At 63.3% G+C, this 55,544-nt stretch carries 54 protein-coding genes and 2 tRNA genes; 32 read left to right on the top strand and 24 right to left on the bottom strand.

Annotated elements, in window-relative coordinates:
- Window positions 1–75: 75 nt before the first annotated feature.
- The 5 genes from citE to glmS are packed head-to-tail and all read right to left on the bottom strand — an operon-like array spanning window position 76 to window position 5,394.
- Window positions 76–1,119, bottom strand: a complete 1,044-nt coding sequence (gene citE, locus ACFR99_RS14755; protein WP_390288658.1) for an L-malyl-CoA/beta-methylmalyl-CoA lyase — start codon at window positions 1,117–1,119, stop codon at window positions 76–78.
- Window positions 1,120–1,166: 47 nt separating this feature from the next.
- Complete coding sequence (mch, locus tag ACFR99_RS14750) at window positions 1,167–2,228, bottom strand: 2-methylfumaryl-CoA hydratase (protein WP_390288656.1); 1,062 nt, start codon at window positions 2,226–2,228, stop codon at window positions 1,167–1,169.
- Window positions 2,221–3,495, bottom strand: coding sequence for a methylaspartate ammonia-lyase (locus ACFR99_RS14745; protein WP_390288654.1), 1,275 nt, complete (start codon window positions 3,493–3,495; stop codon window positions 2,221–2,223). Before ACFR99_RS14745 ends, mch begins: the two co-directional genes overlap by 8 nt.
- 2 nt (window positions 3,496–3,497) lie before the next feature.
- On the bottom strand, window positions 3,498–4,931 hold the full coding sequence (locus ACFR99_RS14740) for a methylaspartate mutase subunit E (protein WP_390288652.1): 1,434 nt from the start codon (window positions 4,929–4,931) through the stop codon (window positions 3,498–3,500).
- Between the two features lie 7 nt (window positions 4,932–4,938).
- Window positions 4,939–5,394: a methylaspartate mutase subunit S gene (glmS, locus tag ACFR99_RS14735; protein WP_390288650.1), complete on the bottom strand. Its 456-nt coding sequence runs from the start codon at window positions 5,392–5,394 to the stop codon at window positions 4,939–4,941.
- Window positions 5,395–5,557: 163 nt separating this feature from the next.
- Here glmS and mct point away from each other — a divergent pair, with 163 nt between their 5' ends.
- Both mct and ACFR99_RS14725 read left to right on the top strand, forming a co-directional pair.
- A complete protein-coding gene (gene mct / locus ACFR99_RS14730) occupies window positions 5,558–6,733 on the top strand; it encodes a succinyl-CoA:mesaconate CoA-transferase (RefSeq protein ID WP_390288648.1) in 1,176 nt (391 codons plus the stop codon).
- Window positions 6,734–7,152: 419 nt separating this feature from the next.
- Entirely contained in the window at window positions 7,153–7,563 is a 411-nt protein-coding gene (locus tag ACFR99_RS14725; protein ID WP_390288646.1) for a DUF7475 family protein, read from the top strand.
- A 233-nt stretch (window positions 7,564–7,796) separates the two neighbouring features.
- Here the strand turns inward: ACFR99_RS14725 and ACFR99_RS14720 are convergent, their stop codons facing one another.
- Entirely contained in the window at window positions 7,797–7,976 is a 180-nt protein-coding gene (locus tag ACFR99_RS14720) for a hypothetical protein (protein WP_390288644.1), read from the bottom strand.
- 456 nt (window positions 7,977–8,432) lie between these two features.
- Between ACFR99_RS14720 and ACFR99_RS14715 the strand changes: the two genes are divergently transcribed.
- The 6 genes from ACFR99_RS14715 to ACFR99_RS14690 all read left to right on the top strand — a co-directional run bounded on the left by ACFR99_RS14715 (window position 8,433) and on the right by ACFR99_RS14690 (window position 12,199).
- A complete protein-coding gene (locus ACFR99_RS14715) occupies window positions 8,433–8,765 on the top strand; it encodes a DUF5785 family protein (RefSeq protein ID WP_390288642.1) in 333 nt (110 codons plus the stop codon).
- A 75-nt stretch (window positions 8,766–8,840) separates the two neighbouring features.
- Complete coding sequence (locus tag ACFR99_RS14710; RefSeq protein WP_390288640.1) at window positions 8,841–9,611, top strand: GTP cyclohydrolase III; 771 nt, start codon at window positions 8,841–8,843, stop codon at window positions 9,609–9,611.
- 84 nt (window positions 9,612–9,695) lie between these two features.
- The gene (locus ACFR99_RS14705; protein ID WP_390288638.1) at window positions 9,696–10,304 is read left to right on the top strand and encodes a CBS domain-containing protein; all 609 of its coding nucleotides are present in this window, start codon (window positions 9,696–9,698) and stop codon (window positions 10,302–10,304) included.
- Window positions 10,305–10,405: 101 nt separating this feature from the next.
- The gene (locus tag ACFR99_RS14700; protein WP_390288636.1) at window positions 10,406–11,629 is read left to right on the top strand and encodes a phosphoglycerate kinase; all 1,224 of its coding nucleotides are present in this window, start codon (window positions 10,406–10,408) and stop codon (window positions 11,627–11,629) included.
- Entirely contained in the window at window positions 11,598–12,113 is a 516-nt protein-coding gene (locus ACFR99_RS14695; protein ID WP_390288634.1) for a GNAT family N-acetyltransferase, read from the top strand. Before ACFR99_RS14700 ends, ACFR99_RS14695 begins: the two co-directional genes overlap by 32 nt.
- A 12-nt stretch (window positions 12,114–12,125) precedes the next feature.
- Window positions 12,126–12,199: transfer RNA gene (locus ACFR99_RS14690), tRNA-Thr, on the top strand.
- A 112-nt stretch (window positions 12,200–12,311) separates the two neighbouring features.
- On the opposite strand, the gene ACFR99_RS14685 is transcribed toward ACFR99_RS14690, so the two are convergent.
- Window positions 12,312–12,728 (bottom strand): thiol-disulfide oxidoreductase DCC family protein, encoded by a 417-nt coding sequence (locus tag ACFR99_RS14685; RefSeq protein WP_390288632.1) that lies wholly within the window; start codon window positions 12,726–12,728, stop codon window positions 12,312–12,314.
- Between the two features lie 130 nt (window positions 12,729–12,858).
- Here ACFR99_RS14685 and ACFR99_RS14680 point away from each other — a divergent pair, with 130 nt between their 5' ends.
- Complete coding sequence (locus ACFR99_RS14680) at window positions 12,859–14,424, top strand: HTTM domain-containing protein (protein ID WP_390288630.1); 1,566 nt, start codon at window positions 12,859–12,861, stop codon at window positions 14,422–14,424.
- A 33-nt stretch (window positions 14,425–14,457) separates the two neighbouring features.
- Here the strand turns inward: ACFR99_RS14680 and ACFR99_RS14675 are convergent, their stop codons facing one another.
- Window positions 14,458–15,072 carry a universal stress protein gene (locus ACFR99_RS14675; protein WP_390288628.1) on the bottom strand — a complete coding sequence of 205 codons (615 nt, stop codon included), beginning with the start codon at window positions 15,070–15,072 and terminating at the stop codon, window positions 14,458–14,460.
- Between the two features lie 97 nt (window positions 15,073–15,169).
- Window positions 15,170–15,610, bottom strand: coding sequence for a dCTP deaminase/dUTPase family protein (locus tag ACFR99_RS14670; protein WP_390288626.1), 441 nt, complete (start codon window positions 15,608–15,610; stop codon window positions 15,170–15,172).
- A 189-nt stretch (window positions 15,611–15,799) separates the two neighbouring features.
- On the opposite strand from ACFR99_RS14670, the gene ACFR99_RS14665 reads away from it, so the two are divergent.
- Window positions 15,800–16,468 (top strand): O-methyltransferase, encoded by a 669-nt coding sequence (locus ACFR99_RS14665; protein WP_390288624.1) that lies wholly within the window; start codon window positions 15,800–15,802, stop codon window positions 16,466–16,468.
- Here the strand turns inward: ACFR99_RS14665 and ACFR99_RS14660 are convergent.
- Together ACFR99_RS14660 and ACFR99_RS14655 are read right to left on the bottom strand one after the other, a co-directional pair.
- A complete protein-coding gene (locus ACFR99_RS14660; RefSeq protein WP_390288622.1) occupies window positions 16,453–16,902 on the bottom strand; it encodes a hypothetical protein in 450 nt (149 codons plus the stop codon). The genes ACFR99_RS14665 and ACFR99_RS14660 overlap by 16 nt on opposite strands.
- Before the next feature lie 136 nt (window positions 16,903–17,038).
- Window positions 17,039–17,491 carry a hypothetical protein gene (locus ACFR99_RS14655; RefSeq protein WP_390288620.1) on the bottom strand — a complete coding sequence of 151 codons (453 nt, stop codon included), beginning with the start codon at window positions 17,489–17,491 and terminating at the stop codon, window positions 17,039–17,041.
- Between the two features lie 139 nt (window positions 17,492–17,630).
- On the opposite strand from ACFR99_RS14655, the gene ACFR99_RS14650 reads away from it, so the two are divergent.
- Window positions 17,631–18,161, top strand: a complete 531-nt coding sequence (locus ACFR99_RS14650) for a hypothetical protein (protein WP_390288618.1) — start codon at window positions 17,631–17,633, stop codon at window positions 18,159–18,161.
- Between the two features lie 193 nt (window positions 18,162–18,354).
- On the opposite strand, the gene ACFR99_RS14645 is transcribed toward ACFR99_RS14650, so the two are convergent.
- A complete protein-coding gene (locus ACFR99_RS14645; RefSeq protein ID WP_390288616.1) occupies window positions 18,355–19,167 on the bottom strand; it encodes a mechanosensitive ion channel family protein in 813 nt (270 codons plus the stop codon).
- A gap of 761 nt (window positions 19,168–19,928) precedes the next feature.
- Here ACFR99_RS14645 and ACFR99_RS14640 point away from each other — a divergent pair.
- Window positions 19,929–20,699, top strand: a complete 771-nt coding sequence (locus ACFR99_RS14640) for a creatininase family protein (protein WP_390288614.1) — start codon at window positions 19,929–19,931, stop codon at window positions 20,697–20,699.
- Window positions 20,700–20,738: 39 nt separating this feature from the next.
- Here the strand turns inward: ACFR99_RS14640 and ACFR99_RS14635 are convergent, their stop codons facing one another.
- The gene (locus ACFR99_RS14635; RefSeq protein WP_390288612.1) at window positions 20,739–20,930 is read right to left on the bottom strand and encodes a DUF8027 family protein; all 192 of its coding nucleotides are present in this window, start codon (window positions 20,928–20,930) and stop codon (window positions 20,739–20,741) included.
- A gap of 115 nt (window positions 20,931–21,045) precedes the next feature.
- Here ACFR99_RS14635 and nikR point away from each other — a divergent pair, with 115 nt between their 5' ends.
- The 4 genes from nikR to ACFR99_RS14615 all read left to right on the top strand — a co-directional run bounded on the left by nikR (window position 21,046) and on the right by ACFR99_RS14615 (window position 23,788).
- Window positions 21,046–21,471, top strand: a complete 426-nt coding sequence (nikR, locus tag ACFR99_RS14630; RefSeq protein ID WP_390288610.1) for a nickel-responsive transcriptional regulator NikR — start codon at window positions 21,046–21,048, stop codon at window positions 21,469–21,471.
- 130 nt (window positions 21,472–21,601) lie between these two features.
- Complete coding sequence (locus ACFR99_RS14625) at window positions 21,602–21,979, top strand: cupin domain-containing protein (RefSeq protein WP_390288608.1); 378 nt, start codon at window positions 21,602–21,604, stop codon at window positions 21,977–21,979.
- 134 nt (window positions 21,980–22,113) lie between these two features.
- Window positions 22,114–22,536, top strand: a complete 423-nt coding sequence (locus ACFR99_RS14620; protein WP_390289124.1) for a hypothetical protein — start codon at window positions 22,114–22,116, stop codon at window positions 22,534–22,536.
- 100 nt (window positions 22,537–22,636) lie between these two features.
- On the top strand, window positions 22,637–23,788 hold the full coding sequence (locus tag ACFR99_RS14615) for an acyl-CoA dehydrogenase family protein (protein WP_390288606.1): 1,152 nt from the start codon (window positions 22,637–22,639) through the stop codon (window positions 23,786–23,788).
- Window positions 23,789–24,000: 212 nt separating this feature from the next.
- Here ACFR99_RS14615 and ACFR99_RS14610 read toward each other — a convergent pair whose 3' ends face one another.
- Both ACFR99_RS14610 and ACFR99_RS14605 read right to left on the bottom strand, forming a co-directional pair.
- Window positions 24,001–24,573 carry a HalX domain-containing protein gene (locus ACFR99_RS14610; protein ID WP_390288604.1) on the bottom strand — a complete coding sequence of 191 codons (573 nt, stop codon included), beginning with the start codon at window positions 24,571–24,573 and terminating at the stop codon, window positions 24,001–24,003.
- A 192-nt stretch (window positions 24,574–24,765) separates the two neighbouring features.
- Window positions 24,766–26,754, bottom strand: a complete 1,989-nt coding sequence (locus tag ACFR99_RS14605; protein ID WP_390288602.1) for a 3-hydroxyacyl-CoA dehydrogenase/enoyl-CoA hydratase family protein — start codon at window positions 26,752–26,754, stop codon at window positions 24,766–24,768.
- Window positions 26,755–26,869: 115 nt separating this feature from the next.
- Here ACFR99_RS14605 and ACFR99_RS14600 point away from each other — a divergent pair, with 115 nt between their 5' ends.
- The 4 genes from ACFR99_RS14600 (at window position 26,870) to ACFR99_RS14585 (ending at window position 33,795) form a co-directional block, all read left to right on the top strand.
- A complete protein-coding gene (locus ACFR99_RS14600; RefSeq protein ID WP_390288600.1) occupies window positions 26,870–28,012 on the top strand; it encodes an acyl-CoA dehydrogenase family protein in 1,143 nt (380 codons plus the stop codon).
- A 274-nt stretch (window positions 28,013–28,286) separates the two neighbouring features.
- Window positions 28,287–29,039, top strand: coding sequence for a helix-turn-helix domain-containing protein (locus ACFR99_RS14595; protein WP_390288598.1), 753 nt, complete (start codon window positions 28,287–28,289; stop codon window positions 29,037–29,039).
- A 71-nt stretch (window positions 29,040–29,110) separates the two neighbouring features.
- Window positions 29,111–31,669, top strand: a complete 2,559-nt coding sequence (locus ACFR99_RS14590; RefSeq protein WP_390288596.1) for a heavy metal translocating P-type ATPase — start codon at window positions 29,111–29,113, stop codon at window positions 31,667–31,669.
- Between the two features lie 260 nt (window positions 31,670–31,929).
- Window positions 31,930–33,795 carry an L-aspartate oxidase gene (locus tag ACFR99_RS14585; RefSeq protein ID WP_390288594.1) on the top strand — a complete coding sequence of 622 codons (1,866 nt, stop codon included), beginning with the start codon at window positions 31,930–31,932 and terminating at the stop codon, window positions 33,793–33,795.
- 133 nt (window positions 33,796–33,928) lie between these two features.
- Here ACFR99_RS14585 and ACFR99_RS14580 read toward each other — a convergent pair whose 3' ends face one another.
- Entirely contained in the window at window positions 33,929–34,546 is a 618-nt protein-coding gene (locus tag ACFR99_RS14580) for a DNA-3-methyladenine glycosylase family protein (RefSeq protein WP_390288592.1), read from the bottom strand.
- Between the two features lie 263 nt (window positions 34,547–34,809).
- Here ACFR99_RS14580 and ACFR99_RS14575 point away from each other — a divergent pair, with 263 nt between their 5' ends.
- Complete coding sequence (locus tag ACFR99_RS14575; protein WP_390288590.1) at window positions 34,810–36,117, top strand: hypothetical protein; 1,308 nt, start codon at window positions 34,810–34,812, stop codon at window positions 36,115–36,117.
- 83 nt (window positions 36,118–36,200) lie between these two features.
- Here ACFR99_RS14575 and katG read toward each other — a convergent pair whose 3' ends face one another.
- A complete protein-coding gene (gene katG, locus ACFR99_RS14570) occupies window positions 36,201–38,342 on the bottom strand; it encodes a catalase/peroxidase HPI (RefSeq protein ID WP_390288588.1) in 2,142 nt (713 codons plus the stop codon).
- Window positions 38,343–38,461: 119 nt separating this feature from the next.
- Here katG and ACFR99_RS14565 point away from each other — a divergent pair, with 119 nt between their 5' ends.
- Entirely contained in the window at window positions 38,462–38,596 is a 135-nt protein-coding gene (locus tag ACFR99_RS14565) for a hypothetical protein (RefSeq protein WP_390288586.1), read from the top strand.
- A gap of 330 nt (window positions 38,597–38,926) precedes the next feature.
- On the opposite strand, the gene ACFR99_RS14560 is transcribed toward ACFR99_RS14565, so the two are convergent.
- The 3 genes from ACFR99_RS14560 to ACFR99_RS14550 all read right to left on the bottom strand — a co-directional run bounded on the left by ACFR99_RS14560 (window position 38,927) and on the right by ACFR99_RS14550 (window position 42,891).
- Window positions 38,927–40,270, bottom strand: coding sequence for a RimK family alpha-L-glutamate ligase (locus ACFR99_RS14560; RefSeq protein WP_390288584.1), 1,344 nt, complete (start codon window positions 40,268–40,270; stop codon window positions 38,927–38,929).
- An 84-nt stretch (window positions 40,271–40,354) separates the two neighbouring features.
- Window positions 40,355–41,824 (bottom strand): flippase, encoded by a 1,470-nt coding sequence (locus ACFR99_RS14555; protein ID WP_390288582.1) that lies wholly within the window; start codon window positions 41,822–41,824, stop codon window positions 40,355–40,357.
- A 317-nt stretch (window positions 41,825–42,141) separates the two neighbouring features.
- Window positions 42,142–42,891, bottom strand: coding sequence for a GNAT family N-acetyltransferase (locus ACFR99_RS14550; protein ID WP_390288580.1), 750 nt, complete (start codon window positions 42,889–42,891; stop codon window positions 42,142–42,144).
- A 207-nt stretch (window positions 42,892–43,098) separates the two neighbouring features.
- On the opposite strand from ACFR99_RS14550, the gene ACFR99_RS14545 reads away from it, so the two are divergent.
- From ACFR99_RS14545 to ACFR99_RS14520, 6 genes are all read left to right on the top strand, one after another.
- Window positions 43,099–44,181, top strand: coding sequence for a succinylglutamate desuccinylase/aspartoacylase family protein (locus ACFR99_RS14545; protein ID WP_390288578.1), 1,083 nt, complete (start codon window positions 43,099–43,101; stop codon window positions 44,179–44,181).
- Window positions 44,182–44,370: 189 nt separating this feature from the next.
- Window positions 44,371–44,796 (top strand): succinate dehydrogenase, cytochrome b556 subunit, encoded by a 426-nt coding sequence (gene sdhC / locus ACFR99_RS14540; protein ID WP_390288576.1) that lies wholly within the window; start codon window positions 44,371–44,373, stop codon window positions 44,794–44,796.
- Window positions 44,796–45,161 (top strand): succinate dehydrogenase hydrophobic membrane anchor subunit, encoded by a 366-nt coding sequence (locus ACFR99_RS14535; RefSeq protein WP_390288574.1) that lies wholly within the window; start codon window positions 44,796–44,798, stop codon window positions 45,159–45,161. Before sdhC ends, ACFR99_RS14535 begins: the two co-directional genes overlap by 1 nt.
- A 1-nt stretch (window position 45,162) precedes the next feature.
- The gene (locus tag ACFR99_RS14530; protein ID WP_390288572.1) at window positions 45,163–46,035 is read left to right on the top strand and encodes a succinate dehydrogenase/fumarate reductase iron-sulfur subunit; all 873 of its coding nucleotides are present in this window, start codon (window positions 45,163–45,165) and stop codon (window positions 46,033–46,035) included.
- Between the two features lie 2 nt (window positions 46,036–46,037).
- Complete coding sequence (locus ACFR99_RS14525) at window positions 46,038–47,876, top strand: FAD-binding protein (RefSeq protein ID WP_390288570.1); 1,839 nt, start codon at window positions 46,038–46,040, stop codon at window positions 47,874–47,876.
- An 82-nt stretch (window positions 47,877–47,958) separates the two neighbouring features.
- The gene (locus tag ACFR99_RS14520) at window positions 47,959–48,150 is read left to right on the top strand and encodes a hypothetical protein (protein ID WP_390288568.1); all 192 of its coding nucleotides are present in this window, start codon (window positions 47,959–47,961) and stop codon (window positions 48,148–48,150) included.
- Window positions 48,151–48,166: 16 nt separating this feature from the next.
- On the opposite strand, the gene ACFR99_RS14515 is transcribed toward ACFR99_RS14520, so the two are convergent.
- Complete coding sequence (locus tag ACFR99_RS14515; protein WP_390288566.1) at window positions 48,167–48,361, bottom strand: XapX domain-containing protein; 195 nt, start codon at window positions 48,359–48,361, stop codon at window positions 48,167–48,169.
- Between the two features lie 340 nt (window positions 48,362–48,701).
- On the opposite strand from ACFR99_RS14515, the gene ACFR99_RS14510 reads away from it, so the two are divergent.
- On the top strand, window positions 48,702–48,926 hold the full coding sequence (locus tag ACFR99_RS14510) for a MarR family transcriptional regulator (RefSeq protein WP_390288564.1): 225 nt from the start codon (window positions 48,702–48,704) through the stop codon (window positions 48,924–48,926).
- Between the two features lie 186 nt (window positions 48,927–49,112).
- On the opposite strand, the gene ACFR99_RS14505 is transcribed toward ACFR99_RS14510, so the two are convergent.
- Window positions 49,113–49,928 carry an HD domain-containing protein gene (locus tag ACFR99_RS14505; protein WP_390288562.1) on the bottom strand — a complete coding sequence of 272 codons (816 nt, stop codon included), beginning with the start codon at window positions 49,926–49,928 and terminating at the stop codon, window positions 49,113–49,115.
- Window positions 49,929–50,107: 179 nt separating this feature from the next.
- Window positions 50,108–50,587 carry a redoxin domain-containing protein gene (locus ACFR99_RS14500; RefSeq protein WP_390288560.1) on the bottom strand — a complete coding sequence of 160 codons (480 nt, stop codon included), beginning with the start codon at window positions 50,585–50,587 and terminating at the stop codon, window positions 50,108–50,110.
- Window positions 50,588–50,883: 296 nt separating this feature from the next.
- Between ACFR99_RS14500 and ACFR99_RS14495 the strand changes: the two genes are divergently transcribed.
- Window positions 50,884–51,183 (top strand): twin-arginine translocase TatA/TatE family subunit, encoded by a 300-nt coding sequence (locus ACFR99_RS14495; RefSeq protein WP_390288558.1) that lies wholly within the window; start codon window positions 50,884–50,886, stop codon window positions 51,181–51,183.
- A 16-nt stretch (window positions 51,184–51,199) separates the two neighbouring features.
- Window positions 51,200–51,272 (top strand) — tRNA-Arg (locus tag ACFR99_RS14490).
- 290 nt (window positions 51,273–51,562) lie between these two features.
- Here ACFR99_RS14490 and ACFR99_RS14485 read toward each other — a convergent pair.
- Window positions 51,563–52,330: an SDR family NAD(P)-dependent oxidoreductase gene (locus ACFR99_RS14485; protein ID WP_390288556.1), complete on the bottom strand. Its 768-nt coding sequence runs from the start codon at window positions 52,328–52,330 to the stop codon at window positions 51,563–51,565.
- 203 nt (window positions 52,331–52,533) lie between these two features.
- On the opposite strand from ACFR99_RS14485, the gene ACFR99_RS14480 reads away from it, so the two are divergent.
- On the top strand, window positions 52,534–55,544 hold a 3,011-nt coding region (locus ACFR99_RS14480; RefSeq protein WP_390288554.1), incomplete at its 3' end, for a type II/IV secretion system ATPase subunit.

Genomic DNA, 55,544 nt, shown 5'->3' with positions numbered 1-55,544 from the left:
GAGAGCCGATGCATCTTCGAGTTGCGCTACGCGCCGTAAAAAAGTCAGTGCACAATCAGCCGCCGATTGCGCGCGTTACGTGTACGACAGTTCGAGGTCGCGGGCGCGCTCGAGGAGGTCCTCGTCGTAGTACTCCTCGGTCTGGGCGGGTCGGGTCTCGTCGATCGCACGGACCTGCTGGACGGTGTTGCGGAACACCTTGAACGTCGCCTCGTCGACCATCTGCCCGTCGAGGGTGACCGCGCCGGTCCCTTCGGCTTTGGCCTCGTTGAAGCGCTCGATCTTGCTCACGTCGCGCTCGAGTTCCTCGGGCGTGGGCATGTGGATGGTGTTCGCCTGAATCGTCTGTTTGGGGTACAGCGACCAGGAGCCGTCGAGGCCGAGGTGGGCTTCGTGTTCGACCTGGTCAGCGTAGGCGTCGGCGTTGTAGTAGGTCAGGCCGGCGCGCTCCTTGAACAGGTCGTCGAAGGGGCCACCGATACAGAGCAGGTCGGCGGCGCTGGCTTCGTTCGAGAGGGCCTCGAGCAGGCCATCCCAGCGCGGGCGACCGTCGCCGAGGTCACGCGCACCGAGTTCGGCCGCATAGTCGACGGGACCGAAGACGAGCGCGGTAAGTCGGGACTCTTCGCCAAATTTCGAGATTTCGCGGAGATCCGAGCGGGCGCGACCGGTCTCGATGATGATCGAGAGTTTGATCGAGCCATCGGCGTAGCCGTGTTCGGCTTCTGCTTCCGCGACGGCTTCGGCGGCGCGTTTGACGTCCTCGACGCGACCGACCTTCGGGACGACGACGCCTTCGATTTCGTCGCCGATCTCGCCCACGAGCTGGTCGATCTGTTCGCGACCGCGGTTGCGGAACGACTCGTCCTCGTAGCTCCACTCGACGCGGGGCCAGATCTCGCCAGGGAAGTCGTACTCGGGAACGAGATCGATCGTGTTTTCGAGGCCCTCGTCTTTCATGTTCGGCGCGGTGCCGTCTTCCATATCGGGGACGAGCCAGTCGGGGGCCTGGAAGCCCTCGGCCTCGAGGCCCGAGCGCAGATACTTCGCGGAGTCGTCTTTCGGAACAGCAGCCGGTGCAGTCTGGAACGTACGGCAGAGTCGGATGTCGTCAGTCATGATTTGAATTGGTAGTCGTCTGCGGTCGTTTGTAACGATCGATCGTGTTAGTTAGAACGCTTTCGAATCTCGGCTGTTCGCGTTCCCGAGTAGACAGGTTCGTCGTCCTGGTTGAACGCGATGTGTTCGAAGGTGACGGTGCCGGCCTCGTCGCTCGAGGCGTCGTCCTCGGCCTCGAGGACGCGCGTGAAGGCGTAGACGGTGTCGCCAACGGCGACGAACGTGTGGAACGATTCGTCGTCGAAGCCGACTTCGCGCCAGGTCTGCTCGTCGGAGCGAGCGTGGCCAAGCGCCGTCGAGCGGGTCACGTCGCCGTAGGTGACGATATCGCCGGATGGCGAATCGGACATCACGTCGACGTTGTGGTGTTGTTTGGCCGTATTGAGCGTCGCCAGCGGCAGCGAGGCGACCGTGACATCGTCTTGCGTGCGGCCGCGTTCGTGACGGTAGGCGACGGCGGCGTTTTCGTCATCGGCTTCCTCGAGCGCCGCGACGAAGTCCTCGAAGTAGCCGCCTTCGGGGGTGATGAACTCCTCGGGGAGTTCGGGCTCGTCGTCTTCCTCGGCGGCCGCTGTGCCGCTGCCGTCGGTCGCGACGGGGTCGCGCCGCGGGATCATGTTCGTGCGCTCGTAGGAACACAGCACCTCGCCGGTCTCGGCATCTTTCCCGCGGGTGCGCCAGGAGACGATACCGTACTCGGGTCGAGAACTCGAGGTGGCCCGGTTGACGACCTCGCTCTCGACGTGGAGTTCAGTGCCGGTGTAGACCGGTGTGCCGGGGAACCGGACGTCGGTCCGACCGAGGAAGTAGCCACCCTTCTCACTGAGGTCCTCGACGGTGATACCGAGCGTCGCGGCAGTCAGGTAGTCGGGGTGGACCGGCGGCTCCTCGAAGCCCCGGGCCTCGGCGGCGTCGGTGCGCCAGTAGGCGGGGTCGTGGTTGAGCGTCTGGCCCATCCACTGCTCGTTGCCGAACTGGGTGAGCGTCAGGCCAGGGTCGTGCTCGATGATATCGCCTTCTTCGAAATCCTCGAAGCAGTTCCCCTTCTCTTTGGTCTCGACTTGCTCGAGTGCCTGTGCGAACGTGTCGGGATCGGTCCAATCAGTCATCTGCAGTCACCTCGTCGGTCTGTTGTGGCTGGTTGCGTGCTCGTCGCGCGATCGTTCGTCGCATCTCGTTTTCGACGATCATGTACCCCTCGTCGAAGCCCATACCGGGCTTTGCGAGCACCTGCGCGGCGTTCGTCGCGAGCGCGACGTGGGCGCAGGCACGTGCGGAGGTTTCCGTCTCGTTGCAGGTCCCACCGAGGTAGGCCCGCGTGTCGGTGCCCTCGCAGTAGCGGACCGCCTGTCCGCTGCGGTGGATGCCACCGAGGTCGGGTGTCTTCACCTGCACGACATCGGCCGCTTCGGCGTCGACGAACGCCTGCACGTCCTCGAAGGTGTTACACCACTCGTCGGCGACGATGTCGACACCGACGCCGGCGTCGTCGAGTCCCTCGCGGAGCTCGACCATCGCCCCGATCTGACCTTCGCGGTTGCCGACGTCCATCGGCCCCTCGATCTGAATCGGGTACGGTGCAGCGGCTTCCTCGAGTGCGGCGAAGTAGTCGACCACTTCGTCGCGATCGTAGGGTGCGCCGAAGATCTCGCCGATCATTCCGTAGACGTCGATGTGGAAGCGCGGGTCGTAGTCGTCGGGACCCAGTTCCTGGGAGCGCTCGACGAGCCACTCGACGTACTCGAGTAAGGTTTCGCCGTTCTCGCCGATCTTCTCGACGCTGTTGATGAGCGCGTGGGGCAGGACCGGCACACCCTTGATGAACATCTTCTCGGTGTTGGTGTAGCGGTCGTCACCGGACTGGCCGAAGACGGGGACCGGCTCCGTCGCGGGCTCGGTACCCAAGGCGTCGGCCATGACATCCGTCTTCGTCGTGTTCTCGGCTTCGGCGGCTGCGCCGAGTAGCGCCTGCGAGACACCGTAGCGAATCGCCGTGTGCAGGCGGTCGCCGTCGACCTCCATCTCCTCGAGCAGTTCTGCGTTGTCGAGGAAGTCGGTCGCGTCGCGGCCCTCGAGTTCGTCGGCGACGGGGCCTTCGATGACGGGGGCATACTCCTCGGCTTTGAACAGCGGGTCGCGCCCGCCAGCACCGGAGTACTGAACCGCGGCACAGTCGCCGCGGGCGACGGTCCCGTCTGCGAGTTCGACGTCGACGATGATCGACTCGCCGGCCTGGCGAATCTCGTCGAAGCCGTCGGTGACCGGCTCACCCTCGTAGGTGAAGCCGTCGTGTTCTGCTCCCTGCTTGATCGCGCGCTGGTCGTCGAAGAAGAACCCGGAGTAGCCGGGCGTGGCGTATATTCCTGTAATTTCCATTGTTAGACATCCCCCTGCGGGCGGCCGATGAGCTTTCCGTCGCTGATCGCGTCGACGTCGTCCGCGACCATCCGGAACGACTGGTCGCGGCCCTCGGTCGTGGCGCGTTGCGAGAGTCGAGCCTTGTGAATCTCCTTGATGTCGTCGTCCATCGCGAGGTCGGCCCACTCGAAGATGCGGACGCGACCGTCGTCGTCCCGCGCGGGCAGGACGGCACCTTTCGCGCTGTCGCTGGGTGCGAACGGCACGTCGAGCGCGCCGGAGTCGAAGGCCTTGAGCGTGCCCTGGACGACGTCGCCGTCGCCGTGTTCGAAGATCGTATCCATCAGACAGCGGGTCTCGCGTTCGATGAGGTCCTGTTCCTCCTCGATGCCGTCGATGTCGATCTTCTGCTCGATGGCCATGTCGATGACCTGGCGCGTGGTTCGCAGGCCCGAGGCGTTGGCCTCCTTGGTCGGGACCCCCTGGAACTCCTGGGGCGACTTGGTGATGACCTTGTCGGGCTGGGCGATGGCAGCGGTCATCCCGCCGAGGCTGATGACGCCGTTGGCGCGGGCCTCGTCCGGCGGGAACCCGCCCATCCACTCGTGGAAGACGGTCGTGACGACGACCTCGTCGGGCAGGTACTCGTTGCCCAGTTTCTTGAGGGCGTTCAGGGCGGCGACGTCTTGCACGACGTTCCCGACCTGTCCGTAGCCAAGCGTCAGCGAGCGCACGCCCTGGGTCGCGGCGAGCTTGCCCTCGACCAGCATGATCGCGATCGCGATCGACGGCGGCACCAGCGTGCCGGTCAGCGGGCCGAACGGCTCGCGGTTGATCCGAATGCCACGTTCGGTGTACGCTCCTGCGAGGCGGTCGACGAACTGCCACCGCTCGATAGTCTCCTCGAGTCCGTGGCGTTTCGTGTACGGAATGTTGTAGGAGATCGGGCCACCCTCGAAGCTCTGGAAACCGCCGGCGAAGGTGATCGCCGCCAGCAGTCGGGCGTCCGGCGTGCCGTGGCGGACCTCGATCGGCGCGTCGATCGCATCGATCAGCTTCCGGCAGCCGTCGACGCCGTGGTTGACGGCCGGGAAGCCGTTCAGGGTGTCGTCACCCGTCTCGCGGGCTTTCTCGAGCCCCTGCTGGGCCTTCTCGTACTCGTTGTCGCGCGTGTACGAGTCGATAGTCGTCGGCAAGAGATCCGCTTGCCCCTCCTTGTGGAGATATTCCAGGAGTTCGATCTGGTCGTCGAGCCGGGGCACACCGGCTCGCGGCTGCAAGAGCGGCTTGTCAGCCGACTCGAGGACGTCGGCGAATCGCTTGTGCTCGGGGAGCGATTCGTGGTACTCGATTGCTTCCTCGAAGTCGACGTCTGCCCCCGTCGGCCAGTTCGACCGGATCTCTTCGTCGATACGCTGTAGCTCGTCGGCTGGTATGCGTTCGTCTCGTATCATCTAGACATTAAGAACTAATAGTTGCGCGTTCCGACTCGGTCGGAGTGATCTCGAGGTCTTCGCGCAGCGCAGCGATCGCCTCTTCGGGATCGGTTTCGGAGTCGAAGACGCGATCGAAGCCGAGCTCCCGGAACGTCTTCCGGGTTTGCTCGAAGTCGTCCTGTCCGACAGCGAGGTTGCCGCCGATGTAGCTGACGGCATCGACACCCGCCTCTTCGAGGACGCTATGGAATCCCTGACAGTCCTGCTCGGCGTGGCCGTAGAGCGAGGAGACCAGTACAGCCTGTGCGTCGTGGGCTACCGCGGCTTCGGCGAACTCCTCCTGGGAGGTCTGGACGCCGAGGTTCACGACATCGAAGCCGGCTGCACTGAAGGCTTGCTCTAAGATTGTGATGCCAACGACGTGGGCATCGGAGCCAATCACGCCGAGGACGACCGTTTGGGACATCGTATGCAGAACCATGAGGAACGCGGGTATAAACTTAATGATCTTCCATGATAATATTCCTTAAAGATCCTATGAGTGTCTCAGTGACGAATGGTCACATTTCCCGTGTTATGGCAGGACAAACTTCATGATCGATGGTAAGGGTTTTGGGGATGGTTTCAGAAGAGGGCATACAGACATGGGAGCACTTTCCAACCTTCGCGTGCTAGATCTGACCCAGGTGCTGGCTGGGCCGTACTGCACGATGTTACTCGCGGACCTCGGTGCGGACGTCGTCAAGATCGAACGTCCCGGCGGTGACATGATCCGGTCGAATCCGCCGTTCGTTGACGACCCCGAGGAGGAGGCCTACGGTGGCTACTTCCAGAGCGTCAATCGCGGCAAAAAGAGCATCGAGCTGAACTTCCGCGAGGAGGAAGACCGCGAGGACTTCCTCTCGCTGGTCGAGGAAGCCGACATCGTCGTCGAGAACTATCGCTCGGGCACGATGGAGAAGTACGGCCTGGGCTACGAGACGCTCACAGAGTACAACGAGAACCTTATCTACTCCTCGATCCGTGGCTTTGGCGACCCGCGCACGGGCGAAACTGACCGCCAGGGCCAGCCCTCTTTCGACCTCATCGCACAGGCACTGGGCGGCGTCATGGAGACCACCGGCCAGCCCGACGGCCCGCCGACCAAGACCGGCCCCGGCGTCGGCGACCTCTTTACTGCGACGCTGAACTGTATCGGCATCCTGGCCGCGGTCAACCACCGCGAACAGACCGGCGAAGGCCAGTACGTCGACACCGGCATGTACGACTCGATGATCAGCTTCACCGAGCGGGCCATCTACCAGCAGTCGTACACCGGCGAAGCCCCCACCCGACGGGGCAACTCCCACCCGACGCTGTTTCCCTACAACGCCTTCGAGACCGACGACGGCTACGCTGTCATCGCCGCGTTCAACAACAACCACTGGGCGGAACTGTGCGACGTGATGGACCGCGAGGACCTGGCCGAGGACTACCCCACGACGCCCGAGCGCCTCGAGCACCGTGACGCGCTCCGCGAGGAAATCGCCGAGTGGACCCGCGCCCAGACCAACGACGAACTCGTCAGCAAGCTCGAGGGCCGTGTGCCGGCCGCGCCGGTTCAGACTACCGAGGAAATCTTCGACGACCCGCACGTCCACACGCGGGACATGCTCGTGCCGGTCGAACAGCCCGGTGCCGACACGGACGTCGAGATCGCGGGCAATCCGATCAAGATGACCGAGACGAACCCCAAACCCCGCGGTCGCGCGCCGCTGCTCGACGAGCACCGCGAGGAAGTGCTGGGTGAGAAAGCGGACGCCGAAACGGCCGACGACTAGTCCCGGGTGAGATCCGGTCCCGGCACACCAACACGACGACTCCCGGGCGGGTCGGCAGTGACTGATACGGTCTGCTGTCCCGATGTCCTGGCGGGTCCGCAGGACGAGTCGCAGATGCGCCAGCACTGATTGACAGGAGTCCGTATGAGAGCCGGTGGAACGACGTCCCGATCGTTTTGCCGTCGGTTTCTCCTGTTTCGTCGAAACCGCTCGCTGAGAGCGAGTTCGATGGTCGAGTCTCGGTCACACAGCCATGGAGCGTGCGCACTCCGCACAAATACTGCTGGTACTCTACAAAAATACAAGTACTATCTACTAATACTGCCGAGAGACTAGAAATCAATATAGAATCTAGCTATCGTTCCCGCAATATTAGAATCATAGCGCCACCAATCAAGCACCCGTCCAATATACCGGATATGTCTGCGCAATCGACGACGACAGGACAGAGCGACTCGCTGATCAGTCTGCCGTCGAATCCGGTCGGATATCTGGTCATACTCGCAGCCGTCATAACGGGGGTGCTCCACCTGGTGCTCGCCCCCCGGGCCATGGGATTCAATCAGATGATGGGGATCCTGTTCATCTTGAACGGGCTCGGCTTCCTTGGTGGAGTCGTCCTCTACCTAACTCCCTACTGGAATCAGACGCTCTATCTGGTTGCGGCGGCCTATGCGATCGCTACGATCGTCGCCCTATTCGTCTTCCAGGGGTTCAGCATCGAGGCGTTCTACATGGAGGGAAGCCTCAATCCGATGGCCGTCATTACGAAAGTCACCGAGGCGATCGTCGCCATCGGTGCGGTGTACCTGTACGCGAACACCTCGTAACGCGAGACCGACACATCAGTGTCGGCGACGACTGTTCGGGGGCTTCTGGAGCCACTGAACGTTACTACACCCCCGATCGCACGACGGGAGCGGGGGTTGGAGCGACGACGTGAACGAGAACCGCGGACGATGCGATCGGTGTGGATCGTTTCATACGGCCTGCTGTCACTGGTTCCCGGCGCGATCGCAGGACGGCTCGCGGTCGCGCCGGCACTGACGAACAGCAGTCCGTATCAGTTGTTACTATGGTCGTCCCGACAGAACCCGGGCGACACCGAACAGCCGCAGGGATTGGCCGACGCAGTCGTGGGGCCGGAGGCGGTGACGAACGCGACCGGTTCGCCACAGCGCGGACAGTCCGGCAGCGACGACGTTCGATCCTCGGCGTCGCTCGCCTCGGAGCCACTATACATCACGACCACGAGCGGTGCGCTGCTGTGGTGGTCTTCCGTCGGCTGTCGGGCGGTTCTGCTGTCGTGCGGGATGTTTATATCCCGGCAGAATGAACGCAATCATGGCTTGCAGCTCCTCTGCTGGGAGTGGAAGCCAGCCTCGGGTGCGCTGACACCCGGGGCATTTCGCTGCCCCACTCGTGGAGGCGGGATTCCGTTCTAATCGTTGACTGGTTTTGACTTATATCTACGTAATTCGGAGTGAAAGTGAACGTGGCCGCGTGGATGACTCGAGTGCCGGCGCGGACTCCCGGTCGGCAAGCGACTCGCCACAGCCCACGGCCGGCTCGTCGCCATGACAGGCGGTGTCGACGGCTGTACACGGATCGAACTGGCCGCTCTCGAACGTGTCGAGTACCGAGGACGCGACAGCGACAAGGAGTAATCCTTTTGCGGGTCCCCTGCACACGTCGGAGTATGAGCAACGATTGGCCAGTCGACCCTGACGGAGAGGAAGGCAGCGAGGGGATGCGCAAGTTCGACATGCGGATCATCGCGGACAAAGTCGACGAGGAGGAGGACTTCCCGCTCGATCGCAACGAGTTCGTCGACGAGTACGGCGACTACCCGATCCGGGTCAACCACGAGACGATCGTCGCCATGAGCGACATCTTCGACTACGTCGACGAGGACATCGACGAGTTCGAGACGATCCTCGACATGCACAAAGCCGTTGGGGACGCGATGCGCGCCGGGAACTTCTGGAAGTACCACCCGCAGGGCAAAGACCCCGAAAAGGTCCCCGCGTAACGCCGTTTTCCCCACCCCATCACGGAACTGGATTGCGTATCACTTATACGACGCCGTTCGAAAGAATCGCCCACAGTGACTAACACGCAGGTAACGCTCGTCCAGATCGACAACTACGGGCCGTGGACGGTGACCCCTGAACCGCGCCGGGAGGCCGACCTCCAGACTATGCAGTCCCGGCTGTACGCGGACATCTCCCAGTTCGTCGGTAACCGTGGCGGCTACACCTTCTTCACTCGCTTCGACAACATGATCGCCGTCACGAACGGCTGCTCGCTCGAGGATCACGCGCTCCTCCAGGAGTCGGTCGGCAATCGCTATCCAGTGACGCTCAGCCTCGGCGTCGCGACCGGCACGAACCCCGTGCAGGCGCTCGCCGACGCGACCGAACGCCTCCAGGAGGCCGGCAGCGCACAGGACAAACACCGCCGGGAGTGTCTCGAGGGTCGGACCATCGACGACGCCTACCGGGCCGACGACGACGTCCAGATCGCCCACTTCGACGTGATCAACGCCACCGGCAACTACACGGACGAACTCAACGCCTTCGACACCTTCATCGAGATCGAGCAGGGCTACGCCGAACTCATGCGTCACATGCGGTACGCCCACGATAGCCTCTCGTTTTTCGTCGGCGGCGACAACGTCATCGTCGTCTGTCCCGACCTCGAGGCCGCCGACTACGAGGAAGCCCTCGCCCACGTCGAGGAAGCCGTCGACGTCGAGATGCAGGTCGGCGTCGGCCGCGGGAAAAGCCCCCACGACGCTGGCTTCGCCGCGAAACACGCCCTCGAGACCTGCCGGGCCGACGGGACCCGGGTCGAACTCGAGTGGGAGACGGCCTGAGAACCGGAATTACCGAACTTCGGTGCCGTATTGCTTAAGTGTGCCGGAGGTAGCTTTTAGCCCGTTCGTGCGAATCATTCGCATATGGAATCGGAACTGTCCGTCAGAGACGTGATGACGACCGACTACGTTGGTGTCAGTGAGTCCGATACCGTTCTCGACGTCGTGGGGCTCATGCGCGACGAGCAGACGAGTTGTGCGCTGGTCGTTCGCGGTCCGGAGCCAGTCGGCATCGTAACCGAGTGGGACGTCCTCGAACTCGTCGCGGACGAGCACGACCCGGCCGAGCTGATCGTCGAAGAGGCAATGACGACGCCGGTCATTACGGTGGGACTCGACCGATCGCTCACCGATGTCGCGACGACGATGGCCCGCCAGAACATCCGCAACGTCGTCGTCGAGGGCGACGACGGCGTTGCCGGGGTCGTTACCCAGCGCGACGTCATCGCCGCCGCGAGCTCGTTCCAGGCGACGATGACGCCCCCGCGCTCGAGCGAGCCGCCCATCGACCGCGACCGTCAGTCCGCCGAACCCACGGCGACTCGTCCGACCGTGGAGGGCGAGACGCAGTTGCTCCCCAACGGTGGCGACGAGTACACGACCCAGGGCGTCTGTGAGGCCTGTGGCTCGCTCGCGGAGTCGCTGTGGGACGCCAACGGGCAACTGGTCTGTGCGGATTGCCGATCGGTGTGAATCGGGAGCGACTTCGATGGTATCGTGTGTGGTGCCAGCATATACCGCCCCTATCTCTCCGATAGAAAGACCTTTCGGGGGCCGCGGTGGAGGGGTCGATAATGATCGCGACCCTCGACGACCTGGACGTCGAAGGGACTACCGTCGGTGTTCGCGTCGACGTCAATAGTCCGATCGACGACGATGGCACGCTCGCAGACGACGCCCGACTGCGCGCTCACGTCGATACCCTCTCTGAACTCGTGGCGCGTGGCGGTCGGGTCGCCGTCCTCGCTCATCAGGGTCGACCCGGCGGCGACGAGTTCGTCACGCTCGAGCCCCACGCCGATCGCCTCGCTGAGTTGCTCGGCCAGCCCGTCGACTACGTGGATGCGACGTTTACCGACGCCGCTCGCGAGGCCGTCAGGGACCTCGACGACGGCGACTGTGTCGTCCTCGAGAACACTCGCTTCTACAGCGAGGAGTACATGGAGTTCGACCCCGGGCGAGCCGCCAAAACGCACCTCGTGCAGGGCCTCGAGCCAGTCCTCGACGCCTACGTCAACGACGCCTTCGCCGCGGCTCACCGCTCACAGCCTTCGTTAGTCGGTCTACCGACCGTTCTGCCGGGATATGCCGGCCGCGTCATGGAGTCCGAACTCGACGTGCTCGGCTCGATCGAGGAGACCCCCGAACCTCGCGTCTACGTCCTCGGCGGTGCGAAAGTTCCCGACTCGATCGACGTCGCCTGGTCGGTCTTGGAGAAAGGGTTGGCCGATCACGTCCTTACGGCGGGTGTCGTCGGCAACGTCTTCCTCATCGCCGACGGCGTCGACCTGGGCGACGCCAGTTCCGATTTCATCTACGACCAGGGTTACTGGGACGAGATCGATCGCGCCGCCGACTTGCTCGATGCCTACGGCGATCGGATCGCGCTCCCACGGGACGTCGCCGTCGCTCGCGACGGCCAGCGCCACGAACTCGGTGTCAACGCCCTGCCACCGGGCGACAGCGAGGCCGCCATGGACATCGGCTCGTTGACCCTCGAGTACTACGAGCGCATCCTCGCGGACGCGGAGACGGTGATCCTCAACGGCCCGGCCGGCGTCTTCGAGGACGAATGCTTCGAGACGGGCACCAGACAGCTGTTCGGTGCCGCCACGGATCGACCCATGAGTATCGTCGGCGGCGGCGACACCGCCTCCGCCCTGCGCCAACTCGGCGTCGAGGGCTTCTCCCACGTCAGCACCGGCGGCGGCGCTGCCTTGCGGATGCTCACCGCCGAACCGCTCCCCGCCGTGACCGCACTCGAGGATGCCCCCGAACAACCCGCAGCCGACGATTGAACTCGCCACGCGGGACGATCTCGAGACGGTCACTGACCTGTGGGTCCGACTCGCCCGCGATCAGCGCCGTCACGACTCGGCCGTCCGCGCCGACCCGAACCGCGAGACCATGCGCGAGACGCTCGCGGCTTACCAGATCAACGACGGCCTCCTCGTCGCCCGGCTCGCGGGCGAGATCGTCGGCTTCGCCTCGGTCACGATCGAGCGTGGCTCTCTCGAACTCGACAGTACCCGCGGCCTGCTCTCGAACATCTACGTCGAACCCGCGTTTCGTGACCGCGGTATCGGGGCCGCGTTGCTCGACGCGGCCGAGGAAGCAGCCGCCGAGCGCGGTGCCGACGAGGTGTTGCTCGAGGTGATGGCCGACAACGAGGCGGCCCGTCGCTTTTATCGGCGCGAGGGGTACGACGAGTTCCGGGTGACGATGGCGCGACCGCTCGAAAACCGGGACGAAAACGATACACATTCAAAGGAGGACGGCTAATCAACAGCCAGCGCCAGGGGAGCATGGGCGGTTCATGCACTCGACTTGTAATCGAGACTTCGTGGGTTCAAATCCCACCCCTGGCTTTTCTGCTCGCGAACGGACGTGAGTGAGCGAAACGCCGACGTGGGGAACGGTTTGTAACGAAACCCGCGACCGTCGGAACACCACTCTCGGAACGGAGATACCGGTCCAGACCTACTCGAGAAACCGCGATCGAACGTCCCCCGTCGGCATCATACACTGGTCTTTTTGCCCGAACCACCGATAGCGACGGGCGGCGACGAAGTCGTAGGCGCGGTCGCGAATCGGCCGCGGGAGGTAACGCAACGCCGATAGCAGCGCGTACACCCCACCCAGGTGCGCGGCGATCCGTGCGACGGCACCCGACTTGACGTAGCAGTCCTCGCCCTCGATCAGCACGATCGACTCCAGGGTGTCCGTCGGGAGGTCGTGTGCCTCGAGGAGCTCCTGCCCGACGTCGGACTGGAGGGACGCGAAACGGATCTTCCCGTCCGGATCTCGAGGGACAATGAACTGCACGAAGCCGTTACAGAGGTTACAGACCCCGTCGAACAGGACGATCGGATTCTCGGCCGGGATCTCGAGACTCATCGAACGACTCCCCATACGGCGTGTCTGTAGTTCAGGGTTCCGATCAATGCTCAATAGGTCAAATGTGTCTTTCACGATACACCAAGCTTATGCCAATCTGCCCGGGACACCGGAACATCTAGTTCAGACGATGCAAGAACGAACCACCTCATCTGACGTCCGCCGCCGGCTTTCGGAGACCGTCGATCGGCTCTCGGCCGGCATCGCGAACCGGTTTGCGATCGATACGCGAGCGCTGGCCGCGTTCCGGATCGCGCTCGGCCTGCTGTTGCTCACTGATCTCGCACTTCGCTCACGGAACCTCGAGGCGTTCTACACCGACTCGGGAGTCCTCCCACGGGCGGCGTTGTTCTCGGATTATTCGACCGTCTACTCGCTGCACACACTCTCGGGTGAGGCGTGGGCGATTGCGGTGTTATTCGTCGTCGCCGCCGTCTTCGCTGCCGCGATGACTGTCGGGTATCGAACCCGGCTCGCGACGGTCTGCTCGTGGCTGTTGCTCCTCTCGCTGCACGCCCGGAACCCGATGGTCCTCAACGGCGGGGACACGTTGCTTCGGGTCCTGCTGTTCTGGGCGATATTCTTGCCGCTGGGCGAGCGGTGGGCCGTCGACGCTCGCCGCACTGACGAGCCTCGAGCGACCGTCTCGAACGTGGCGACGATGGCGCTGTTGCTACAGATCGTTGCCATGTACGTCGTGAACGCGATCCACAAGAGTCGTGGGGACATGTGGTTCAACGGCGAGGCAGTCGTCTACGTCTTCAGTCTCGATTATCAGTTCACGTTCCTGCTCGGCGACGTCCTCGCGGAGTATCCCGAGTTGCTGCGCGTGATGACGTACGTGTGGGCGGCACTGCTGGTCAGTTCTCCGCTGTTGATCGTGCTTACTGGCCGTCCACGAGCAGCGCTCGCGACGGCGTTCGCCGGGATGCACCTCGGAATGCTCGTGACGATGCGGATCGGGATCTTTCCGCTGGTCGTCGTCACCGCGCTCGTGCCGTTCTACCCACCTGTCGTCTGGGATAGCGTGACCGCGCTGGCGACTCGCATCGGCCTCACGGGACCGCTACACGGTGCGATGTCCCGACTCCGGACGCTCCTCCCCGAAGGACCGACAATCGAGGATCTCCCGACCGCTGCACCAGCACCACAGCGACTCCTCACCGTTGGGGTCGCCCGCGGGCGCACGCTGTTTTCGACGATACTTCCCTGGCTCTTTCTCACGCTCGTGGTTCTCTCGAACGCCCAGGCAGTCGGTTACACCGACGTTCCCGAACCCGGCGAGGCCGCACTCGAGGCGACCGAAACTACCCAGTCGTGGCGGATGTTCGCTCCCGAACCGCTCGGGACCGACGGCTGGTTCCTCGCGCCGGCCGAACTCGAAAACGGCTCCGAGGTCGATGCCCTCCATCGGTCCGAGGTCAGCTGGGGTCCGCCATCGAGCCACGAGGATGTCTATCCAACCACTCGCTGGCGGAAGTATCTCTCGAACGTCTGGAGTGGCGATAACGAGAACCATCGATCGTATCTGGCGAACCATCTCTGTGAACGCTGGAACGGCGATCACGAGACCGACCTCGAGCGGCTCGACCTCTACTACATGGCACAGCCCTCGGAGCCGTACAACGAGACCGAATCGGTAAACAGTATCAAACTCCAGGAGTACAGCTGCGACGGCGAGTTCGTCCAGGACTGAGCCCGATCGGAGCGTGCTCTCCTCGTGAGTATCCTACTCAGAACCGTTCGCGATACGAGCTTCGCTCGTCACGGCGTCGACGTGGACGTGGAGCGACCCGGCATCGGTCTCGAGGGGGACGATCCACGAGGCGCTGGTTCGGTATGGATCGTCGCTGACGGAGATGTCGTTATAGCCGTCCGCTCCGGCAGCTTTACGCGCGATCCGGGCGGCCTCGTCGGCGTCCTCGATTCGAATCTCGTCGTTCAGCCGGACGGTGACGACGGGGATGTCGGCCATGCGGACGATCCGTTCGGTGACGCTGCCGACGAGCACCCGATCGAGGCCGGTTCGACCCTGTGTCCCCATGACGATCATATCGATGTCGTGGTCGTCGGCGTACGCGAGTATTTCCTCGTGTGGCACGCCCTGTTCGACCGCCGTCACGGCGTCGACCCCCTCGCGCGTCGCTTCGGTTTCGACGCGCTCGACGGCTCGCTCCGCGGCGGGGTGTCCCTCGTCGGTCTGGAGCGTTCCCAGTGGCCCCTCCGGAACGACCGACAGTGCGTGGATCGTCGCATCGAATCGCTCCGCGAGCGTGAGTCCGTGCGTGAGCGACTGCCGGGTCCCGTCGCTCCCGTCCGTCGGAACGAGGATCTCCTGATACATCAGTACCGCAGGCTAGGGAGCCTGATGGTAAATATACTGCTTCACAACACGGATCGGACGATTGTCGTTCGATTCTGGCGCAATCGCGATCGGCTCCTCACGGAGCTTGATCCGACAGCAGCGTCGACACCCGCGCGTTCTCCTTGAGCTCGAGGCCGCCGTCGGCGACCGACAGCGGCATCAGCGGCAGGTGATCTCGCACCAGCATCGAGGGATGCGAGCCGCCACGGGCCAGCAGTTCGTTGCGCGGCTGGAGTTGGACCGGTTGTTCGAGGTCCGTCAGAAACTCGTTGTGCTGGATCACGTACTGGCCACCCTCGAGGTGCCACCAGCCGTACTCGTCGTCGGGGGCCGCGAGCTCGGTCGGAACCGGCTCGAGGTCGGCGTCTTCGAGTTCGTCGCCGCCGAAGTCGATGCTACCGGGGGCAGCGACCTCGTAGACGGCGGCGACCGTCAGGTCGATACCGTGGTCGTGGACCTGTACGGGTTCGTACACCAGATTATCGACTGCCTCGGCGAGGGTGTGGTCGGCAGACATGTCGGTCGAAGGGATGGTTTCGAGCGGCAAAAAGGATACTGTCGCTCCCACGAACCCCTGACTGGCAGGCCGACGCGGACGGGCAGTGGGACGGTGCAGCGAGAGAATCGCGACGGCGGCTCGCGTGCGAACAGTGGCTGACCGGAGTGTCCGGCAGTCTATTTGTGCTGGCGGCCGGTATGCTCGCGTATGACCGACGTTCTCACCGACGACATCGCCCGCTTCGTCCGTGCAGCCGGTCCGGACCCCGACGAGACGCTAATCGAGATGGACGAGTACGCCGCTGCGGAGGGCTTTCCCCACGTCGGCCCGGAGGTCGGCGCGTTCCTCCGGCTCGTCGCTCAACTGACCGGTGCCGAGCGGATCTTCGAGTTCGGCTCCGGATATGGCTACTCCGCCTACTGGTTCGCCGAGGCCCTCCCCGGCGACGGCGAGATCGTCCTTACCGAAGTCGACGCGGACGAACTCGAGCTCGCCCGCGAGTACATGGCCGCGGGTGGCTACGACGCGATCGCACGATACGAACACGGCGACGCGATGGCGGCGATCGACCGCTACGACGGGCCGTTCGACGTGGTGTTGATCGACCACGAGAAGCACAGATACGCCGATGCATTCGAGGCCGTCCGCTCGAGGGTCCCGGTTGGCGGCGTCGTCATCGCCGACAACGCGATCACGGCCAGTGTCGTCGACTTCGACGACCTGCTCGCGTGGGCCGAGGGCACGCCAGCGGACGAGACGAACGAACACACACAGGGAATTATCGACTACCTCGAGACGGTCCGTGCCGATCCGGCTTTCGAGACGGTGATCGTCCCGCTCGGCGAAGGGATTGCGGTGAGTTACCGCGTCGAGTAATCGGAGGCCTCGCCCTCGAGGACCTGTTCGTCTGCCGGAGCCGGGGAGCCGTACTCCCGGCAGCCGAGAAAGATCGTCGTGCCGGCGGCCGCGAGCAGCGTCGCCCAGGTGACTGCGGTGAGCGCGACGACCGTCACCGCGGCGGGTCCCGGCGCGACGGTGCCGACTGTCTCGAGGCCGACGGCGTGCGTGCCGGCGATCCCGATGAACGAAAGCCACAGGCCCAGTGCTGTGTGTGCGAGCGTCCGCCGTGTGACGGACTGGGCGTAGCGAGCGACGCCGTAAACGCCGACAATTGCGAGCGCGGTCGCTCCGGTCGTTAGTTCGACTCCGTCGACGGCGGTGGTCGTGACGCCGGCGACGGCGAAACAGGCGAGCGAGGCGGCGAGCAGGGGTCGATCCGAATCGGGTAGTGTCGGAATCACGTCGTGCACCGCTTTGCCGGGTTGAGTCGGTGCCGGAATATATAGCTGTTGGCTGACTGCAGCCGATGCGTGCTCGTACGGAACTCCAGTCAGTGCCGGCGGGCACGCAACTCGCCCTGAGCCGTACCGAGAACCTGTGAACGGATCAGTCGTCGCCGCCGTCGGCGAGGACGCGCTCTTCGGGCGTTGGCCGTCCCGGATGGATCCCGTACCAGGCGAAGGCATACAGGACCGACATCGACACGGCACAGAGGGCTGTCGCACCGGCGATCGACTCGAGGACGAGCCCCGCGACCGGGCCAGCGAACGCGTCACCGACGGCGGCCGCCGCTTCGCTGTCGGGGGCAGTCGCCAGCCCGTAGGGGAGGAAGGTCGCGAAGGCAAGCACCCACCATCGTTTCGCCACGCGTCGAAGCTGTGCCGTTTCGGCTTCCCGTACAGTACTCGTGATTCCGGCAATGCCGACCGCAATCAAAACGAGGGCCGGAATCGTACGGGTCGGGGTGTCAAAGCCGGTATTACCCGCGACGCCGACGGCGACGATCGCGACGGATCCGATGAGGCGGGCAATCGAGCGGGTGGGCCCTGTTCGAGGCATTCTGTCCCGCGGTAGTAACGGATTGTACAAAACTCTCGCGAAGCAACAATACACACGCTCGCGTGACTTTCTTGTTGAGGTATCGTTTTCGACAACAAAGGACGTATTACCCATGCCCGCAACTCGAACGTGAGAACGAATGAGGGAACGCGATCGAGTCGATCCCACCACCCATCTTCGACGGCGCGTGTCGACCGCGGCTGGCCGAGCGACCGACATCGCGTCGCGGGTGCCCGGAACCGGAGTCACACAGCATCTAGGACGACTCTGGAAGCGACACGTCCGGGAACGCCCCGACCAGTATCAGGCGTCGATCACCTTTCCGACGGCACCGGATCGGCCGACGGTCGGCGAGATCCACAGTTGGATCGAGGACGTAGAGCACATCTTCGAAGGGCGTCTCGACGTCTACGCTCGGCGCGGGAGCATCGCAGTCGTGACGGACCACGTCTCGGACGACCTGTTCGACGAGGCGGCGTTCGATGCGGTCTGCGAGCGGATCGAGGACGGCTACAGCGGCTCCCGTTCGATTGTGCACCTCAGGAAGTGGCGACTGAACGACGGAGACCTCGTGCGAGCCCACGTGATCGTGCCGGTCAAGCCACTCTTTCCGGACGACGAGGCCGACGGTCCGGCTGCTCGAGCCACGAGCGAGATCGAAGCCGACTGATCGTCGCCGCCGCGGTCGAGTGCGTGACCGGCCTCGTCAGGTGCCGCGTCGTGTCGAGAGCGACCGCAGGCGGGGCCGTGCGGTTATACTGCCGGACAGAACGACGTGAACCCGGTCGCGAATTCGCGGCCGTCTCTACAGGTGACGGCCGCATACATGCGACCGGCTTCGTATCGACTTCTGTCCAGTAGCACTAATCGTCGTCGGTCGGTCCGGGACCGGGCTCGGACCCCGGTTCACGGTCGGTGCTTGGACTGCTACCGGTGCGGTCGCCGGCGCGAGACTGGCTCCCGGTGGACTCGCTCTCGCCGGGTGCGACCTCGCTCGTCCGGCTCATCCAGCGGTCGATGTTGTCGGCGACGTAGTCCTTGCCGCCCCAGCCGAACGCGACGCCAGCGCCGATGGCGATGGCCGCGCCGAGTCCCCACGCGAGTGCCCGGGCAAACACGTAGAGGATGCCGACGTCGATCCCCATCGTGTCGAGACCGATGACGATCGCCGTGAAGTAGAGGAACATCCGCGCACCGGTGGCGAACCAGGTTGTGTAGGCCGTCTGGGTCGCCGCGCGGGTCCGTTCGATCGCGTCGCCGATGAAGTCCGCGACGACGAACCCGAGGACGATGACCGCCAGCCCGGCGATGAAGGCCGGCAGGTACGACACCGCCGTCGAGATCCACTCCGACAGCGTCGCGATCGCGAGTGCGTTCGCAGCCGCGAGAATCGCGAGCGCGTAGACGAACCACTTCGCCAGCGTCCCGAACGCACTCGAGACGGCCTGTTCAGTGCCCCCGAGGATGCGTCCGAGCGGCGTCTCGAGGACCATTCGATCGAGTTCGACGCCGTCGGCGAGCCGGCGGACGGCGCCTGCGGCCACTCGGCCGATGATCCAGCCGATAGCGAGGATCACCAGCGCGCCAACGAGACGTGGAAGGAACGTGACGAGCTCCGCGACCGGGTCTTGTAGCCACTCGGGAACCTGTGCTTGAGCGGGATATCGGAGTACCATGTACTGATTCTCGTCGGTCCGTCCGTCCTTTGTAATTGAGTGCCTATCAATCAGTAGTGAAACTAACAGGTCACGTTTCACGCGGTCGCGACGATTGAAGTGTGCGTTACGGCGAATTGCGCGCTCGCCGTACCGTGACGTATCGATACGGGTTCCGATCGGAACGCCGAAAACGAGCGCGATCGATCACGAATCGATTCGCACGCAGGCAGGCGATAAACACGTGTTGTGACCGAGCCGAGAGCACGGGGAGAGACCAATCAGTCGTGACTGAAACGTCGCTCTCTCATCGGGCGACCGAACGTGTCCAGTTTCACGCATAGAGTACGACCGGTCGTGTGTCGAGCGCATCGGGGCGACCGCGATCACGCACGGGCGTTCCGGACTCGGGACACGGATCGCGGCGTGTCGATTCGCCCTCGATTCTGATCCCATGATGAATCAGCAATCTGATTGGGTGTTCGTCCCGTCTCTGCCTCAAAAATCAAAATAAACTCGTTCTCCGGCCGAGGAACCAGCGACATCGACGAAACAAGCCCGGCAGCACGCTCGTTCGTTCACGCCAGGACACCGGTTTCGGTAATATGGTATTACCGACGACACCTCGTCAGCGACGGGTTTCCACGTGTTGGATCCTCGTGTTCCGGCCAGACATCGCTTCGACGCGGCTCTCGGCGCTTTTTCTCGCTTCCGGGCGGCGTGCGTTCGTGTGCTGGTCTTTCACACTACGCTATTGGTGATCGACACACGAGAGGGTACGTATGTACCTCGCCGACGAAGCGTGGCCGGATCTCGAGACGTACTTCGAATCGGAATCGCTCGCGCTCGTGCCACTCGGATCGACGGAACAGCACGGGCCGCACCTGCCGGAGGCGACCGACCATCTGATCGCCGAGGCGTTCGCCCGGGAGGCCGCCGATCGAACGGGCTATCTCTGTACCCCAACGATCAACGTCGGCGTCAGCGGCCACCACCGGCAGTTCCACGGGACGATGTGGGTCGAGCCACCGGCGTTTCGCCAGTACATGGAGTCGCTGACGCGAAACCTCACTGCCCACGGAATCGACCGCGTGATCTACGTCAACGCCCACGGCGGCAACGTCCAGCACCTCCGGGAGGTCGGAGCGCGACTCCGGCAGGAGGAAGTCGCCTACGCGATCGAGTGGATGTGGGACGAGTCGATACCGGAATTGGTCGACGAGCTCTTCGCCCAGAACGGTCCTCACGGCGGGCCGAAAGAGACGGCGATGATCAAGTACCTCGAGCCGGAGCTGGTTCACGACGACCGTCTGGCAGAGGCCCGAGACACTGGCGTGGCGAGCGTCGAGGACGCCGGAACGGTCAAACATGGCTCGCGGACGTTCTACGACGCGATCGACAACAGCGACAACGGCGTGTTCGGCGATCAGACGGACGCGACGGCCGAGAAGGGCGCACAACTGTTCGAGGCCGCGAGCGACCAGCTCGTCGCACTCTGTGAGTGGCTCGCAGCCCAGGAGTTCGAGGACCTGCTGCCCGCCGACCACGTATAGCCTGCTGTCAAACCGTTCTGGAGCACCCGTCAGACCGTATCAATCGGCAGCGTCCCTGCGATCGAGGAGTCGCTCGATCGTCCCTTCATCGAGGAGTTCTACCAGCGTCTCATCGCCGGACCGGTACCGCTCGAGTTCCGAGTCGTTCAACCGGTCCTCGAGTTGCTCGTCTCCAAGGCGCGCCTCGAGTGCGTCGTCGATGTCGTCTGGATCGTATCCCGGAACTGGCATGTGTTGCCATACCATGTCGATGGTCTTATAGACCTGTGCTCATTGCCGAGGTGCCAGTCGATCCGAACGGTTCCTGTTTGATAAGGCTTAATAGATCTCTCACTCGAGTTATTACATGGCAGTCGTCAGCGTCTCGATGCCGGATGAACTCTTGGAGCGACTCGATCAGTTCGCCGACGAGCACGGCTATACCGGCCGGAGCGAAGTCGTCAGGGAAGCCTCGCGGAACCTGCTCGGCGAATTCGAGGACACTCGACTCGAGGACCGCGAGCTAATGGGCATCGTCACGGTGTTGTTCGACTACGAGACCACAAGCGTCGAAGAGCGAATGATGCATCTGCGCCACGAACACGAGGAACTCGTCGCCTCGAACTTCCACAGCCACGTCGGCGACCACTACTGTATGGAACTGTTCGTCCTCGAGGGCGAACTCGAAGACATTTCGGCGTTCGTCGGGAAGATCCGGGCGACCAGGGACGCACTGACGGTCGACTACTCGGTCATCCCGGTCGACAGCTTCGATCCGCTCGCGCAGGAATAACGGCGTGCAGCCGAACGCATACTGTTGGCCCCTCCGGCTCACACGTCGATCGCACTCGAGACGCGATCGAGCGTTCATCGGCCGTCGTCCAACAGTATAGTTTTACTGTCGCCCTCGCGAATGGGGGCGTATGTCATACCGGAAGGTCAACTACGAGGACGTCGAGCAGGTCTCGAGCGCGATGCACTTTTTGAGCGATCCACTCGAAACCGAGCAGGTCGGCGTGACGGTGGCGCGTTGTGATCCCGACTGGAAGAGCAAACCCCACGATCACACGGAAAACGACCACGAGGAGGTCTACGTGCTCATCGAGGGGGAGGCGACGGTCGTCATCGACGACGAACCAGTCACGATGGAGGCCGGCGACGCACTCTGGATTCCGCCGGAATCGACGCGCCAGATCCGCAACGGCGACAGCGAGAGTGCGTTCGTGCTCGTCAGCGCCCCGAGTATCGCGGACGACGACGGTGACGGCAACGAGTGGCTTCTGTCGGGCTTTGCCGGATAGCCTCGAGTCGGTCCCGAATCGTCGAGCCGGTAATCGGCGGGACGATTTAGTGATCCCGTGTGGTCATCGTCCGTAGGTGCGTCTCCATCTACTCGAAACATCACGCAGCCGCGTCGGCCGCCGTTGCTGTGGTTCTGACTGTCCTGCTGCCGCCTGTCTCCCTCTTTGGCTACTCGGTCCCTACCGCGGCCATCGTCGCCTACGGCACCGCCGTCGGCGTCGGCATCGATCTCGATCACTTCCTCATCGCTCGAGTCAGGACCGGAAGCTGGGACGCCGTCCGCTTCTGTCTCTCTAACCCCACCGCGATAGTCGCCGACCAGTCGCGGATCTTCGAGCCCGGTGACGTCGGCGTCCTCTCCCGGCTGTTGAGCCACGTCGTAATCGGCGGCGTCGTGGTCCCCGCGATTGCGCTCGCCAGCGTCCCCCTCGCGATCCTGACCGGCGCCGTCCTCTACATCCATCCGCTGGCCGATCTCGTCTGGGACATCTTCCGCCTCGAGGACCACGCAGCGGCAGCCGGCTCCGTCGACGATTTCGCCCGCACGATCCGATAGCGGACCCGTCGGCACGGCGGGAACCGTGCCATGCGGGCCGCGTTCTCGGGTTGCATTGTTTACCCTCGCCTATTTTCATTGTGGGAACATCCCATACGTCATGGACCTACTCGACGAGCGCATCGTTCCGGACCATGCACGCGAGATCAAAACCGAGGCCCGCGAGTTCGCACGCGAGCACATCGAACCGAACGCCCAGGAGTACTTTCAGGCCGGCGAGTACCCCGAAGAGATCCTCGAGGCGGGCCGAGACGCTGGCCTCGTGGCACAAGACATTCCCGAGAAGTGGGGCGGACGAGGACTGGATCTGGCGCAGTTGCTCGCGCTCACGGAGGAGTTCTACCGGGCCGACGCGGGAATCGCGCTGACGCTGCAGTTGGCCAGTTTCGGCTGTGAGATCACCTACGAACACGGTACCGACGAGCAGTGTGAGGAGTACATTCGACCGGTCGCGGACGGCGAACAGCGCTCGGGACTGGCGGTCTCGGAGCCAGAAACCGGCAGCGATCTCGCGGGGATGCAGACACGAGCCGAACGAGATGGTGACGAGTACGTCATCAACGGCGAGAAGTACTGGGTCGGCAACGGTGTCGAGGCGGACTGGATCACCGTGTATGCCCGCACCGGCGACGATGAGGACAACCCCTACGGGAACCACTCGCTGTTTATCGTCCCGACCGACACGGACGGCTACGACGCCGAGCACATCCCCGAAAAGATGGCGATGCGCGCCTCGAAGCAGGCCCACATCGAGTTCGACGACTGTCGGGTTCCCGCGGACAACCTGATCGGCGCGGAGGGTGCCGGCTTCATGCTGCTCGCAGACTTCTTCAATCACGGCCGCATCGCCGTCGCCGGCCACGGGCTCGGCCTCGCCGCGGCCGCCATCGAGGAGGCCTGGGAGTTCACACACGACCGCGAGGAGTTCGGCCGAACGATCAGTGACTTCCAGAGCGTCCAGCACGGCCTTGCGGATATGCTCCTCGAGTTCGAGAGCGCCCGAACGCTCACGTGGCGTGCCTGCGAGAACGTCGCGAACAGGGACGACGCGGGCTACTGGGCGGCGATGGCGAAGACGAAAGCGACCGAAACGGCCGTCGACGTTGCCGAGCAGGCTATGCAGTTCCACGGCGGACGGTCGATTCTGGACGAGCGCCGGATCGCTCGTGTCTACCGCGATGCGCGAGTGCCGGTCATCTACGAGGGTGCAAACGAAATCCAGCGCAACTTGATCTATCGGCAGGCGCCCTGATTGTCAGGCTCGTCGGTTCCAGGGAGGCGGGGATCGGCCACTATAGTAACAACCGAAACGATTCACACGCTGATCGCACAGCCGTCGTGCGATCAGGTGTGCATTGACTTTCGGTGGCCACTATAGATCGTCGACGACGTCACTACCCGACACGGATTGGCAGTCACCGCGGCCGAAAGCGAGGACGGTGGGGCCGGTTCGAGTTCCAACGACTACTGGTCGGACTGCAGGTCCTGAAACGCGCCGACGAACTCGTCGTGGGTGGTCATCTCGGCGACCGTCCCGTCGACGCGCGCCTCGAGTTCGTCGACCCGGTCACAGAGGTCCAGATACTCCTCGTTGGTCGCGAGTTCGCGGTCTGCCTTCTCCGACTCGAGGAGTGCCTTCTTCGAAACGAGCGCGTAGTACTCCTGGATATCCGCCTCGTAATCCGACCGGCCGACGACGTCGGCGACCATCGCGACGAGTTCGTCCTTCGAGACTGGCTTGACGAGATAGTCGTCGAACCCCATCTCGATGATGTCGAAGTCAGGATCGACCGCCGTTACCATGACGACTCGCGAATCGTATCCCTGCTCGCGGATTCGCTCGAGAACGTCGTCACCGGAGAGCCCGGGCATCCGCCGGTCGAGCAGAACGACTTCGACGGAGGCAGCCATTTTCTCGAGTGCTTCCTCGCCATCGTAAGCCGTCTCGGTCGTCCAGTCGTCCTGGAGCCAGGCGGCAAACAGGTCCGCGAGTCGAGCCTCGTCGTCGACGACGAGGACCTCGGTCCCGTCACTCATTGGGAAACCCCTCCGTTCTCTTCATCGGTTACAACCACGCATCACCAATGGTTCCTCTGGGTGATAAATCTCGCGACCACTGTTAAATATGGTTATACCATCGACTACCGAACCCGGCAGCACATGCGGGACCGAATCGGCTGCCACGATTATTGCGACACAGCAACTCGGCGGTAATCGCCGGAGTCGTCGTTATTTCCCTTCGAATTCGGGCTCGTCGTCGCTGAAGAAGGCGTTGATGCCTTCGTGAACGTCCTCGGAGTTGACGACGTGGCCGAACCCCATCGATTCGACCTCGAGTCCGGCCTCGTGGTTATCCCAGCCTTTGTGCATCGCGCGTTTCGTAAAGCGCATCGCAAGCGGCGGGCCGCCGGCGAGTTTGGCGGCGTACTCGCGTGCGGCCGTCTCGAACTCGTCGGGGTCGACGACCTCGTTGACGAAGCCAAACTCGGCCATCTCCTCGGCAGGGAACCGCTCTGCGGTGAAGATGATCTCCTTCGCACGACCCATGCCGACGATGCGCTGGAGCCGCTGCGTTCCACCCCACCCCGGAAGCAGCCCGAGGTTGAATTCGGGCTGGCCGAACTCCGAACGCGAGGTCGCAAGCCGGATATCAGCACACGTCGCGAGTTCCATCCCGCCGCCGAGACAGTAGCCGTCGATCGCGGCGACGACCGGCAACTCGAGTTCCTCGAGGCGACCGAACGTCTCCTGACCGTACTTCGAGAGTTCGATCGCGTTGTAGGGATCGGTGCCGCTGCCGGCGATGCTCATGAAATCAGCGCCGGCGGAGAACGCCTTCGACCCGGCACCCGTCAACAGGAGGGCGCGAACGCCGTCATCGTCCTCGACGAGGTCGAGTGCAGCGTCGAGTTCCTCGATGAGGTCGATGCTGATGGAGTTCATCTGCTGGGGCCGATCGAGTTCGATCTGTGCGACCCGTTCTCTGGGATAGGTCACCGCGATCGTGTCGAACTCCGGTTTTTCGTCCGTTTCCCCCGCATCCGCGTCGTCGTAGAAGCCACCCGCTTCGGCGACGGTGGCGAGATGGTCGACGGGTTCGTACCGTGGATGGTCGGTTTCCTCGTAGGCGTCCTCGAGCGCGTCGGCGAGCGTTTCGACACCGTACTCGTCTGCGAACTTCGCGGGCCCTTTCGGCCAGCGGCCACCCAGTTTGACTGCGGTGTCGATCTCCGCGGGCGACGCGACGTCCGCACCGACGAGATAGGCGACTTCGTTCGCGACGACGGCGAGCAGGCGCTCCTTGACGGTCTCGTTGAACAGGTCCTCGTCCATCGGAACGTCCGCGCCGTCGCCATCCTCGTAGTCGTAGAAGCCGACCCCGGACTTCTGCCCGAACGCCTCGTCGTCGACTTTCGCTTCCAGCAGCGGGCACGGCTCGTAGCGCTCGCCTGCGACCTCATGCATGTACTCGAGGACGTGGTAGCCGACGTCGATGCCGACGTAGTCGGCGAGTTCGAAACTCCCCATCGGCAGTCCGATGTCGAACTTCGTCGTCGCGTCGACTTCTTCGATCGTGGCGACGTCGTCCTCGACCAGCCACGCGGCCTCGTTCATCAGGGGAACGAGGATCCGGTTGACGATGAACCCGGGAACGTCCTTCCGGACGCGTACGGGGGTCTTCCCGAGGTCCTCGGCGAGATCCTCGACGACGTCGAGCGTCTCGTCGGCGGTGTGCTCGCCGGAGATGACCTCGACGAGATCCATCCGGATCGGCGGATTGAAAAAGTGCATCCCACAGAACCGCTCGGGGCGGTCAGTGACTTCCGAGAGGTCCGTGATCGAGAGACTCGAGGTGTTCGTCGCGAAGATCGCCCGGTCGGGGGCGACCGCCTCGAGGTCGGTGTAGACGTCCGTTTTGATCTCCATCTGTTCGGGGACGGCCTCGATGACGACGTCGGCGTCGGCGACGGCCTCCTCCATGTCGACCAGCGGCGTCACGCGCTCCAGGGCCGCGTCGGCTTCTTCCTCGGTGAGCTGGCCGTTTTCGGCGAGTTTGCCCAGCGACCACTCGATCTGCTCGTAGCCGTTCTGGACGAACTCGTCTTTGATGTCACGTAGAGAGACATCGTAGCCCGCGATGGCGGCGACCTCCGCGATGCCGTGGCCCATGTTGCCTGCTCCCAGAACTGCGATGGTGTTGATATCCTCGAGTTCCATGTCCAAACGTCCTATGTGGAGGCGTTTCAACGTTTCCCCCACATGATGCATAAACTATATTTTTGTTTACTACGGGTTACAAAGCTCTTTACCGCTTCGTTTGGAACACATTCGCATGGAATTCGGGCTCACCGAAGAACACCAGCAGATCCGCGACGAAGTCCGCCGGTTCGCCGAGAACGAGATCGTCCCCAACGCCGAGCAGTACGACACCGAGGAGGCGTTCCCCCACGAAATCGTCGATAAAGCCGCCGAGATGGGGCTGGTCGGTGCCTCGATCCCCATAGAGTACGGCGGTGCCGGCTACTCGATGCTCGAATCGGTGCTCATCATCGAGGAACTGTTCGCGCACGACCCGGGCATCGCGCTCTCGATTACGGCCAGTTCCTTCGGGACCGAGGCCATCCGCGAGTTCGGGACCGAAGACCAGAAAGAGCGGTTCCTGGAGCCGGTCGCGAAAGGCGAGAAGATCTCCGGCGCGGCGATTTCGGAACCCGACACCGGCTCGGACGTGTCTTCGGTTTCGACTCGCGCCGAGAAGGACGGCGACGAGTGGGTGATCAACGGGAACAAGATGTGGATCACCAACGGTTCCGTCGGCGACTTCTTCGTCGTCCTCTGCAAGACCGATCCCGACGCCGAGGGTCGCTACAACGGGTTCAGCCAGCTCGTCGTCGAGGCCGACCGCGACGGGTTTTCCGCCGACAAGATCACCGGCAAGATGGGCATCCGCGCCTCCGATACCGCCGAACTCGTCTTCGACGACGTCCGCGTCCCCGAGGAGAACCTCATCGGCACCCGCGACGCCGCCTTCATGCAACAGATGTACTTCTTCGACGAGACCCGCACCGGCGTCGCCGCACAGGGACTTGGCATCGCGAAGGGTGCCCTCGAGGCCGCCCTCGAGTACGCCCAGGAGCGCGAGCAGTTCGGCAAATCCATCTCGGAATTCCAGGCCATCCAGCACAAACTCGCTGACATGGCCACCCAGACCGAGGCCGCGCGCAACCTGACCTACAAGGCCGCCTGGAACGTCGACCAGGGCAACGACATCACCAAGCTCGCCTCGATGGCCAAGGAGTACGCCTCCCGCGTCGCCGTCGACGTCGCCGACGAGGCCGTCCAGGTCCACGGTGGGGCCGGCTACGTCAACGACTTCCCCGTCGAACGGTTCTACCGGGACTCGAAGATCACCCAGATCTACGAGGGGACCACCGAAATCCAGAAGAACATCATCGCGCGAGAGCTGTTGGACTGAGAACCAACCTTTTGCGCTGCGCTCCCTCGCGTTTCTCGGTCGCTCGGCAAAATGTTGATCAAAAGCCTCCTCCTTCCGTTCCGTGACGCTTCACGTCACTCCACATCAGTCGTCGGCCCGCTCGCTCACCTACCGGGTTCGCTCGCGGTGGATATCGGTGAATAACCTGCCCTTCCCCGGATCGCGCGACTCTCACTGTCGCTCGAGCCGCGCTCTCGGCCACTGCTATCCCTCGCCAGCAATCCTTTGTCGTGTCGGCCCCTACAGCCTCGTCATGAGAGAGTTCGTCTTCGCCCTCGAGTACGATCCCGGCACGAACCCGGTCGCGGACGTCCTCGAGGCCAACCCGGAGACGACGGTGCGGTCGCTGGCGTGTCACGTCACGCCCGAGAGCCTCTGGCGGGTCGATCACGCGACCGGCTCGCAGGCGGGTATCGAGGCGCTGGAGTCGGCCTACCGCGAGCCGACCTACTGTGCGGACTGTCTGGTCCGGGACGACTGCGGGGCCGACTGCGAGACGCAGTTGCTCGATCGCTCGAGCGACGAGCTCGTCGTCTACACCTACTGGGATCGCACCGACGTTTGTACGTCGGTCCCCCACCTCGCACTCGAGTATCTCGGCGAAGGGCTGCTCTTTGAAACCTACCGCGAGGGACGGCGCTACCGCTGGCGGATCGTCCTCGGGCGCGACGCGCCGGTCGGCGACTTCTTCGACGCGCTCGGCGACGAGGTCGGCGAGTGTGCTGGCATGGAGATGCTCCGACTGACCGATCTCGATCCAGGTCGCGAGGAAGACGGCGCGGACGAATCGCTGCCGGCCGAACAGCGGGCGGCGCTGCAGGCCGCCGTCGAATACGGCTATTATGAGACCCCGCGACGGACCGACCTCTCGGAACTCGCGGAGAAACTGGACGTGCCACGCTCGACGCTCTCCTACCGGCTCCGGCGGGCCGAGGCGAGCCTCGCGACCACGTTCGTCGATACCGGCTCGCTCGAGTGGGATGAGCCGATCGTGGCCGGTCGCTAAGAGGCAAATCCGGACATCGTTTGGCGCACGCCGAATAACCCGTATGTGGGACGAGCAAGTACAGTCGAGTAATGACTGAGGATTCGCCGCCGGATGCAGGCGAGGGGCCGGCCTCGAGGCGCACCCTCGAGCTTCGCGTCCCGGAGATGGACTGTTCGACGTGTGCCGGCAAGGTAACCAACAGCGTCGACCGCCTCGAGGGGATCGACGACCTGGACGCGCGGGTAACCAGCGGCCGGCTCGTCGTCGAATACGACCCGACGCGGACGAGCGATGCGGAGATCCGCGAGCGGGTTCGGGCGGCCGGCTACGAGATCGTCGGCGATGGTTCTCGTGACGAGCTGACCGTGTCGGTTCCCGACATGGACTGTGCCTCCTGTGCGACCAAAGTCGAAAACGCCCTCGAGGGGGCCGACGGCGTCGACGAGATCGAGACCCGGCCCACGTCGGGCCGCGTGACCGTCGGAGTCGAGGAAGGGACCGATCCCGAGTCGATCACCGACGCGATCGAGTCCGCCGGCTACGACGCGACGCCGCTCGACACCGACGGCGAGCCGATGGCCGACGCCGAACCCGTCTGGAAGAGTCGACGGGCTGTTATCACGGGTGTCGGTGCCGTCGGCGTCGCCGTCGGGATGGCCCTCGAGTTCGTCGTCACTGGGCTCAACCCGACTCTTTTTGCGGTCGCCGGGCGGAGCTACGCCCTCTCGACACTGCTCTTCATCGTGATCGCGGCCGTCGCCGGCATGCCGATCTTTCGGAACGGCTACTACTCCGCGCGCAATCGGAGCCTCGACATCGACTTCCTGATGTCCGTCGGCATCATCGCCGCGGTCGCAGCCCACCATCCGTTCGAGGGGGCCATGCTCGCCGTCCTGTTCAATATCGCCGAGTTGCTCGAGACGTACTCGATGGACCGGGCACGCGACTCGCTGCGGGAACTGATGGACCTCTCGCCGGACACCGCGACTGTCAAACGCGAGGACGGCTCCGAGGAGACGATCCCTGCCGACGATCTCGCGGTCGGCGACCGCGTCGTCGTGCGGCCGGGAGAGAAGATTCCCGCTGACGGCACCGTCCGCGAGGGCGAGAGCGCGGTCGACGAATCCCCGATCACGGGTGAGAGCGTCCCCGCGGACAAGACGGCCGGCGACGAGGTCTTCGCCGGCACCATCGCGGAGTCGGGGTACCTCGAGATCGACGTCGAGCACACGGCCGAGGACTCGACGATCGCCCGGATCGTCCAACTCGTCGAGGACGCCGAGCGCGAGCAAACCAAACGCGAGCAGTTCGTCGACCGCTTCGCGAGCGTTTACACGCCGATCGTCGTCGCGCTCGCAATCGCGGTCGCCGCCGGCCCGCCGCTGGTGGTCGGCGCATCGTGGAACACCTGGTTCCTGCGCGGGCTGACGCTGCTGGTCATCGCCTGCCCCTGTGCGTTCGTCATCTCGACGCCGGTCAGCGTCGTCTCGGGGATCACCAGCGCCGCACGCAACGGCGTCCTGATCAAGGGTGGACGCTACCTCGAGGCGGTCGCCGAGAGCGAGGTCCTCGCAGTCGACAAGACGGGCACGCTCACCACCGGCGACCTGTCGGTGACCGATGTGATCCCACTCGAGGGGGCCGACGAGGCCGACGTGCTCCGCCGGGCGAGCGCGGCCGAACGCCGGAGCGAACACCCGCTGGCGCGGGCGATCGTCGGCTACGCCAAAGAGCAGGGGATCGACCCCGACGAGCCGGCCGTCTCGAACTTCGAGGCCCTGACCGGGAAGGGAATCCGCGCCGAGATCGCCGGGGAGACCCACTACGTCGGCAAACCCGGGCTGTTCGAGGGGCTGGCTGACTTAGAGCACGCCCACGTCACGACCGACGGCGGGACGGCGCTCGCGGCCGACTCGCGGCCTGACTGCGACCGCGAGGGCTGTCTCGACGTGTTGCGCGACGTCGTTCCCGAACTCGAGGCCGAGGGCAAGACCGTCATGGTCGTCGGCACCGAGGACGGCCCGATAGGTGTCGTCGCCGTCGCGGACCGGGTCCGGCCCGAAGCCGCGTGGGCTGTCTCGCGACTGCAGGAACACGGTGTTCGCGTCGTGATGCTCACCGGCGACAACGAAGGCACCGCTCGCGCGATCGCCGAGGAGGTCGGCATCGACGAGTACCACGCCGAGTTGCTCCCCGACGAGAAACTCGAGTGGATCAGGCGGCTCGAGGAGGAAGGCAACGGCGACAGCGACGAGACGGGCAGCCACGTCGCCATGATCGGCGACGGGATCAACGACGCGCCCGCGCTCGCGACCGCCAGCGTCGGTATCGCGATGGGTGCGGCGGGGACTGACACGGCCCTCGAGACGGCCGACGTGGCGCTGATGGGCGACGATCTGACGCGACTGCCGTATCTCTACCGACTCTCGAATACGGCAAACGGCGTCATCCGCCAGAACATCTGGGCGAGCCTGGCTGTGAAGGCGGTGCTGGCAGCCGGCGCACCCCTCGGCATCGTGACGGTGATTCACGCGGTCGTCATCGGCGACATGGGAATGAGCCTCGGCGTGACCGGCAACGCGATGCGGCTCGCGAACGTCGAACCGGATCTGCCGGAAGACGTCGACCGGCCCCAGCTCGAGGAGTGAGACGGTCCACTATCACTGGATCCCGGCGCACACACAATCCGTCGTGTGGACGCGCCGGAACTGACTAACGGGAGTCCGTATAAGCCGCGACCGCCCGGCGACGCGTCGAACCACGCCACCACCCGATCGGCCACACCCGCCCGGATCGCCTCGATCATATTGCGTACTGAATCCGTGACTGTGGGCTCATTCTGCCTGTTTTCGCCAGTTTGCGTAGTTTGGTGCGCGAGCTATATTCGACCAGCCCATACATTATCGTGATGACAGAAATACCGCCTGCTGACCAGGGTGTACCGACGGCCGACGATGCCGGTGGCGTCGACGGACGGCTGCCGACTCAGGGCGGGGACGAAGACGACGCTCGTGACCACGAGGTCGCGTACGACGTCGTCACGACGCCGGTGCTCGTCATCGGGGCGGGTGCTGCCGGAGCTCGAGTCGCCATCGAACTGGCCGAATCGGGTCTCGAGCCGCTCGTCGTCGGCAAGCGCGACTACGGCGACGCTCACACGACGTGGGCGGCCGGCGGGATCAACGCCGCGCTCGGCTCGCTCGATCCCGAGGACGACTGGCCGATCCACGCAGCGGACACGTTGAACGAGGGCCACCACCTGAACGATCCGGAGGCCGTCGAGTTGACGGCCAAACACATGCCAGACCAGATCCGGGAACTCGACGAGTGGGGGATGTCGTTCGCCCGCACCGACGACGGAAAGATCAACCAGCGCTACTTCGGCGCGCAGTCGTACCGCCGGACCTGTTTCGTCGGCGATCGAACGGGCGAGGTCATGCTCGAGACGCTGATCGACCGGGCACAGGCCCTCGAGATTCCCTACCGCGAGAACGTGATGATCACGCGACTGCTCTCGGACGGCACCCGCGTCGACGGCGCAGTCGGGTTCGACATGGAGACCGGCGATGGGTTGCTGTTCCGAACGAACCACGTCGTGCTGGCGGCGGGTGGCTTCTCGGCGGCCTATCGACGCCACTCCTCGCGGGACGACGAGAACAACGGCGACGCCCAGGCGCTGGCGCTCGAGGCGGGCGCCCGACTCCTCGACACCGAGTTCGTCCAGTTCCACCCCACCGGAATGGTCGGGGAACGCTACGGCGACGAGTGGGACGGTCGACTCGTGACGGAGGCCGTCCGCGGGGAGGGTGGCCGACTCTACAATTCGGAGGGCGAGCGCTTCATGGAACGCTACTCGCCGGACCAGATGGAACTTGACGCCAGAGACGTGGTCGCACGAGCGATCGCCCAGGAGGTTCGCGAGGGGCGGGGGACCGAACACGGCGGTGTCTATCTCGACATTTCCCATCGCGACCCCGAGTACATCCGCGAGCGACTACCGACGATGGTCGAACGGTTCGGGGACCTCGGCGTCGATATCACGGAAGAGCCGATGGAAGTCGGGCCGACGGCCCACTACACGATGGGTGGCGTCGACATCGACTTCCAAACGGGTGAGACTGGCGTCGACGGACTGTACGCCGTCGGCGAGGCCGTCGCGGGCGTTCACGGGGCAAACCGCCTCGGTGGCAACTCGCTGGCCGAAACCGTCGCGATCGGCAAACTCGTCGGCGAGCACGTCAGCGAGCAGGTCGCTGCGGGCGACCACGACCCCTCGATCACCGACGGCCAGCGAGCCCTGGCCGAACGCGAGTTCGGTGCGCTCGCGGAGCTGGCCGCCTCGGACGGCGACGTCACGCCCGAGACGCTGCTCGAGGATCTCGGTGAGTTGCTGTGGAATCACGCCGGCATCCTCCGCGACGAGGCGGGCCTGCGCGAGGGACTGGACCGACTCGAGGACCTGCGCGCCCGAACGGCTGACCTCCGGGTCGACGGCGACCGCACCGCCCGGTCGTTCGAGTACGCCGTCGATCTCTCGATGAGCCTCATCGTCGCCGAGGTGTTGCTCCGCACGGCCCTCGAGCGAACCGAGTCCCGGGGCGCACACTACCGGACGGATTACTCGGAGACGAATCCGAACTGGCGACAGAACCTCATCGTCGCCGCCGACGAGGGCGGGCTCTCGATCCAACGCCGAGGGGTCGCCGAACCGAGCGAGCCGGTCCGCGACGCCCTCGAGGAAGGGTACGAACTCGACTATCACCACCTCGAGTAACCGACTCGAGACGAGCAGTCCGAGCGGAGGGTGTGGCTGTCCGGACCGCCGTCATACGGTCTACTGTCAGTCATTGCCGGTGCAACCGCGACCGACCTGCGGTTGCACCGGTAAATCGTCACAGCAAACCGTATCAGGCCTCGTATTCGGCCCAGATGTACCGCGTCGCGGTGCTCCGGTAGGGCCGCCACGGCTCGGCGATCTCGCGCATCTCGGCTCGCGTCAGGTCCGCACCGTCGTTGTACAACCCCTCGATCCCTCGTCGAACCGCGAGATCGCCAAGCGGCAACACGTCCGGTCGCTCGAGGACGAACATGAGGTACATGTTGGCGGTCCACTCGCCGATCCCTGTGATCTCGGTGAGTTCGGCGATCACTGCCTCGTTGGAGTACTCGGCCAGGCCAGCACGGGTGAGATCGCGTTCCTGAAACGCGCGAGCGGCGTTTTCGACGTAGTCGACTTTCGTCCGCGAGAGGCCGGCCTCGCGGAGTGCGTCTCGAGACGCGGCGAGCACCGTGTCGGGAGTGACTTCGCCGTCGAGAACCTCGAAGACGCGCTCGCGGACGGCCGCGGCGCTTGCCGTCGAGAGCTGCTGGTTGATGATCGACACGCAGAGGCGCTCGAACTCGTTTGCGACTGGCTCGAGCGGATGTGGCTCGCGGCGCTCGATTACGCCGGCCAGCACGGGGTCCTCTCGGAGGACGGACTCGGGTGCGTTGCGAGCGGTGGAGTCGGGATCGGCCATCGTCATCGATGGAGAGGGTCGAGCGATCAAAAGCGCGTTGTTCGGACGGAGCGAGATCTAACATCTGGCAGATATTTCTTGGCTGGGCCGAGCCGTGTAATACGCTCTTATCCGTCGGAAAAAGTATGCAGGACTGTCGGATCGACCGGCTAAGGCGTAATTACACACCCGACTATGCAGGCCACGAGAGGGGTCTCGAGAAACGAGACAGTACACCGACGGGACGGCCCTGTTGACTGAAGTACAGATCGATTCTAGCGCTTAGGGAGATGGTAGACGATACATCTTCGACCGAGACAGGCACAGCCGAACAACGACGAATGACAACCGATCCCGAGCGGATCAGGGAGTGGGCCGAGGCCCACGACGCCGTTCCCGTCAGGGTTCGGGACAGCGACGACCACGGCCACTCGTTCGCCCGCCGGGACGAGATCGGCGAAACACACGAAGAGTACACCTGGGACGAGTTCAACGACCGGTTCGAGGACGAGGACCTCGTGTTCGTCTATCACGAGGAAGAACCGACGGGCGAGGAGTTGGGCTTTTTCGAGATCGTCGAGCGCGAGCAGGCGTTCGACCGCGCCGATCTAGGTCGCGACGAACTCGAGGACTCGCTCCGACGCGGCGAGACGGTGACGACCGAAATCGTCGAGACACAGGTGATCGAACAGGAGATAGTCGAACGGGACACGATCGAGAGCGAAGTGATCGACACGGATATGATCGAGCGAGAGGTCGTCGACTCCGAACTCCTGAGCCGCGAGATCGTCGACACCGAGTTCGTGAGCGACGACGTCATCGAGCTGATCGTCGACGAGGCCTACCTCGAAACCATCGAGGAGATCGAACGCTACACCGTCGAGAGCCGCGTCGTCGACGTCGACATCGAGCAGGACGAGGAACTCGAGCGCGACGAGATCGAGGCGGTCGAGACGGACATCGAACTCGATAGCGTCCAGCGATCGATCCTCGAAAGCGACGTCGTCCGCTCGGACGTGATGGCCGACGAAGTGATCGAACGGGAAGTGATCCAGAGCCAGCGGACCGAGGGCGATACCGTCCGGAGCGAACTCATCGAGCGCCGGACGGTCGAGGAGGAAGTGAGCGAGCAAGTGGAGATGCGATACATCCTCGAGGAGACCGAACTGCTCGAGTCCGAGGTGGTCGCCAGCGACGTAATCGAGGGCGAGATCATCGACGTCGAGGAATACGGTGCGATGGAAGCCGGCGGGATGGAAACTGAAACGACCGGCGAAATGGAGACCGAACCCGCCGGGGCCACGGCCAGCGCCGAGACCGGAACCGGCACGGGAACGACGGACGAGGCAACCGAGCCGGCGACGATCGAACTCACCCACGACGAGCAGGGCAAGGACGTGATCGACGATTCGGGCCAACAGATCGGCATGGTCGCCGAGGTCGAAGGGCAGACGGCGTACATCGATCCGGAACCGGGCCTCACGGATCGACTCAAAGCACGCCTCGACTGGGGCGGTCACGGTGACGAGGACTATCCGGTCGACGCGTCACAAATAAAAGAGATAACGGACGACGAAGTCGTCATCCACAGCGAATGATCGGCACGCGCGTCCGATAACGGACCTGCCGTGGAACGGCCGCAGTGACGGCGGCCGTCCGCCGAACGGTCGTCGCGGCTCGGTTACTCGAGGTCGAAGCGATCGAGCTTCATGACCTTGCTCCACGTGTCCACGAAGTCCTGCACGAATTTCTCCTCGCCGTCTTCGGACCCATAGACTTCCGCGATGGCGCGGAGTCGGGAGTTCGACCCGAAGATGAGGTCGACGCGCGAGCCTTTCCATTCGACCTCACCCGTCTCGCGGTCGCGCAGTTCGAAGACTTCCTTGTCGTCCGAGACCGGTTCCCACTCGTAGTCCATGCCGAGTACGGTCTCGAAGAAGTCGTTGGTCAGTGCCTCCGGCTCGTCGGTGAAGACGCCGAGGTCCGAGTCCTGGTAGGTCGCACCCAGCGTGCGCATCCCGCCGACCAGAACCGTCATTTCATCGACCGTCAGGTCCAGCAGATCAGCCTTGTCGACCAGCAACTCCTCGGCTTTGCGCTCGGCCTCGTCCCCGAGGTAGTTGCGGAACCCGTCGGCGTTTGGCTTGAGCGCCTCGAAGGACTCGACGTCGGTCTGTTCCTGCGAGGCATCGGTTCGGCCCGGCTCGAACGGGACCTCCACGTCGTACCCGGCATCCGCTGCTGCCTGCTCGACGGCTGCGTTGCCGCCCAGCACGATCAGGTCGGCGAGCGAAACCCGCACGCCGTCGGCTCGTGAGTCGTTGAACTCCGCTTGAATCCCTTCGAGGGTCTCCAGTACCGTCTCGAGCTCGTCGGGCTCGTTGACGTCCCAGCTCCGCTGGGGTTCGAGGCGAATCCGGGCCCCGTTCGCGCCGCCGCGTTTGTCGCTGTCGCGGTAGGTCGATGCCGCCGCCCAGGCGGTCTTGACCAGCTGGGAAACCGACAGGTCCGACTCGAGGATTTCCGCTTTGAGGTCGGCGACCTCGTCCTCGCCGATCAGCTCGTAGTCGGCATCGGGGAGCGGATCCTGCCAGATCATCGTCTCGTCGGGAACCTCCGGCCCGAGGAACCGCTCTTCCGGACCCATGTCACGGTGGATCAGCTTGTACCACGCCTTCGCGAAGGTCTCCTGGAACTCCTGTGGGTTCTCCTGGAAGCGCTCGAGGATCTCCCGGTAGTCCGGATCCCGCTTCAGCGCGATGTCCGTCGTGAGCATCATCACGTCTTCTTTCTCCGACGGGTCCTCGACGCCCGGTGCGGCCTCGTCGAGTTCGCCGTTCTGTGTGGTCCACTGCCACGCACCGCCGGGACCCTTTTCCGGCCACCACTGGTACTCGAGGAGATTGCTGATGTATCCCATGTCCCACTGGGTCGGGGTGGTGTTCCACGGGCCCTCGATCCCGCTGGTGATCGTGTCGGCTCCTTTTCCGGAGCCGTACTCGCTCTTCCAGCCGAGACCTTGTTCCTCGATCGGGGCCGCTTCGGGCTCGGGGCCGACGTGGTCGTCGGGGTCGTCGGCGCCGTGAACCTTCCCGAACGTGTGGCCGCCGGCGATGAGCGCGACCGTTTCCTCGTCGTTCATCGCCATCCGGCCGAACGACTCTCGAATGTTCTCGGCCGACGCTTCGGGGTCCGGCTCACCGTCCGGTCCCTCCGGGTTCACGTAGATTAGCCCCATCACGGTCGCGCCGAGGAGCTCCTCGAGCTCCCCGTCCTCATCGAAGCGCTCGGACGCTTCCATCTCGTCTTCGGGCCCCCAGTCGACGGCCTTGTCGGGCGCGAAGTCGTCCTCGCGGCCGCCGGCGAAGCCGAACGTCTCGAAGCCCATCGACTCGAGGGCGACGTTCCCGGCCAGGACGATCAGATCGCCCCACGAGAGTTTGCGGCCATACTTCTGCTTGACCGGCCAGAGTAGTCGGCGCGCCTTGTCGAGGTTCGCGTTGTCGGGCCAACTGTTGAGCGGCGCGAGGCGTTGGCGACCGCCGGACGCGCCGCCACGGCCGTCGGTGGTGCGGTACGTCCCGGCGCTGTGCCACGCCATCCGAATGATCAGGGGCCCATAGTGTCCGTAATCAGCCGGCCACCACTCCTGTGACGTCGTCAGAACTTCCTCGATATCCTCCTTTACGGCCTCGAAGTCGAGTTTCTCGAACTCCTCGGCGTAGTCGAACTCCTCGCCGTACGGATCGGCGTCCTGAGCGTTCTGATCGAGAATCTCCAGGCTCAACTGATTCGGCCACCACTCTTGGTCGGATCCAGCCATCGTGAGACGATTACTACTTTCGCATATTAAGATTTTCTACTTCGGTAACGAAGTCTTTGTTGTATCCAAATCGATCTTATGCTTTCATGAGTTTTTATCAGGGTCGGGCCGGACTGTGTATGCAGTACATCTGCTTCGACTGTCGCTACCTGCGGGTTTCAACGGACCTGGCCCAGATTCTCGAGAGCGCAGTGGTCGTCTCTCAGCAGCGTCCCGCTCGTCCGGCGCTGCGGGTGTTCTGGGCGTCTGACTGAGGTCATCGGCTTTGTTGGCGACGGCCCTCGGCTCTTCTCGGCCTCCGTGGTGGGCGCTTCCATGACGCTGCGTCAGTGCTCTGATTGTTATCACTCATCGACGATTCGGGCCGGTGATTACACGAACTGACGAAAGATAAGTGTGAGAAAAAGTAGATTTTGTGTTTCATTAACCAAGGATAGTTGCAGAGACGGGAAATAACATGTTGGATTGTGAACTACTCGAGCGAACGTCCGAATTCGTCTCGGCCCGACCAGGACACGCTACACCCAAATCCACTCTCGAGAAATCGAGGTTTGATTCCTCCGTCGCCGTCGCGGACTCGTCGGTTACTCCTCTTCCTCGGGGGTGTCGGCCGCGTCACTGTCGATCCGGCGGCTGACGTCGACCTGGTAGTTCTCGAGGATATCCCGACCTAGCAAGACGGGGTAGTCCATGTGGCTGCGATCCTCGACGCTTGCCGTGACGGTGTGTTGATTGCCGCCGACGCCGACGACGACGTCGACGACGGGACGGCTCTTGGCCTGCTTGCTGCTCCCGGAGCGGATGCGGGTGATGGACTTGATCGGTCCAGCGCCGATATCGGCGGCGAGACTCGTGTCGATGCTGGTCCGCGTCGCGCCGGTGTCAGATTTTGCCAGCACCGATTTCGAGCCGCTGGTTCCCGAGAGCACGACCTCCTCGGTGTATCCGATCACTGCCGGCTCCGTATCCTGTGTCATCGCTTCCGTGGGCTGGGCCGTCGGCCGGGAGTCGTCGAGCACGTTCGAGAGCTCTTGCACGCGGTCGTTGTCGACCTCGCCCCCGGCACGTTCGATCGCCAGTTTGGCGATATGGGGTGCGGGGCTGACCTGTGTCGCCTCGTAGAGCCCCTTGAATCCGGCCGTGGGGTTCACCTCGAGGACGAACCAACCCTCGTCGCCCTCGACGAGGTCGACGCCGGCGTAATCGAGGTCGACGACGTCGGCCGCGCGCTGGGCCATCTCGCGGGCTTCCTCGGGGAGATCGTCGGTTGCATCCTCGACGGAGCCGCCGAGCGCGACGTTGGTTCGCCAGTCGTTGTCCGGCGCGTAGCGGTACATCGCGGCGACGACCTCGCCGCCGACGACGTAGACGCGCAGGTCGCGGTGGCGGACGTCCTCCTGATCGACGAGTTCCTGCAGGAAGGCATACCGGTTGCCGACCTTGGCGTTGATCGGGTCGTCGGGGCCGACCTTCCACGTCCCACCGCCGTGGGTGCCGATCGCCGTCTTGTAGACCGCCTCCTCGCCGTACCGTCCCCGTGCGGCGGTCAGTCGATCGGCGCTCAACGCGAGCGTGACGTCGGGGGTCCGGACGTCGTTCGACGCCAGCGCGGTCGCCGTCGAGAGCTTGTGGATCGCGGTCAGCACCGAATCCGGCTCGTTCAACGTCGGCACCAGTTGTGAAAACGTGTTCGCAAGGCCCAGTTCCTCGGCGGGCTGTTCAGTGTTCGACAGCAACATGCGGTTGGCGATCACGTCGACGTCGGGCTCGAGGACGGGACTACCGTCGGTGACGCTGATCGACGTGTTCTCCGCGCGAAGCCACTCGGTGTCGTGTCCGAGGTCCTCGACGGCGTTGAGAATCGCTTTGGTTTCCTTGCTCGTATGAAGACTCAATACCCCGACGGTCACGGGATCTGCACCGGCCATACAGGCTAGACTCCCACCCATCGGATAAGTATTGGCAGTTCAGTCAGTTCGAGTCGAGAGGTTGGTGGTCGGCCACACACAGCACTAACTGATGACCGACCGCACCTGTCCCGGATCGACCAGCCCGCTGAGCACCGCGAGCAGCGCCCAGGTGACGGCTCCGAGTGCGATCGCACCACCAAGCATGAACAGACTCGAGACCAGCGGCGTCACGAGCAAGACGGCCGCGCCCATCACGCCCGTGATCGCACAGACCAGGCCCGTCGTTCGGGCGAGCCGCATGACGTTCAGCCCGAGTTCGGTGTGGACGACGTAGAGGTTCACCGCCACGTACACCGTGTGGGTCGCGACCGTCGCAAGTGCCGCGCCGACGACGCCGATCCAGGGGATCAACACGATGTTCAGCCCGAAGTTGGCGATCGCCGTTACGCCTTTGGCGATGGCACGCGCTCGAGCACGCCCGAGATAGTCCAGACTGTCGCTGGTCAGGTTCGTAACCGCCTGCAACACGACGAAACCTGCAAGCACCTGCAACACCGGCACCGCCGCCGCGTAATCGGTCCCAAAGACCATCGTCAAGAACGGCCCCGCGACGATCGCAAGGCCGACCGCTGCCGGAATGTAGAGCAACAACACGTTCGTCAGCGAGGTCTCGTAGATCCGTCTGGCCTTCTCGAGTTCGCCGGCCGCCTTCTGTTCGCCGAAGTTCGGCGAGATGGTAAAGCCGAGCGACTCGGCGGGCGCGAGGACGAAATCCGAAATCTGCTTCGAGAGGGTGTAGAACGCGACTGCAGCGGGATTGAGAAAGAGACCGACGAGCACGATGTCGATCTGCTTGTCGATGACGTTCGCGCTTTGCGTCGCCGTCAGCGGCACGCTGTACTCGAGCAGCCGTCGCGAGAGCCCCTCTTCGTACTCATCGGCCGGATCGTAGCGCCTGTAGAAGCCGTAGTAGAGGATTCCCATGCCAACGATAGCGGCGAACGCGTAGCCGACGATGTAGCCGAAAAAGGCGCCGAGCGCCCCGAAGCCGGCGAGGACGAACGCAACGGCGAAGAGCAGCCGTCCCACGCCACTGATCGCCTGGACGATAGCACTGTAACCGAGATGATTGAAACCCTGAAACGCCACTTGCGAGAAGGTACTGAACGAAAAAACGATGAGATAGAGGACGCCCGCCGCGAGGAAGGGGATCGCCTCCGGTTCGCCGAGCGCGATCGCGATCCACTCGTGGTAGAGCAACAGGACGTACGCGATGAACGTGATCAGGACGAGCTTGGCGGCGACCGTCGTCTTGAGGAGATGCGGTACCTGTCCCGGATCCGTCTCGCGATACTCGGAGAGATACCGGGCGACCGACCGCGAGAGTCCGAGATCCGCAAAGAGCTGGATGATCGTCAGCACCCCGATCGCCCAGTACAGCGCGCCGTACCCGTCCGGGTCGAGCAGGTACCGCGCCAGGACGAACATCAACAGCGCGCTCGAGAGCATGTAGATCGCGCGCGCAACGAGCGTTGCCTTGAAGCCGTGAACGATGTGATCTTCTCTGTTCATTCGACGTACTCACCCTGGTGAAACACCTATCGTCGTCCAACGGTGTCGCCGAGGGCGACCCACGTACACCACCCATCGACGGATCGGCCAATTGTAATGCGGAGACAACAGACAACGGCGATCGTCACAGCCGCGATGACAGTCGGGTTTCGCCACTGAATTCCCGCCAGACTGTGGTCCACAGCTGGAGGACGTGACGTCGTCAGTAACGAGGTTCAAACGGCCGAAATCTCATCGTACGTCTCGAATAGCACCCCGTTACCGCGAGTCCCAGCACGTGATGAACCGCGACAAAAGACGACGGCTACGTCTCCAGTCTACAGGTACGACGCGTCCCACCGGGTCGCTTTCCGGCGGTTCCCGCAGTTGTTACACTCGATCCGTCCCATCGCGTCCATCGCGTTATCGATCGACTCGCAGTTCCCACAGAACCAGGCGTAGCGCTCCTCACGATTCTCGGTCCGGTAGGCCGTGTAAAACGGTGACTTCGAGCCGCGGGCCGCTTCGCCGTAGCTCACGTAGACTGTCTCGCCGTCGGTCGTCACCTCGTCGATCGCGCCCCACTCGCCGCTCTCGAGGTCGCTCTCGACGTAGACGTTCTCCGTGAACGTCTTCGACCCGATCTCGACCTCGCGCTGGCCGGCCTGCTCGAAGCCGTGAGATCGATAGAACTCGTTGCCGACCTCGTTGTCCTCGAGCACGAAACACTGGATCCCGTCTGCTCCCTCCTCGAGCAGCGTTTCGCGGGTTCGAACGAGGAGCCGAACGCCGGTGCCGCCGTCGCGGTGGTCGGGATGGACGTGCAACCAGAGGAGATGGCCCATGTTCGACTGCTGGCCGACCAGCTCGCTCTGGGAGAAGGCGACGATCTCGTCGTCGTCTTCGGCGACCAGAAAGACCACGCGGTCGTCGGCGAGGTCGTCGACAAACGAGTCACCGTACCACTGCTCGATCGCCTCGTCGATCGTCTCTTCGGCGAGAAACGCCGTGTACGTGGAATTGAGCGAGTCGTGTGCGATAGTGCGAATCGCCTCGGTATCCGATTCGGTCGCCTCTCGAATTTCCATGGGTGGCCATAGCACGGCCTGATACAAAACGTATGCCCACAACCCCAGATTCTGGTATCCGTTGTTCGAACGAACGCGGCGTTTGCCGGGAAAGTGACACAGAACGGCTCGAGAGGCCGTCGACAGTGTCGTTCAGGGCGTCTGGAACGTCCGCTCGAGCGATAGCCAAGGGGGAAGATTCACGGTGATGCCCCCGGAGAACCTTCTATGAGCGACGACACGGCGACCGAACCGCCCGACGACGGACGCGAAACCGACGGGACGAACGAGCCGTTTACGTACAACGGCGGGCGCGTCGATCCCGGCGAATCGGCGAACATCCGGTATGGCATCAGCGAAACGTATCTCGGCGACCCCGTTCGGATTCCCGTCACGGTGATCAACGGCGAACACCCAGGGCCGACGGTCTTTCTCTCGGCGGCGGCCCACGGCGACGAACTCAACGGCATTGAGGTCGTCCGCGAGGTCGCCCACGACTGGGATCACTCGATCCTCCACGGAACGCTGATCTGTCTGCCCGTAATGAACGTCCCTGGCTTTATCGCACAGGAGCGGTACCTGCCGATCTACGACCGGGACCTGAACCGGTCGTTCCCCGGGCGCGAGGGGTCGACCAGTGCCAGACGGATGGCCCACCAGATCTTCACGAACTTCATCGAACCCTGTGACATTGGCGTCGACTTCCACACGTCGACACGCGGGCGGACGAACATGCTCCACGTTCGGGCCAATATGGAACGACCGGCCGTTTCCAGACTCGCCAACGCGTTCAGTTCCAACGTCATTATCGCAGGCGAAGGCCCCTCCGGAACGCTACGCCGTGAGGCCAGCGAAGCCGGTATCCCCACGATCACCGTCGAGATGGGCGAAGCCCACCGCTTCCAGCGCCGGCTGATCGACCGCGCACTCACCGGCGTCGCGAGCGTGTTCGCCGAGTTCGGCCTCCACCGGGAGTCGTCGGTCCACTGGCCCGGCTGGCGGACCATCATCGACACCGACGACGAGAAGACCTGGCTCCGTGCCGATGCCGGCGGTATCGTCGATATGAAACGCGGCCGCGGCGCACTCGTCGAGGAAGGCGAGGTGATCTGTGCCATCACCAACCCGTTCAAAGAGGAAGACGACATCGTCACCGTCGAAGCGCCGTTTACCGGCCTCATCGTCGGCGTCCTCGAGAACCCCGTCGTCTACCCGGGGAACCCGCTCTGTCACCTCGTCGGGCTCTCGCCAGATACCCTCACCGCTCTCGAGCGCGAGCGAACGACCGAGAGCTCACGATCGGAACTCTGAGACCGCAGTTGGCGGCTGTCGATGCCGATCACACACAGCGGCGACAGCGCCTCGAACGCATCGATCGAACGGGTTCGACGCTCGGCGAAAGGTATTTTCACCCCGTCATATATCGGATGGGCTGAGGGTGAGGCGGACGAGATAAAAGTAACTTCTATACCCTCGCGGTCTAACGGACCACATGAGCGCATGAGTCAGTCTTACAATCGCGGTCTCGTCGAGGACTTCGGTCGCTGGAAGGAGTTCTCGGCCGGGATGTGGGCATGGATCTTCCACAAGTTCACCGGGTGGATCCTGATCGGCTACCTGTTTACCCACATTTCCGTGCTGAGCACTTCTCTCGGCGCAGCCGGTAACAAAGCGGCAATCATGGACGAAACGGACATCTACACCACGACGCTGCAGGGACTCGAGGGGCTGTTCCTCATCCGCCTGCTCGAGATCGGCCTGCTCGCGGTGGCCGTCTTCCACATCCTGAACGGCCTCCGCCTGCTGATGGTCGATCTCGGCATCGGACTCGAGGCACAGGACAAGAGTTTCTACGCCTCGCTGGTGCTGACGGGGGCGATCACCGTCGCGAGCGTCCCGACCTTCCTGACGGGGGTGGGGATCTAATGGCCGAGCGCTACTCCTCGTTTACGCCCGGCGGTACTGGCTGGTTCTTCCAGCGACTTACGGCGGCGTTTCTCGTCGTCGTCCTCGCCTTCCACTTCTTCCTTCTGCACTTCGTCAACCACGCGTACGAGGTAACCTTCTTGGGAACGCAGGCCCGAATGGAGAACGTCGGCTATCTCCTGACGATGGTCCTGTTCCTGGTCACCGCCGCGTTCCACGGCGTCAACGGCGTCTACAACGCCTTGGTCAACCAGGGCCTCAAGGGAACCCAAAAGAAGATCGTGCTGGCAGTGCTTACCCTCGCCGGCGTTGCACTCGTCGCACAGGGGACCTACGTCGCACTCGTCATGGGAGGGATGATCTAAGATGAGCACACAACAAGCCGAACCCGACACGCAAGAAGCACCGGAAGACCCGGAGATGAAAGGCGCAGAGTCTCCGGCAGCCGAGAAACAAAAAGGCGGCGGCATGGTCGACGAGCGTGACGAAAGCCAGGCCGAATTCGAGGGGGAGACGGTCCACATCAAGGTGTTCCGCTACGACCCCGAAGTCGAAGGGAAACAGGAACCCCGATTCGACGACTTCCACGTTCCCTTCGAGAAGGGGATGACCGTCCTCGACTCGGTCATGTACGCCCGCGACGAGTTCGATTCGTCGCTTACGTTCCGACACTCCTGTCGGCAGGCGGTCTGTGGCTCCGACGCCTTCTTCGTCAACGGCAAGCAGCGACTGGGCTGTAAGACCCAGATCTCCGACTTAGAGCAGCCGATCCGCATCGAGCCGCTGCCACATCAGGAGGTCGTCAAGGACCTGGTCGTCGATATGGACCACTTCTACGACCAGATGCACGCCGTCGAGCCGTACTTCAAGAGCGAAGATACGCCCGACGCGAGCGAGCTCGAAGAACAGCGCCAGTCGCGTGAAAACCGCGAGAAGGTCAAGATGTCCACGCGCTGTATCTGGTGTGCGTCCTGTATGTCCTCGTGTAACATCGCAGCCGGCGACAACGAGTATCTCGGCCCTGCAGCGATCAACAAGGCCTACAAGTTCGCGATGGACGACCGCGAGGAAGAAGAGATCAAGGAGCACCGACTCCGCATCCTCGAACAGGAACACGGCGTCTGGCGGTGCCAGACCCAGTTCTCCTGTACCGAAGTGTGTCCGAAAGACATTCCGCTCACCGAGCACATTCAGGAGCTCAAGCGGGAAGCAGTCAAGAAAAACCTGAAATTCTGGTAACCATGTACGAACACGACGTTATCGTGGTCGGCGCCGGCGGTGCCGGCCTCCGAGCCGCGGTCGCAGCGCACGAAGCGGGAGCCGACGTGGCGATGGTCACGAAGCTCCACCCCGTCCGCAGCCACACTGGCGCTGCGGAAGGTGGCATCAACGCCGCCTTACAGGAAGGCGACGACTGGGAACTCCACGCCTACGACACGATGAAGGGGTCGGACTACCTCGGCGACGCGCCGGCGGTCGAGACCCTCGCCCAGGACGCCCCCGAAGAGACGATCAATCTCGAGCACTGGGGGATGCCGTTCTCCCGCGAGGAAGACGGCACCGTCTCGCAGCGACCGTTCGGTGGCCTCTCGTACCCACGGACGACCTACGCCGGTGCAGAGACCGGCCATCACCTGCTGCACACGATGTACGAACAGGTCGTCAAACGCGGCATTCAGGTCTACGACGAGTGGTACGTCATGGACCTCGCGACGACCGACGAAAACGACCCCAGCGACCGCGAGTGTCACGGTGTCGTCGCCTACGACGTCCAGTCCGGCCAGATTGAAGGCTTCAAGGCCAACGACGGCGTCGTCCTCGCGACCGGTGGCCCCGGCCAGGCATTCGATCACACGACCAACGCCGTCTCCTGTACCGGCGACGGACAGGCTATGGCCTACCGGGCGGGCGTACCCCTCGAGGACATGGAGTTCATTCAGTTCCACCCGACGTCGCTGCCGTCGACGGGTGTCCTCATCTCCGAGGGTGTCCGTGGCGAAGGTGGCATCCTCTACAACAGTGAGGGCGAGCGGTTCATGTTCGAGCACGGCTACGCGAACAACTCCGGCGAACTCGCGAGCCGCGACGTCGTCGCCCGAGCAGAGCTCACGGAGGTCAACGAAGGCCGTGGCGTCGACGACGAGTACGTCCACCTCGACATGCGCCACCTCGGCGAAGAGCGCATCATGGACCGCCTCGAGAACATCCTGCACCTCGCGGAGGACTTCGAGGGCGTCGACGGCCTCGTCGAGCCGATGCCGGTCAAACCCGGCCAGCACTACGCGATGGGTGGTATCGAGGTCAACGAGAACGGCCAGACCTGTATCGACGGCCTCTACGCGGCCGGCGAGTGTGCCTGTGTCTCCGTCCACGGCGGCAACCGACTGGGCGGCAACGCCCTGCCGGAACTGATCGTCTTCGGCCGACGCGCCGGCTACCACGCTGCCGGCGGCGACCTCGGCGAGGCCGAGATCAAGACCGGCTACGGCGACGATGTCGAGGACGAAACCGACACCGAGTTCCCGGTCGCCCCCGGCGCAGCGGGACTCGAGACGAGCGGCGGTGTCGCCGCCGACGGCGGCGTCACGGCCGACGCCGAAGGCGTCCTCGAGCGGGCTGTCGAGACGGCCCGCGAACGCGTCGACTACCTGATCGACAAAGACGACGGCGTCCAGCACTCCGAGATCCGCGCGAAGCTCCAGCAGGCGATGACCGACTACGTGAACGTCTTCCGGACGGAAGACGGCGTCAAGAAGGCGCTGAAGATCATCCGTGAGTGCCGCGAGGAGTATCAGGACGTCTACGTCGACGACCCGTCGCGGACGTTCAACACCGACCTCCAGCAGACCATCGAAACGCGCAACCTGATCGACGTCGCCGAGACGATCGCACTCGGCGCACTCGTCCGTGACGAGTTCCGTGGCGCACACTGGCGCAAGGAACACCAGGAGCGCAAAGACGACGAGTGGCTCAAGCACACGCTCGTCTCCTGGGACGACGGCGAACCCTCGATCTTCTACCGCCCGGTCATCCTCGAGGGCCAGAACAAGACCTACGAGCCCAAAGAGCGTAGCTACTAACCTCGCGATTCGGATTCCGACTTTTCAGCGTGATCGACCTCGAGTAGAATCGTTTATAGCTCCAACAGCCTATGTCGTCCCTATGAACGACGATCGAACCGGCCAGCGGGCGCCCGTCATTCTCGTCTTGCTGCTCGTCGGAATCGGTGCGCTCCTCTATAGCTATCTCCCACCGACGCTACTCCCGTTCGTCGCCACCGTCTTCGCACCTGCGTCGATTCTGCTGTTGATCTGGGCGGCGATGCGACTCTCGGTGAGCGTCCGGTCAGCGTAGGCGGGAGGTCCTGGGGCTACAGGCCGAGCGTCTCGAGGAGATCGACACCCACGCCGAGGTACTCGACTACTCTGTATCCGAGGTAGATCCCGACGATACCCATGAGTCCGGGGAGTTCCGGCGGCGCAGGGATCGGGATGTTGAGAAAGCGAAACAGGGCGCCGGTGACCAACCCAGTCAGGAGCGCCAGAACCGTAATATACGTCGCCATTGCGTGTCCAATACGACTGACTGTAAGTCAGTGTAGCGGTTCACTCGACCAGTCTCGACGACGTGGTCACCAAGAGTCAGTCGATAAGCAGACAGCTTGCAAGCACAGCCACAGAACCGACATCATCTGCATTCACGAGTGACAGGCCACATCGGCACAACTCGCCGATCACGACGATCGCCGAGACACGAAACCGCCACTTGAGCGGCTGCGGCGCTGATTCAGAGTTATTCAACGATCATCGTACACTAGATCGATAATTGTAACATCCATTGTACCAGTGCGGTTCGACGATTGTTGTAGATTACATTTATTATCGTCGAAATAATGGTCTATTCGTATGACACAGTCAGCAACGGTGAACCTCGACGTATCGATCCCAACCGACCTCGATTCCGCTCGAGCAAAACTGGTTTATTTGTATCTCGCTGCCGTTGGCAGTGCAACCGCTGACGACCTCTGTACCGAACTCGCGATCACGAAAGGAACGGTGCTCTCAATTATCGGCACGCTTCGCGATCGTGGCTACATCGAACGGCGGGACAGCCAGTACGAACTCGCCTGAACACCAGATCGGCGGAGCTGACCGCTCAGAAGCGAAATCTGAGTATGGTGCACAATAGACGACCAGGTGGAGGCACACACCGGTATCGCGGACGCAAGCGTCCGTGCAACTGAGAGCGCACGTCACCCCCGACACGCACTTTTTCGAGGATGGTGCCCAACGGCGCCGCAACGTAACGTTCGTCGGCTAGAGCTCGATCCGTTCGACCAGCTGCTCGTGGTTCTCGTTCGTATTGACGGCGACGATCCGGATCTGGTCTGCGAGACCGGAGTCTTTCAGCTTGGCTTTGAGCAGGTTGTCGACCTGGTAGACGCCGGCAGCGTTCGTCATCTCGATCTCGACCATGACGGGCGTGGTATCGCCCTGCTGGAGCGACACGCGGCTGATCGCCTGACTCGAGAGGGTGTTGATGCCTCGACCGCCGGATTCGTAAGGGATCCGAGAACGGCCGCGTTCCATATCGAGGGCGTCTGCGACGCGGATGACGCCGGCTTCGGTCGTCAGCGGCGTCTCGGCGGTGTGATGACAGAGAATCGCGTGGAGGACCTCGCCTTTCATTCGGACGGTCTCGGCGACGTCGTAGAACTCGGGGAGGACTCGCTCGAGGATGTCCGCTGCCAGCGGGATCGAGTAGTACGCGTGGCTATCGCGGTGAACGACGTGGCCGACGTCGTGGAGCGTCGCCGCGAGCGTGATGATGACCGCTTCGTCTTCTTCGGCCAGACCCTGCTGGCGAGCGCCGTTGAAATCGACGTTGCCGGCCTTGAGCAGGTCGTACAGACACAGCGCCCGGTTGCGGACGATCTCGATGTGTTTCGTCCCGTGATCGTTGTATCGCATCCGATCGACCGCGTTGACGTTCTGTGCCTCGAGATACGCCGCGATCTCTTCGTCGTCCTCGATGTACTCGAGAACCCGGTTCAGTTTCTCGTCGGGGAAGGCGTGATCTTCGTCGGGAGAGTAAACGCGGCGGGAATCCTCGCCGGCGGCAGAATCGCTCATACTGGTCTCTCGGGTGCGGACTTAAAAAGTTCTGCGACGGTTATCGGTTGGCTGTGCTGCGACGACTCATCATACTGCTGAATAGAAGTCAGTGCGACATCGATCGCGAAACCCGGCCGTCTCAGACGGCGACGGCCGCGTCCGAGCGATCGCTCTTCAAATAGTTCTGGCCGGCAGTATTAGGAGAGGTCCTCGACTGCGGCCTCGACCTCGTCGTAGTCGGGTTCGACACCGGGGTCGTCGCTGACCCACGAGTAGGCGACCTCGCCGTCGCCGTCGATGACGAACACCGAGCGCTTGGCGACGCCGTAGACGCCCAGATCGGCGAAGTCCATCTCGATGTCGTAGTCGTCGACGACGTCCTTATTGTAGTCGCTGAGCAGACCGAACTCGAGGTCGTTCTGTGCGCGGAATTCGTTGAGCGTAAACGGCGAGTCTCGACTGACGCCGTAGACGCTGGCATCGAGATCGTTGAAGGTCGCCAGCCGGTCCTGGAACGTACACATCTCGGTGGTACAGACGCTCGTGAACGCGCCAGGGAAGAAAGCCAGGACGATCGGCGCTTCGTCTTCCAGCCGTTCCGAGAGGGTGAATTCCTCGATGTCGCCGTTCGCGAGCGGTGCGGTGAAATCGGGTGCGGCGTCTCCGGTCGTTACCATCGTCAGTCCGTTGCAACCACGCGGGAAAGACAGTTTCGTTCGCGGAAGGGTTTCGACGACAAACAGTCAGCTGGGCTCCAACAGCTGTCGTCTCCGACTGGACGACCGGGGCAGCCATCGTACGTCCTCGAGACGCGATCAGTCCCGCCCGAGCAGGTGTCCGACAGCATCGTATATATGATCTGTGTCGATTCACTTCTCGACGAATCTCGTTCGTAGACGGACTGTCGTGGCCGCTTGCTTACCTAAGTGGTCCAAAAAGGTTATAATTGCCAGTGGACAAGCTGTGTGTAGAAATGCAAGCCGAACTAACACCGCTGTTCATCCCCGGCGGATTCGGGCCGATGGAGCTTGGCGTCATCCTGCTCCTCGCGATCTTGCTTTTCGGGGCCAACAAGATCCCGAAGCTGGCACGGTCGACCGGCGAAGCTATGGGTGAGTTCCAGAAGGGGCGCGAAAAGGTCGAAACGGAACTCGAGGAAATGCGCGAATCCGGGAACTACGACGACAGTGCTGTCAGCGACGACGACGAGTTCGTCGACACGGAGCCGGTTACCAACGAAGACGAGACAGACGCCGAGACGGAAACCAACTAACGTTCTTTTCACGTCGGGGCGTGTGGCCTAGCGGAGAGGGCAGGAGGTTCCTAACCTTCTGATCGTGGGTTCGAATCCCGCCACGCCCGTTCTGCGAGGAGCGGATGCGACGAGCGAACGGGCCACGGAGATTCGAAGCAGGGAGCAGCAAGCTGCTCCCGTGGTTCGAATCCCGCCACGTCCCCAGTTTCGAAGCGGTCTCTCGAGTTCGCCTCGCCGAACTCGCTGTCCGATTGCACTCCTCGAGCTGTGGGCCGCATCGCTGGCCCGTTCGCTCTGTAACTAGACGATCGTTCCTATTGGTTAATGCAAGCTGTACCAGTGGTCGTCAGAACGCCGGTTCGTGGGTAGTCGCCGGTCGGGCGAGCGTCGATACTGCTTACTGTGCCGTCCAGCCGCCGTCGGCTGCGAGGACGGAACCGGTCACGTAGCTTGCGGCGTCGCTCGCGAGGAAGACGACGGGACCGGCGATCTCTTCGGGGGTAGCGAATCGCTCGAGCGGCGTGCGATCGATAATCGACTGGCGAAGCCCCTCGTCTGCCTCGAGGTCCGCAGTCAGATCGGTCGAAACGTAGCCCGGCGCGACGGCGTTGACACGGACGTCGGGGCTCCAGTCCAGTGCCATGCTCTTGGTGAGCCCAACGAGCCCGTGTTTCGAGGCGACGTAGGGGTGCTGGCGTGGCAGGCCGACGAGCCCGCCGACGCTCGCGACGTTGATAACCGAGCCGCCGTCGCTCTCGAGGAGGTGGTCGGCTGCTGTGGCCGTCACATCGTACGTGCCGGTGAGGTTGACGTCGAGCACGCGATCGAACTGTTCGGCGTCGACGGCTTCCGGCCGGCCGAGCGCGCCGCCCGGATTGATACCGGCGTTGTTGACGACGATGTCGATCCCACCGAATTCGGCGACGGCCTGATCGATAACGTCGCCGACGGCGTCGGTATCGGTCACGTCCGCTGGAACGGGGACCGCGTCGCCATCCGCAGCGACGATTTCTTCGGCGACGGTTTCGAGCTCGTCCGTCGACCGGGCGCTTGGGACGACAGCGGCCCCTGCGTTCGCCAACTCGATGGCGATCGCACGCCCGATACCGCGTCCGCCACCCGTTACCACTGCAACCCGACCGTCGAGGTCGAACAGGTCGTTCATCGCCCCACGGTACCCTCGTCGGCCACGTCAAGCTTTGCACGCCAGTGAGGGGTACCAGCCCACGATGCGGCCACATGTTAGATTGATGATTTGAATTGATCAACAGTAAGCGGGCCGTGATCGGGCAAAACGGTTGGAGAAAATTATCAGAAATGGTAATGGGCGGATGAATTTTTTGAGGGGTGAACGTCAGCAGGAATGTAATGGCTATTGACGAAGCCGACCAGTCGGATGCCGGGGACTTTTCTGAGGGGGAGGGGTCCGATTCTGTGTCGGAAGAGGAGGGATCCCACGAATCAGAGCCGAGCGCGAACTCGGCCGTCCGCGTCGGGGAGTACACGTGGGAGGAGTTCATGGACGAACACGGGTATGGCGACGAGGTATCCGTCCTGTATCCGGACGACCCTGAACCGACCGATGCGGACGACCAGCTCGGACTCGATACCGACACCGGCGTCGAAACGACGGTACCCAGCGGGGACGACTGGAACCAGGTCGCGTTCGATCCGGAGTCGTATCTAGGCCATCATCCGGACGATCTCGCAGACCACGTCCTCCCGATCGCCGGTGACAACGCGGACACGCTCTGGGACAGCTTTCTCGAGTACGTCGACCCGGAGACGACGCCGGTCGTCAAAGACACCTGGACCTGGGAACACTACAAGTGGGAGTACTATTACGAAGACGACGGCAGCCGCCCACGCGATAGCAATGGCAACATCGTTCGCCACGACAAGGAGGAGGCGCTCGGATTCGATCCCGACACGCTAGAACAACGACTTGCTGCCGGCAACGACGCCGCCCTCGAACTCGACGACATCGTCGACGAGCGGACAGTCAACATTCAGGAGGAGATCGACGAGGACGAGTTCTTCTCGACGGCCGCGGGCAACACCACCGTCTCGAACCGCTACGACCTCGAGAAAGCCGTCCCGATGGAGAAGAAGACCCACTTCCGCGAGGTCGAGCGCTACTGGGTGAACAAACCCTACGCGTTCGTCGTCATCTTCCACTCGGAGAAGGAAAACGAGAAGAAGTACTACATGGTCGAGCCGTACCAGAACGAGATCGAGACGGAACTCCAGGAGTTCCTCTCGGGCAAGCTCAGGACGGCGATCAAGTACGCCGAAGAGGGCATCAAAGAGAAGGCTACGGAGGACGGCCGACGGACGGTCATCGAGGACGAAGCCCGACGACTCCTCGAGCGCTACGATCTCTTCGAGGCGACGTCGGACGATACGTCGAAAGGGTTCCTCGAAACGCTGCAGGAACTTCTCGACGACGACGAAGACGAGATAGACGAAGACGATGGCCCGCGTCAACTCGAGGGGATCGAAGTCCGCCCCGAACCGGCGATCCTCGCAGACGACCCGGACACGTTAAACGAGTATCAGGTCGAGAAACTGCTCTACTTGCTCAAACGTGACTTCATCGGCTACGAGCGCATCGACGGCATCAAACACGACATCAACGTCGAGGACATCTCCTGTGACGGTTACAACTCGCCCGTCTTCGTCTATCACTCCGAGTACGAACAGATCATCTCGAACATTTATCACGGCGAGGACGAACTCGACGACTTCGTCGTCAAACTCGCCCAGCGGTCGGGCAAGGGGATCAGCAAGCGGCTCCCACAGGTCGACGCAACACTACCGGACGGCTCGCGTGCCCAGCTCACCCTCGGCAAGGAGGTCTCCGACCATGGGACCAACTACACCATCCGTCAGTTCAAGGACGTCCCCTTCACGCCGATCGACCTCATCAACTGGAACACGTTCAGTCTGGACGAGATGGCCTTTCTCTGGCTCGCCATCGAGAACCACAAGAGCCTGATCTTCGCCGGCGGGACCGCGTCCGGGAAGACCACCTCGCTGAACGCGGTGTCGCTGTTTATTCCCTCGAGTGCGAAGATCGTCTCGATCGAGGACACCCGAGAAGTCGAACTCCCCCAGCGCAACTGGATCGCCAGCGTTACCCGCCCCTCCTTTGCCGACGACGAGCAGGGTGACGTCGACGAGTTCGACCTGCTGGAAGCCGCGCTCCGTCAGCGCCCCGACTACATCGTGATGGGTGAGATCCGTGGTGAAGAAGGCCGGACGCTGTTCCAGGTCATGTCGACGGGCCACACCACCTACACGACGTTCCACGCCGACTCCGTCGACGAGGTCCTGAAGCGATTTACGACGGACCCCATCAACGTCTCGAAGACGATGTTCACCGCGCTGGATCTGGTCTCGATCCAGACCCAGACGCGGGTACAGGGCCGGAAGGTGCGCCGGAACAAGTCGCTGACGGAGATCAACCACTACGAGGCCGAACACGACGAGATCAACGTCCAGGACGTCTACCAGTGGCAGGCCGAAACCGACGAGTTCCTCAAGATGGGGGACTCGAACACCCTAGAAGAGATCCAGTTCGACCGCGGCTGGAGCAAGGAAAAACTCGAGGAGGAACTATTCAAGCGCGAGGTCATTCTCGCCTATCTCATCAAAAACGGGCTGAACACGTACGCTCAGGTCGCCGCGACGGTCCAGGCCTTTATCAACGATCCCGACACCATCCTCACGCTAATCGCGAACGGCCAACTCGAGGACAGCCTCGAGGACCTCCGTGAGATGGAGAGCGTCCTGATCGACGTCGATCAGGAAAAAGAAGAGCTCGTGCCACGACCGGACGCGACAAACGAGACGTACAACCTCTCGATGGACATTCTAGAGCGTGCCGAAGAGTCGCTGTTCGAGGAGTACCGTGGACAGGTCCCAAGCGGTCTCGCGAGCGCACTCGGCGACGTCGAGGAAGCGAGCCCCATCGATGTCGATCGCGCTGACATCGACGAGTTCGACTTCGCCGGTGCCGTCGACGACGACGTCGACGAGGGCGAGTGGGAACTCGGCGACGACTCGACGGCGTTCGCCATCGGGGACGACGACGTCGGCGACGAACCGGCGTGGCTCAGCGAAGACACCGGATTCGACATCGAATCCGACGATGCAGCGGCCACTGCCGACTCGACGGCCGAGGAGGGCACCCGTGCCGATACGACTGGTACCGATGCAACAGCCGGCGTCGACGAGAGCCCGAGCGCGCTCGAGCCGGCACCCACCGCCGACGAGGCCGACGCGGCCACCGACTCGAGCAACGAGACTCTCGCGTCGCCGGAGACTGACGCTGAACCGACGGACAGTGCCCGTGACGCCGATACTGAATCGCCGAC

The organism is Haloarchaeobius amylolyticus, from assembly GCF_042678045.1.
Classification (GTDB): Archaea; Halobacteriota; Halobacteria; order Halobacteriales; family Natrialbaceae; genus Natrinema; species Natrinema amylolyticus_A.
Note: the sequence above shows the minus strand (reverse complement) of the source record. Positions and strands in the feature narration are given on the sequence as shown.

What these genes read in the sequence shown, in the direction of transcription:
- citE (WP_390288658.1), bottom strand. Translation starts at nt 1,119, where the DNA reads ATGACTGACGACATCCGACTCTGCCGTACGTTCCAGACTGCACCGGCT.
- mch (WP_390288656.1), bottom strand. Translation starts at nt 2,228, where the DNA reads ATGACTGATTGGACCGATCCCGACACGTTCGCACAGGCACTCGAGCAA.
- ACFR99_RS14745 (WP_390288654.1), bottom strand. Translation starts at nt 3,495, where the DNA reads ATGGAAATTACAGGAATATACGCCACGCCCGGCTACTCCGGGTTCTTC.
- ACFR99_RS14740 (WP_390288652.1), bottom strand. Translation starts at nt 4,931, where the DNA reads ATGATACGAGACGAACGCATACCAGCCGACGAGCTACAGCGTATCGAC.
- glmS (WP_390288650.1), bottom strand. Translation starts at nt 5,394, where the DNA reads ATGGTTCTGCATACGATGTCCCAAACGGTCGTCCTCGGCGTGATTGGC.
- mct (WP_390288648.1), top strand. Translation starts at nt 5,558, where the DNA reads ATGGGAGCACTTTCCAACCTTCGCGTGCTAGATCTGACCCAGGTGCTG.
- ACFR99_RS14725 (WP_390288646.1), top strand. Translation starts at nt 7,153, where the DNA reads ATGTCTGCGCAATCGACGACGACAGGACAGAGCGACTCGCTGATCAGT.
- ACFR99_RS14720 (WP_390288644.1), bottom strand. Translation starts at nt 7,976, where the DNA reads ATGTATAGTGGCTCCGAGGCGAGCGACGCCGAGGATCGAACGTCGTCG.
- ACFR99_RS14715 (WP_390288642.1), top strand. Translation starts at nt 8,433, where the DNA reads ATGAGCAACGATTGGCCAGTCGACCCTGACGGAGAGGAAGGCAGCGAG.
- ACFR99_RS14705 (WP_390288638.1), top strand. Translation starts at nt 9,696, where the DNA reads ATGGAATCGGAACTGTCCGTCAGAGACGTGATGACGACCGACTACGTT.
- ACFR99_RS14700 (WP_390288636.1), top strand. Translation starts at nt 10,406, where the DNA reads ATGATCGCGACCCTCGACGACCTGGACGTCGAAGGGACTACCGTCGGT.
- ACFR99_RS14695 (WP_390288634.1), top strand. Translation starts at nt 11,598, where the DNA reads ATGCCCCCGAACAACCCGCAGCCGACGATTGAACTCGCCACGCGGGAC.
- ACFR99_RS14685 (WP_390288632.1), bottom strand. Translation starts at nt 12,728, where the DNA reads ATGAGTCTCGAGATCCCGGCCGAGAATCCGATCGTCCTGTTCGACGGG.
- ACFR99_RS14680 (WP_390288630.1), top strand. Translation starts at nt 12,859, where the DNA reads ATGCAAGAACGAACCACCTCATCTGACGTCCGCCGCCGGCTTTCGGAG.
- ACFR99_RS14675 (WP_390288628.1), bottom strand. Translation starts at nt 15,072, where the DNA reads ATGTATCAGGAGATCCTCGTTCCGACGGACGGGAGCGACGGGACCCGG.
- ACFR99_RS14670 (WP_390288626.1), bottom strand. Translation starts at nt 15,610, where the DNA reads ATGTCTGCCGACCACACCCTCGCCGAGGCAGTCGATAATCTGGTGTAC.
- ACFR99_RS14665 (WP_390288624.1), top strand. Translation starts at nt 15,800, where the DNA reads ATGACCGACGTTCTCACCGACGACATCGCCCGCTTCGTCCGTGCAGCC.
- ACFR99_RS14655 (WP_390288620.1), bottom strand. Translation starts at nt 17,491, where the DNA reads ATGCCTCGAACAGGGCCCACCCGCTCGATTGCCCGCCTCATCGGATCC.
- ACFR99_RS14650 (WP_390288618.1), top strand. Translation starts at nt 17,631, where the DNA reads ATGAGGGAACGCGATCGAGTCGATCCCACCACCCATCTTCGACGGCGC.
- ACFR99_RS14645 (WP_390288616.1), bottom strand. Translation starts at nt 19,167, where the DNA reads ATGGTACTCCGATATCCCGCTCAAGCACAGGTTCCCGAGTGGCTACAA.
- ACFR99_RS14640 (WP_390288614.1), top strand. Translation starts at nt 19,929, where the DNA reads ATGTACCTCGCCGACGAAGCGTGGCCGGATCTCGAGACGTACTTCGAA.
- ACFR99_RS14635 (WP_390288612.1), bottom strand. Translation starts at nt 20,930, where the DNA reads ATGCCAGTTCCGGGATACGATCCAGACGACATCGACGACGCACTCGAG.
- nikR (WP_390288610.1), top strand. Translation starts at nt 21,046, where the DNA reads ATGGCAGTCGTCAGCGTCTCGATGCCGGATGAACTCTTGGAGCGACTC.
- ACFR99_RS14625 (WP_390288608.1), top strand. Translation starts at nt 21,602, where the DNA reads ATGTCATACCGGAAGGTCAACTACGAGGACGTCGAGCAGGTCTCGAGC.
- ACFR99_RS14615 (WP_390288606.1), top strand. Translation starts at nt 22,637, where the DNA reads ATGGACCTACTCGACGAGCGCATCGTTCCGGACCATGCACGCGAGATC.
- ACFR99_RS14610 (WP_390288604.1), bottom strand. Translation starts at nt 24,573, where the DNA reads ATGAGTGACGGGACCGAGGTCCTCGTCGTCGACGACGAGGCTCGACTC.
- ACFR99_RS14605 (WP_390288602.1), bottom strand. Translation starts at nt 26,754, where the DNA reads ATGGAACTCGAGGATATCAACACCATCGCAGTTCTGGGAGCAGGCAAC.
- ACFR99_RS14600 (WP_390288600.1), top strand. Translation starts at nt 26,870, where the DNA reads ATGGAATTCGGGCTCACCGAAGAACACCAGCAGATCCGCGACGAAGTC.
- ACFR99_RS14595 (WP_390288598.1), top strand. Translation starts at nt 28,287, where the DNA reads ATGAGAGAGTTCGTCTTCGCCCTCGAGTACGATCCCGGCACGAACCCG.
- ACFR99_RS14590 (WP_390288596.1), top strand. Translation starts at nt 29,111, where the DNA reads ATGACTGAGGATTCGCCGCCGGATGCAGGCGAGGGGCCGGCCTCGAGG.
- ACFR99_RS14585 (WP_390288594.1), top strand. Translation starts at nt 31,930, where the DNA reads ATGACAGAAATACCGCCTGCTGACCAGGGTGTACCGACGGCCGACGAT.
- ACFR99_RS14580 (WP_390288592.1), bottom strand. Translation starts at nt 34,546, where the DNA reads ATGACGATGGCCGATCCCGACTCCACCGCTCGCAACGCACCCGAGTCC.
- ACFR99_RS14575 (WP_390288590.1), top strand. Translation starts at nt 34,810, where the DNA reads ATGGTAGACGATACATCTTCGACCGAGACAGGCACAGCCGAACAACGA.
- katG (WP_390288588.1), bottom strand. Translation starts at nt 38,342, where the DNA reads ATGGCTGGATCCGACCAAGAGTGGTGGCCGAATCAGTTGAGCCTGGAG.
- ACFR99_RS14565 (WP_390288586.1), top strand. Translation starts at nt 38,462, where the DNA reads ATGCAGTACATCTGCTTCGACTGTCGCTACCTGCGGGTTTCAACGGAC.
- ACFR99_RS14560 (WP_390288584.1), bottom strand. Translation starts at nt 40,270, where the DNA reads ATGGCCGGTGCAGATCCCGTGACCGTCGGGGTATTGAGTCTTCATACG.
- ACFR99_RS14555 (WP_390288582.1), bottom strand. Translation starts at nt 41,824, where the DNA reads ATGAACAGAGAAGATCACATCGTTCACGGCTTCAAGGCAACGCTCGTT.
- ACFR99_RS14550 (WP_390288580.1), bottom strand. Translation starts at nt 42,891, where the DNA reads ATGGAAATTCGAGAGGCGACCGAATCGGATACCGAGGCGATTCGCACT.
- ACFR99_RS14545 (WP_390288578.1), top strand. Translation starts at nt 43,099, where the DNA reads ATGAGCGACGACACGGCGACCGAACCGCCCGACGACGGACGCGAAACC.
- sdhC (WP_390288576.1), top strand. Translation starts at nt 44,371, where the DNA reads ATGAGTCAGTCTTACAATCGCGGTCTCGTCGAGGACTTCGGTCGCTGG.
- ACFR99_RS14535 (WP_390288574.1), top strand. Translation starts at nt 44,796, where the DNA reads ATGGCCGAGCGCTACTCCTCGTTTACGCCCGGCGGTACTGGCTGGTTC.
- ACFR99_RS14530 (WP_390288572.1), top strand. Translation starts at nt 45,163, where the DNA reads ATGAGCACACAACAAGCCGAACCCGACACGCAAGAAGCACCGGAAGAC.
- ACFR99_RS14525 (WP_390288570.1), top strand. Translation starts at nt 46,038, where the DNA reads ATGTACGAACACGACGTTATCGTGGTCGGCGCCGGCGGTGCCGGCCTC.
- ACFR99_RS14520 (WP_390288568.1), top strand. Translation starts at nt 47,959, where the DNA reads ATGAACGACGATCGAACCGGCCAGCGGGCGCCCGTCATTCTCGTCTTG.
- ACFR99_RS14515 (WP_390288566.1), bottom strand. Translation starts at nt 48,361, where the DNA reads ATGGCGACGTATATTACGGTTCTGGCGCTCCTGACTGGGTTGGTCACC.
- ACFR99_RS14510 (WP_390288564.1), top strand. Translation starts at nt 48,702, where the DNA reads ATGACACAGTCAGCAACGGTGAACCTCGACGTATCGATCCCAACCGAC.
- ACFR99_RS14505 (WP_390288562.1), bottom strand. Translation starts at nt 49,928, where the DNA reads ATGAGCGATTCTGCCGCCGGCGAGGATTCCCGCCGCGTTTACTCTCCC.
- ACFR99_RS14500 (WP_390288560.1), bottom strand. Translation starts at nt 50,587, where the DNA reads ATGGTAACGACCGGAGACGCCGCACCCGATTTCACCGCACCGCTCGCG.
- ACFR99_RS14495 (WP_390288558.1), top strand. Translation starts at nt 50,884, where the DNA reads ATGCAAGCCGAACTAACACCGCTGTTCATCCCCGGCGGATTCGGGCCG.
- ACFR99_RS14485 (WP_390288556.1), bottom strand. Translation starts at nt 52,330, where the DNA reads ATGAACGACCTGTTCGACCTCGACGGTCGGGTTGCAGTGGTAACGGGT.